The 55,699-nt window shown below is 76.0% G+C and carries 54 protein-coding genes and 1 tRNA gene (2 of these 55 cut by a window edge); 27 read left to right on the top strand and 28 right to left on the bottom strand.

Annotation, left to right across the window (positions count from 1 at the left end):
• The 3 genes in view from O7628_RS20025 to O7628_RS20015 are tightly spaced (each overlapping or abutting the next) and all read left to right on the top strand, a layout consistent with a single transcriptional unit that may run on beyond the window.
• Window positions 1-132: the end of a hypothetical protein gene (locus tag O7628_RS20025; protein ID WP_278132733.1), read on the top strand. 399 nt of this gene lie to the left of the window's left edge; only the last 132 of its 531 coding nucleotides appear in the window; its start codon lies off the left edge, out of view; the stop codon is at window positions 130-132.
• The gene (locus O7628_RS20020) at window positions 129-641 is read left to right on the top strand and encodes a DCC1-like thiol-disulfide oxidoreductase family protein (protein ID WP_278132732.1); all 513 of its coding nucleotides are present in this window, start codon (window positions 129-131) and stop codon (window positions 639-641) included. The genes O7628_RS20025 and O7628_RS20020 overlap by 4 nt, the downstream gene beginning before the upstream one ends.
• Complete coding sequence (locus tag O7628_RS20015) at window positions 583-1,281, top strand: TetR family transcriptional regulator (protein WP_278132731.1); 699 nt, start codon at window positions 583-585, stop codon at window positions 1,279-1,281. The genes O7628_RS20020 and O7628_RS20015 overlap by 59 nt, the downstream gene beginning before the upstream one ends.
• Window positions 1,282-1,492: 211 nt before the next feature.
• Here O7628_RS20015 and O7628_RS20010 read toward each other — a convergent pair whose 3' ends face one another.
• The gene (locus O7628_RS20010) at window positions 1,493-2,155 is read right to left on the bottom strand and encodes a GNAT family N-acetyltransferase (RefSeq protein WP_074473702.1); all 663 of its coding nucleotides are present in this window, start codon (window positions 2,153-2,155) and stop codon (window positions 1,493-1,495) included.
• A 234-nt stretch (window positions 2,156-2,389) separates the two neighbouring features.
• Here O7628_RS20010 and O7628_RS20005 point away from each other — a divergent pair, with 234 nt between their 5' ends.
• Complete coding sequence (locus O7628_RS20005) at window positions 2,390-2,584, top strand: DNA repair protein (RefSeq protein ID WP_278132730.1); 195 nt, start codon at window positions 2,390-2,392, stop codon at window positions 2,582-2,584.
• A 27-nt stretch (window positions 2,585-2,611) separates the two neighbouring features.
• Here the strand turns inward: O7628_RS20005 and orn are convergent, their stop codons facing one another.
• Entirely contained in the window at window positions 2,612-3,208 is a 597-nt protein-coding gene (orn, locus tag O7628_RS20000) for an oligoribonuclease (protein WP_082106218.1), read from the bottom strand.
• A 67-nt stretch (window positions 3,209-3,275) separates the two neighbouring features.
• On the opposite strand from orn, the gene O7628_RS19995 reads away from it, so the two are divergent.
• Window positions 3,276-4,565 (top strand): glycosyltransferase 87 family protein, encoded by a 1,290-nt coding sequence (locus O7628_RS19995; RefSeq protein ID WP_278132729.1) that lies wholly within the window; start codon window positions 3,276-3,278, stop codon window positions 4,563-4,565.
• Between the two features lie 202 nt (window positions 4,566-4,767).
• On the opposite strand, the gene O7628_RS19990 is transcribed toward O7628_RS19995, so the two are convergent.
• The 3 genes from O7628_RS19990 to O7628_RS19980 form a co-directional block, all read right to left on the bottom strand.
• On the bottom strand, window positions 4,768-5,406 hold the full coding sequence (locus O7628_RS19990; protein WP_278132728.1) for a hypothetical protein: 639 nt from the start codon (window positions 5,404-5,406) through the stop codon (window positions 4,768-4,770).
• 156 nt (window positions 5,407-5,562) lie between these two features.
• Window positions 5,563-6,291, bottom strand: coding sequence for a YcnI family protein (locus O7628_RS19985; RefSeq protein ID WP_178063686.1), 729 nt, complete (start codon window positions 6,289-6,291; stop codon window positions 5,563-5,565).
• 16 nt (window positions 6,292-6,307) lie between these two features.
• Window positions 6,308-7,969, bottom strand: a complete 1,662-nt coding sequence (locus O7628_RS19980; RefSeq protein ID WP_278132703.1) for a copper resistance protein CopC — start codon at window positions 7,967-7,969, stop codon at window positions 6,308-6,310.
• 368 nt (window positions 7,970-8,337) lie between these two features.
• Here O7628_RS19980 and O7628_RS19975 point away from each other — a divergent pair, with 368 nt between their 5' ends.
• The 4 genes from O7628_RS19975 (at window position 8,338) to O7628_RS19960 (ending at window position 11,276) form a co-directional block, all read left to right on the top strand.
• Complete coding sequence (locus O7628_RS19975) at window positions 8,338-8,841, top strand: sigma-70 family RNA polymerase sigma factor (protein ID WP_178067144.1); 504 nt, start codon at window positions 8,338-8,340, stop codon at window positions 8,839-8,841.
• A 68-nt stretch (window positions 8,842-8,909) separates the two neighbouring features.
• Entirely contained in the window at window positions 8,910-9,431 is a 522-nt protein-coding gene (locus O7628_RS19970) for a MauE/DoxX family redox-associated membrane protein (protein ID WP_278132701.1), read from the top strand.
• A complete protein-coding gene (locus tag O7628_RS19965) occupies window positions 9,424-10,140 on the top strand; it encodes a thioredoxin domain-containing protein (RefSeq protein ID WP_278132698.1) in 717 nt (238 codons plus the stop codon). The genes O7628_RS19970 and O7628_RS19965 overlap by 8 nt, the downstream gene beginning before the upstream one ends.
• Window positions 10,137-11,276, top strand: coding sequence for a hypothetical protein (locus O7628_RS19960; protein WP_278132697.1), 1,140 nt, complete (start codon window positions 10,137-10,139; stop codon window positions 11,274-11,276). Before O7628_RS19965 ends, O7628_RS19960 begins: the two co-directional genes overlap by 4 nt.
• Here the strand turns inward: O7628_RS19960 and O7628_RS19955 are convergent.
• Genes O7628_RS19955 through O7628_RS19940 form a run of 4 tightly spaced genes read right to left on the bottom strand, consistent with a single transcriptional unit; the run spans window position 11,266 to window position 13,950 of the window.
• Complete coding sequence (locus tag O7628_RS19955) at window positions 11,266-12,024, bottom strand: ATP-binding cassette domain-containing protein (protein ID WP_278132696.1); 759 nt, start codon at window positions 12,022-12,024, stop codon at window positions 11,266-11,268. The genes O7628_RS19960 and O7628_RS19955 overlap by 11 nt on opposite strands.
• Window positions 12,021-12,791 (bottom strand): cobalt ECF transporter T component CbiQ, encoded by a 771-nt coding sequence (gene cbiQ, locus O7628_RS19950; protein ID WP_074473684.1) that lies wholly within the window; start codon window positions 12,789-12,791, stop codon window positions 12,021-12,023. The genes O7628_RS19955 and cbiQ overlap by 4 nt, the downstream gene beginning before the upstream one ends.
• Window positions 12,792-12,802: 11 nt before the next feature.
• Window positions 12,803-13,234 (bottom strand): PDGLE domain-containing protein, encoded by a 432-nt coding sequence (locus tag O7628_RS19945; protein WP_278132695.1) that lies wholly within the window; start codon window positions 13,232-13,234, stop codon window positions 12,803-12,805.
• Entirely contained in the window at window positions 13,231-13,950 is a 720-nt protein-coding gene (locus O7628_RS19940; RefSeq protein WP_074473681.1) for an energy-coupling factor ABC transporter permease, read from the bottom strand. Before O7628_RS19940 ends, O7628_RS19945 begins: the two co-directional genes overlap by 4 nt.
• A 152-nt stretch (window positions 13,951-14,102) precedes the next feature.
• Between O7628_RS19940 and bcp the strand changes: the two genes are divergently transcribed.
• The 4 genes from bcp (at window position 14,103) to O7628_RS19920 (ending at window position 16,278) form a co-directional block, all read left to right on the top strand.
• Window positions 14,103-14,579: a thioredoxin-dependent thiol peroxidase gene (gene bcp / locus O7628_RS19935; protein ID WP_074473679.1), complete on the top strand. Its 477-nt coding sequence runs from the start codon at window positions 14,103-14,105 to the stop codon at window positions 14,577-14,579.
• Window positions 14,580-14,801: 222 nt separating this feature from the next.
• Entirely contained in the window at window positions 14,802-15,383 is a 582-nt protein-coding gene (locus tag O7628_RS19930) for a pyridoxamine 5'-phosphate oxidase family protein (RefSeq protein WP_278132693.1), read from the top strand.
• Window positions 15,384-15,464: 81 nt separating this feature from the next.
• Window positions 15,465-15,552 (top strand) — tRNA-Leu (locus O7628_RS19925).
• Window positions 15,553-15,726: 174 nt separating this feature from the next.
• Entirely contained in the window at window positions 15,727-16,278 is a 552-nt protein-coding gene (locus tag O7628_RS19920) for a GNAT family N-acetyltransferase (protein ID WP_278132691.1), read from the top strand.
• A gap of 104 nt (window positions 16,279-16,382) precedes the next feature.
• Here O7628_RS19920 and O7628_RS19915 read toward each other — a convergent pair whose 3' ends face one another.
• Together O7628_RS19915 and O7628_RS19910 are read right to left on the bottom strand one after the other, a co-directional pair.
• Complete coding sequence (locus O7628_RS19915; RefSeq protein ID WP_278132689.1) at window positions 16,383-17,411, bottom strand: expansin EXLX1 family cellulose-binding protein; 1,029 nt, start codon at window positions 17,409-17,411, stop codon at window positions 16,383-16,385.
• 69 nt (window positions 17,412-17,480) lie between these two features.
• Window positions 17,481-18,314 (bottom strand): class I SAM-dependent methyltransferase, encoded by an 834-nt coding sequence (locus O7628_RS19910; protein ID WP_278132687.1) that lies wholly within the window; start codon window positions 18,312-18,314, stop codon window positions 17,481-17,483.
• A 115-nt stretch (window positions 18,315-18,429) separates the two neighbouring features.
• Between O7628_RS19910 and O7628_RS19905 the strand changes: the two genes are divergently transcribed.
• The 3 genes from O7628_RS19905 (at window position 18,430) to O7628_RS19895 (ending at window position 21,566) form a co-directional block, all read left to right on the top strand.
• Window positions 18,430-19,497: an LCP family protein gene (locus tag O7628_RS19905; protein WP_278132685.1), complete on the top strand. Its 1,068-nt coding sequence runs from the start codon at window positions 18,430-18,432 to the stop codon at window positions 19,495-19,497.
• Window positions 19,498-19,605: 108 nt separating this feature from the next.
• A complete protein-coding gene (locus O7628_RS19900) occupies window positions 19,606-20,916 on the top strand; it encodes a histidine kinase (RefSeq protein ID WP_278132683.1) in 1,311 nt (436 codons plus the stop codon).
• The gene (locus O7628_RS19895; RefSeq protein WP_278132681.1) at window positions 20,904-21,566 is read left to right on the top strand and encodes a response regulator transcription factor; all 663 of its coding nucleotides are present in this window, start codon (window positions 20,904-20,906) and stop codon (window positions 21,564-21,566) included. The genes O7628_RS19900 and O7628_RS19895 overlap by 13 nt, the downstream gene beginning before the upstream one ends.
• A 239-nt stretch (window positions 21,567-21,805) precedes the next feature.
• Here the strand turns inward: O7628_RS19895 and O7628_RS19890 are convergent, their stop codons facing one another.
• From O7628_RS19890 to O7628_RS19870, 5 genes are all read right to left on the bottom strand, one after another.
• Window positions 21,806-23,032 (bottom strand): endo-1,4-beta-xylanase, encoded by a 1,227-nt coding sequence (locus O7628_RS19890; RefSeq protein ID WP_278132679.1) that lies wholly within the window; start codon window positions 23,030-23,032, stop codon window positions 21,806-21,808.
• The gene (locus tag O7628_RS19885; RefSeq protein ID WP_278132677.1) at window positions 23,025-24,194 is read right to left on the bottom strand and encodes a polysaccharide pyruvyl transferase family protein; all 1,170 of its coding nucleotides are present in this window, start codon (window positions 24,192-24,194) and stop codon (window positions 23,025-23,027) included. The genes O7628_RS19890 and O7628_RS19885 overlap by 8 nt, the downstream gene beginning before the upstream one ends.
• The gene (locus tag O7628_RS19880) at window positions 24,184-25,587 is read right to left on the bottom strand and encodes a polysaccharide biosynthesis C-terminal domain-containing protein (protein ID WP_278132675.1); all 1,404 of its coding nucleotides are present in this window, start codon (window positions 25,585-25,587) and stop codon (window positions 24,184-24,186) included. The genes O7628_RS19885 and O7628_RS19880 overlap by 11 nt, the downstream gene beginning before the upstream one ends.
• A gap of 91 nt (window positions 25,588-25,678) precedes the next feature.
• On the bottom strand, window positions 25,679-26,539 hold the full coding sequence (locus tag O7628_RS19875; RefSeq protein ID WP_074473663.1) for a glycosyltransferase: 861 nt from the start codon (window positions 26,537-26,539) through the stop codon (window positions 25,679-25,681).
• Window positions 26,505-27,992, bottom strand: coding sequence for a hypothetical protein (locus tag O7628_RS19870; protein WP_278132674.1), 1,488 nt, complete (start codon window positions 27,990-27,992; stop codon window positions 26,505-26,507). The genes O7628_RS19875 and O7628_RS19870 overlap by 35 nt, the downstream gene beginning before the upstream one ends.
• 147 nt (window positions 27,993-28,139) lie before the next feature.
• On the opposite strand from O7628_RS19870, the gene O7628_RS19865 reads away from it, so the two are divergent.
• A complete protein-coding gene (locus O7628_RS19865; protein ID WP_278132672.1) occupies window positions 28,140-28,997 on the top strand; it encodes a glycosyltransferase in 858 nt (285 codons plus the stop codon).
• Between the two features lie 21 nt (window positions 28,998-29,018).
• On the opposite strand, the gene O7628_RS19860 is transcribed toward O7628_RS19865, so the two are convergent.
• Window positions 29,019-31,034, bottom strand: coding sequence for a trypsin-like peptidase domain-containing protein (locus O7628_RS19860; RefSeq protein WP_278132670.1), 2,016 nt, complete (start codon window positions 31,032-31,034; stop codon window positions 29,019-29,021).
• 105 nt (window positions 31,035-31,139) lie between these two features.
• Here O7628_RS19860 and O7628_RS19855 point away from each other — a divergent pair, with 105 nt between their 5' ends.
• Genes O7628_RS19855 through hutH form a run of 6 tightly spaced genes read left to right on the top strand, consistent with a single transcriptional unit; the run spans window position 31,140 to window position 39,022 of the window.
• Entirely contained in the window at window positions 31,140-31,994 is an 855-nt protein-coding gene (locus tag O7628_RS19855) for a MurR/RpiR family transcriptional regulator (protein WP_278132668.1), read from the top strand.
• A gap of 13 nt (window positions 31,995-32,007) precedes the next feature.
• Entirely contained in the window at window positions 32,008-33,678 is a 1,671-nt protein-coding gene (gene hutU / locus O7628_RS19850) for a urocanate hydratase (RefSeq protein ID WP_278132667.1), read from the top strand.
• Window positions 33,672-34,913, top strand: a complete 1,242-nt coding sequence (locus tag O7628_RS19845) for an allantoate amidohydrolase (protein WP_278132666.1) — start codon at window positions 33,672-33,674, stop codon at window positions 34,911-34,913. The genes hutU and O7628_RS19845 overlap by 7 nt, the downstream gene beginning before the upstream one ends.
• 16 nt (window positions 34,914-34,929) lie before the next feature.
• Window positions 34,930-36,318 (top strand): formimidoylglutamate deiminase, encoded by a 1,389-nt coding sequence (locus O7628_RS19840; RefSeq protein WP_278132664.1) that lies wholly within the window; start codon window positions 34,930-34,932, stop codon window positions 36,316-36,318.
• The gene (gene hutI, locus O7628_RS19835) at window positions 36,318-37,496 is read left to right on the top strand and encodes an imidazolonepropionase (RefSeq protein WP_278136355.1); all 1,179 of its coding nucleotides are present in this window, start codon (window positions 36,318-36,320) and stop codon (window positions 37,494-37,496) included. Before O7628_RS19840 ends, hutI begins: the two co-directional genes overlap by 1 nt.
• Window positions 37,484-39,022 (top strand): histidine ammonia-lyase, encoded by a 1,539-nt coding sequence (gene hutH, locus O7628_RS19830; protein WP_278132662.1) that lies wholly within the window; start codon window positions 37,484-37,486, stop codon window positions 39,020-39,022. Before hutI ends, hutH begins: the two co-directional genes overlap by 13 nt.
• A 107-nt stretch (window positions 39,023-39,129) precedes the next feature.
• Here hutH and O7628_RS19825 read toward each other — a convergent pair whose 3' ends face one another.
• From O7628_RS19825 to O7628_RS19780, 10 genes are all read right to left on the bottom strand, one after another.
• Window positions 39,130-40,050: an AEC family transporter gene (locus O7628_RS19825; protein WP_278132660.1), complete on the bottom strand. Its 921-nt coding sequence runs from the start codon at window positions 40,048-40,050 to the stop codon at window positions 39,130-39,132.
• A 34-nt stretch (window positions 40,051-40,084) separates the two neighbouring features.
• Complete coding sequence (gene rdgB, locus O7628_RS19820) at window positions 40,085-40,702, bottom strand: RdgB/HAM1 family non-canonical purine NTP pyrophosphatase (protein ID WP_178063663.1); 618 nt, start codon at window positions 40,700-40,702, stop codon at window positions 40,085-40,087.
• A 108-nt stretch (window positions 40,703-40,810) separates the two neighbouring features.
• Entirely contained in the window at window positions 40,811-41,539 is a 729-nt protein-coding gene (gene rph, locus O7628_RS19815) for a ribonuclease PH (protein WP_278132657.1), read from the bottom strand.
• Between the two features lie 180 nt (window positions 41,540-41,719).
• Window positions 41,720-42,466 (bottom strand): MBL fold metallo-hydrolase, encoded by a 747-nt coding sequence (locus tag O7628_RS19810; RefSeq protein ID WP_278132655.1) that lies wholly within the window; start codon window positions 42,464-42,466, stop codon window positions 41,720-41,722.
• A gap of 265 nt (window positions 42,467-42,731) precedes the next feature.
• Window positions 42,732-43,697, bottom strand: coding sequence for a pyridoxal-phosphate dependent enzyme (locus O7628_RS19805; RefSeq protein WP_178063660.1), 966 nt, complete (start codon window positions 43,695-43,697; stop codon window positions 42,732-42,734).
• 11 nt (window positions 43,698-43,708) lie between these two features.
• A complete protein-coding gene (locus tag O7628_RS19800; protein WP_074474019.1) occupies window positions 43,709-44,062 on the bottom strand; it encodes a MoaD family protein in 354 nt (117 codons plus the stop codon).
• Between the two features lie 74 nt (window positions 44,063-44,136).
• Window positions 44,137-44,625 (bottom strand): M67 family metallopeptidase, encoded by a 489-nt coding sequence (locus O7628_RS19795; protein ID WP_278132653.1) that lies wholly within the window; start codon window positions 44,623-44,625, stop codon window positions 44,137-44,139.
• 54 nt (window positions 44,626-44,679) lie between these two features.
• Window positions 44,680-45,174 (bottom strand): DUF2017 domain-containing protein, encoded by a 495-nt coding sequence (locus O7628_RS19790; RefSeq protein WP_176734816.1) that lies wholly within the window; start codon window positions 45,172-45,174, stop codon window positions 44,680-44,682.
• A gap of 2 nt (window positions 45,175-45,176) precedes the next feature.
• Window positions 45,177-45,467 carry an ATP-dependent Clp protease adapter ClpS gene (clpS, locus tag O7628_RS19785; protein WP_043962170.1) on the bottom strand — a complete coding sequence of 97 codons (291 nt, stop codon included), beginning with the start codon at window positions 45,465-45,467 and terminating at the stop codon, window positions 45,177-45,179.
• 127 nt (window positions 45,468-45,594) lie between these two features.
• Entirely contained in the window at window positions 45,595-47,196 is a 1,602-nt protein-coding gene (locus tag O7628_RS19780; RefSeq protein WP_278132649.1) for a hypothetical protein, read from the bottom strand.
• 198 nt (window positions 47,197-47,394) lie between these two features.
• Here O7628_RS19780 and O7628_RS19775 point away from each other — a divergent pair, with 198 nt between their 5' ends.
• The 4 genes from O7628_RS19775 to O7628_RS19760 all read left to right on the top strand — a co-directional run bounded on the left by O7628_RS19775 (window position 47,395) and on the right by O7628_RS19760 (window position 53,538).
• Window positions 47,395-50,196 carry a LuxR family transcriptional regulator gene (locus tag O7628_RS19775; RefSeq protein ID WP_278132647.1) on the top strand — a complete coding sequence of 934 codons (2,802 nt, stop codon included), beginning with the start codon at window positions 47,395-47,397 and terminating at the stop codon, window positions 50,194-50,196.
• Between the two features lie 16 nt (window positions 50,197-50,212).
• Complete coding sequence (locus O7628_RS19770) at window positions 50,213-51,499, top strand: nicotinate phosphoribosyltransferase (RefSeq protein ID WP_278132645.1); 1,287 nt, start codon at window positions 50,213-50,215, stop codon at window positions 51,497-51,499.
• Window positions 51,500-51,552: 53 nt separating this feature from the next.
• Entirely contained in the window at window positions 51,553-52,134 is a 582-nt protein-coding gene (locus tag O7628_RS19765; protein ID WP_278132643.1) for an isochorismatase family protein, read from the top strand.
• Window positions 52,135-52,206: 72 nt separating this feature from the next.
• On the top strand, window positions 52,207-53,538 hold the full coding sequence (locus O7628_RS19760; RefSeq protein ID WP_278136354.1) for an MFS transporter: 1,332 nt from the start codon (window positions 52,207-52,209) through the stop codon (window positions 53,536-53,538).
• Between the two features lie 523 nt (window positions 53,539-54,061).
• Here the strand turns inward: O7628_RS19760 and ctaD are convergent.
• On the bottom strand, window positions 54,062-55,699 hold the 3' portion of the coding sequence (gene ctaD, locus O7628_RS19755) for a cytochrome c oxidase subunit I (RefSeq protein ID WP_278132640.1). The gene runs 120 nt beyond the window's last position; the window shows 1,638 of its 1,758 coding nt (coding positions 121-1,758); its start codon lies beyond the right edge, outside the window; the stop codon is at window positions 54,062-54,064.

Here is a 55,699-nt window from a genome sequence, read left to right as displayed (position 1 = left end):
CGGCCCGGCCCGCACGCGCCGCACGTGCCGTACCCGGTCGGCCCGCAGCCCGCCGCGCCGCAGCCCGCCGGGCCCCCGGCCGCCCCGCACGGCGGCGCGCCCGGCGCCGGTCCGGTCCCGCCGGCACGATGAGCGGACACCCGGCCGTTGCGGCGGGCGACGCCGGTCCCACCGCGCACGGGGGCGGTGGGACCGGCGGGCTCACCGTCCTCTACGACGCGCACTGCCCGCTGTGCCGGGCCGCCCGGCGCTGGCTGGCCACGCGCGCCCAGCTCGTACCCCTGGAGTTCGTGCCGGCCGGGTCGGTCGAGGCCCGGCGGCGCTTCCCGGGCCTCGACCACGAGGCCACGCTGCGGGACCTGACCGTGGTGGCCGACACCGGCGAGGTGTACGCGGGCGACGGGGCCTGGTTCGCCTGCCTGTGGGCGCTGGCGGACCACCGGGCCACGGCCGAGCGGCTGGCCCGGCCGCACCTGATGCCGCTGGCCCGGCGGGTGGTGGCCACCGCCTCGTCGATCCGTGCTCTGGTCCGCGAGGAGTGGGACGGATCGGCCGGCCCCGAACCGGGATACGGTGACGACGATGACCGAGCAGACTGCGCCGACGACCGCTGCGGGCGAGGCGGCGACCGTCCGGGGTGAGCAGACGCGGCGGCTCATCCTGGACACCGCGCTGCGGATGTTCCGGGAGCGCGGCTACGCCCGCACCACCATGCGGGCCATCGCCCAGGAGGCGGGCGTCGCGGTCGGCAACGCGTACTACTACTTCGGCTCCAAGGACCACCTGATCCAGGAGTTCTACGCGGGCACGCAGGTGGAGCACCGGTCCGCCGCGGCGGCGGTGCTGGCGCGGGAGACCGGGTTCGGGCAGCGGCTGGCCGGGGTGCTGCACGCGGGCCTCGACGTGCTCACCCCGTACCACGAGTTCGCCGGGACGTTCTTCAAGACCGCGGCCGAGCCGACGTCGCCGCTGAGCCCGTTCTCCGCCGAGTCCGCCGCGCCCCGGCAGGCTTCGGTGGCGCTGTTCCGCGAGGTGCTCGACGGCTCGACCGCGAAGGTCGACCCCGAGCTGCGCCCGGAGCTGCCCGAGCTGCTCTGGCTGGCATACCTGGGGGTGATCCTCTACTGGGTGCACGACCGCTCCCCCGGGCAGGCGAAGACCCGGCAGCTCGTCGACGGGGCGGTGCCGCTGGTCGACCGCCTCGTCGGCCTGTCCCGGCTGCGGGTGCTGCGCCCGGCCACCCGCCAGGCGATCACCCTCATCCGCACGCTGCGTCACTGACCTTCGACCCGGCGCGACATCAAGGCGCAGGTCAAGTCCGTTAGACGACACCGCCGACCCGCCGGCTCCCCTTGCCTGCCGCCGATCTCGTTACGTAGCGTCATGGGCGAGACGGCGGCCGGCGGGAGCGACCGGCCGTGCCACGGGGAGGACCTGGGGGGAGGCCGCGCGGACCGTGGATCCGGCCCGGGATCCACGGTCCGCGCCCGGCTCACGGGGGATAGACCCCGTACGACCGCCAGCCCCGGTCCGGGAAGCCGGCGGCCTCCGCCACCCGCGCCGACGCGCCGTTGGCCGGGTCGTGCCGGTACGTGGGCACGGCCCCCTCGTCGAGCACCCGCCGGGCGGCCTGGGCCACCAGCCGCCGGGCCAGCCCCCGGCCCCGGGCGGCCCGCACCGTGCCGACGGCCAGCTCGTGACCGTGCGCGTCGTGCCGCTTGATCGCCACGCCGGCCAGGTACCGCCCGTCGGCGTCCCGCACCACCAGCACCTCGCGGTCGAACAGCCCCAGCCACCGGGGCAGCCCCGGCTCGGTCGGCGCGACCCACTCCCCCACCTCCGGCAGCGGGGCCGGGGCCAGGGTCCACCGGAACACGTCGTCGTTGGGCACCCAGCGGGGGTGGGTGACGGCACCCGGCAGGCCGGCGAGCAGCCGCCGGTGCGACCGGGCGGCGAGCGCCCGGACGGCCGGGACGTGCCGGGGCGCGACCGAGAGCACCGTGCCGTGCCCGTCGCCGACCGCGATCGCCGGGCGGAGCCGGCCGTCCCAGGCGGGCAGGTCACGCCGGTACGAGCCGACCACGTGCAGCCCCGGCCCCGGCGGCCACCGCCCGAGCCAGGTCACGAGGTGCAGGTACAGCCGCCGGTCGCCCACCGGTCGCCTCCCTCCGCCGCGCCCGCCGGGGGCGCCGACATGATCACGGTACGCCGGTGGGCGCGCAGCCGTGCGCGGGTCGGCGGGGACCCGGGGGCGGGCGGGCGGCCGGGCAGCGGGGCCGCCGACGACGGGCGGCGCGCCGTCACACCGCCTGCGGCGGGAACCGGGGGCGCTCCGACCACGTCATATCTATTTCCATACATGTACAACTTTCTCTGGGACGGTAAGGTCATGCCGAATCTGCCTGAGGACCGACACGAGCAGGACGCCGAGCGGCGCCGGCGGGGCACGCGCGGGTGGTTCCCGGCACAGCCGGCATACCGGGAGGCCCGCAACGCGCGCGGCGCCCAGCCGGCCTTGTCCTGGGCGGAGCTGAACCGGCTGCCGGCCGGCTGCTCCACCCGGCGCGGCCTGACGGCCCGCTGAGGCGAACCGACGCGGGGCCGGGTGGGCTCAGAGCTGCGCGGCGATGGCCTTCGCGCTGTCCACGTCCGGGCCGGGCAGCGGCACGAAGACCGTCCGCCGGTAGTACTCCAGCTCGCGGATGCTCTCCCGGATGTCGGCCAGCGCCCGGTGGGCCAGCCCCTTCTTGGGCTGCCCGAAGTAGACCCGCGGATACCAGCGCCGGCACAGCTCCTTGATGGAGGAGACGTCGATCATCCGGTAGTGCAGGTGGGCGTCGAGGCGCGGCATGTCCCGGGCGATGAAGCCCCGGTCGGTGGCGATCGAGTTGCCGCACAGCGGGGCGGAGCGGGCGTCCTTCACGTGGCTGGTGACGTAGTCGAGCACCAGGTCCTCGGCCTCGGCGAGGGTCACGGTGGACCGCCGGACCTCCTCGGTCAGCCCGGACTTGCCGTGCATGGTGCGCACGATCTCCGGCATCGCCGCCAGCGCCGCCTCGTCGGCGTGGATAACCACGTCGACCCCGTCGCCGAGCACGTTGAGGTCGGGGTCGGTGACCAGCGCGGCGACCTCGATCAGGGCGTCCCTGCCGAGGTCCAGCCCGGTCATCTCACAGTCGATCCAGACGAGGAGATCAGCCACGCGCACAGCCTACGCGCAGCCCGCACCCTCGCGCCTCGGCGGCGTACGCGGGATGGACCGCTAGGGTTTCCCCGTGCCAGCTGAACCGATCGCGCCACCCTCCGTGACCGCCGACGAGCCGGGCGGCCGCCGGGTCCGCCGGCTGGTCACGGTGCTGGCCCTGGTGGCCGTGCTGCCCGCGCTGTACCTGCCGGGCCTGAAGCACGACTTCCTCGATCTCAAGATCTACATGCGGGCGATGGACTGGTGGGCCGCCGGCCACCCGCTCTACGACTACGTGCAGCCGGACCGGGTGCAGGGCGAGCTGTACTTCACCTACCCGCCGGTGAGCGCGCTGCTGCTGCGCCCGTTCGCGCTGCTGCCGCTGGGGCTGACGATCGCGGTCTTCACGGTCCTCACCGTGCTCGGCGTGGTGGTGACCACGCGGTGGCTGCTCGCCCCGGTCGTGGCCCGGCACGGCCTGCCCCGGGTGTTCACCCTCACCGTCGGGGTGCTGCTGGTCTTCGCCGTGGAGAGCACCCGGGAGACGATCACCTTCGGCCAGATCAACATGCTGCTGGTCGTGCTGATCCTGGCCGACCTCCTGTTCGCCGTGCCGCAGCACCGGCGCTGGGCGGGCGTGGGCGTCGGGCTGGCCACCGCGCTGAAGCTCTACCCCGGCATCTTCATCGTCTACCTGCTGGCCACGCGGCGGTGGCGGGACGCGGCCGTGGCCTCGGCGACCGCCGCCGGCGCCACGCTGCTCGCCGCGGCCGTCGCGCCGGCGGACTCGTGGCGGTTCTTCACCCACGAGCTGTGGGCGACCGACCGGGTGGGGCGCACCGACTACACCGGCAACCAGTCGCTGTTCGGGCTGCTCAGCCGGCTCACCGCGCCCGCCGAGCCGAGCCGGGCGCTGTGGCTGGCGCTGGCCCTGCTGGTCGCCGGGTACGGGCTGTGGCGGGCCGCCCGCGCCGCCCGCGCCGGGGACGCGCTGACCGGCCTGACGCTGACCGGCCTGGCCGGGGCGCTGGTCAGCCCGATCACCTGGACCCACCACATCTACTGGTTCGTGCCGGCGGTGGTGCTGCTCGCCGACGCGGCGCTCGGCACGGACCCGACGACGCCGGCCGGGGCCCGACGCCGACGGTGGCTGACCGGCCTGGCCGTCGGCACCGGCGCGCTGATCGGCTACGGGGTGGTGTCGTTCCACGACTGGGGAGTGGCCCCGGTGCCCACCGACTCGCCCGGCGAGTTCCTGGCGCGCAACGCCTACGTGCTGCTGAGCCTGCTGCTGGTGGCGGCCCTGCCCGTCGCCTGCCCCGCCCCGGCATCCGCCCACCAGGGCGAGAAATCGCACCAAATGGACAGTTGTCCCGAGTAGCGTCGTTACCGGCTAATCTTACCCATACCTCGGGCATTCCCCGTGGCACCGATCCCCCGGTGCAGGCGGCCCTCCGTGTCGGCAGCACGGAGGGCCGCTCGCCTGCCGTGCAAGGAAGGGCCCCCGGTTAACGCCTCCGGTCGAGAGGGGTTCCCCGCTCACCCGCCTGGTAGGGCACCGGGCCGCCCCGCCGGGCGCCGGGTCAGGGGTGCCGGCGGCGGGCGCTGGGCGCGGCGGGGCGGATGCGGCGGGGCTCGACGCGTACCGGCCGGGTGGTGGCCTCCGGCGCGGCCGGCGGCCAGGCCGGCGGACCCGCAAGCGCCGACGACGCCGGCCCCGAGGGCGATGCCGCGCGGGCCGGGCCGGGCGGCGGGGCCAGGTCGGCGAGGGTGGCCGGGCGGCGGGCCGGGGCCGGGCCCAACGCGGGCCGGGGCCGCCCGGCCGCCGCGCCCACCGCGACCAGTTGCCGGTCGGCGGGCACGGCCGGGTCCGGCGCGGGACGCGCGCCCAGCCCACTGAGCGAGGTCACCCCGAGCCGGTCGGCGAGCGCCGGGACCTGGTCGGGCTCGACCACGAAGACCACCTCGCGCGGTCGCGCCGGGCGCAGCAGCAGCGCGGCGGAGGCCACCAGCAGGACGCCGAGGGTGGCCAGCAGCCAGGCGGCGGCCGGGAACCAGTCGGCGGCCACGCGCGCCTGGAGGGCCACCGCCCCGACTCCGACGGTGAACCCGCCGGCGGCGTCGGGGTGCCGGGACAGGACGCCGAACACGCCTGCGGCCAGTAGCGCCGGGATACCGATGGTGAGCAGCAGCATGCCGACGAGCGCGCGAGCGATCCGCATCCGTGTCGTTCCTTCCGTGGCCTGGGTACTCGGCCGACCTTACCGGCGCAAAAGGCGCAATCGGCCCGATATCAGCAGCAACGGCGTACGACGGGGGCCGGAAACGGGCCGGCCCGCCGGGTGGACCGGCGGGCCGACGGGCGGGGGGCTCCGGGGTCAGCTCGTCGCGGCCGGCCCCCGCCGGGTGCGGGCGAACGCGAGCCCGCCGAGGACCAGCCCGGCCAGGCCGGCGACCAGCCCCGCGACGCCGAACGCGAGGCCCGCCCCGCCCTCGGAGTCGTCGTCATCGTCCGCCGCCGCGGCGGGCGCGGCCGGGGCCGGGGCGCCCTCCGTCGGGGCGGCGGCGGTGAGGGTGAGCACGGGGGCCGGCTTCTCCGGCTCCTCGGCCCCGGCGGCCGGCTCCTCGATCCAGCGCACCACCGTGCCGTCCGAGTAGGTCTGGAGCGCCTTGAACACCATCGTGTCCACCTGCGGCAGCGGCCCCATCGACACCGGGAACTCCTGGAACTGGCCCGGCTTCACCGCCGCGTCGCCGGTCGCCGTCCAGGTGATCTTCGCCACCGCCTCGGTGACCTCGCTGCCGTGCACCTGCACCGGCGGGTCGACCTTGCGCTTCTCCACCGCCACCGTCCACCCCGGCACCGGCATCGTCGACACCGAACCGACCGGCGCGTTCTCCGGCAGCACCACCTCGACCTTCGTCGTCGACGTCTCGTCGCTCTCGTTCGGCACCCGGAACGCGAACCGGCCGTAGCCGCCCTGCGTCGCCTCCTTCGGGTTGACCGAGACGTGCGCCGAGGCGGGCGCGGCCACGCCGAGCACCACGGCGGCGACGGCGCCGAGGGCCAGGGCGGCGGCGGTTACGGAACGGCGGTGACGGAGCATGGGGGACTACCTTTCGTCAACGGATCGGCACGGTGGCGCTCACCGTGGCCTGGTCGATGTCCGAGATGCGGACGGTGAAGCGGAACTGCCAGTCGCCCGAGGCGGGCAGGTTGATCTCCCCGGACGCGTGGTTGTCGGTCAGCGGCAGCAGCGGGATCTCGATCGGCTCGATCCCCGCCGACGGCAGCGCGGCGGTCGCCTTCCACTCGGCCACCGGCTGCGGCCGGTTGTCCGACGTGTACGCGTACAGGTGCATCGAGTTGTTGCCCCGCCGGGCCGGGTCCAGCTCCACCTGGAGCGAGTAGAGCGGGCTGGACAGCGTGGTGGTGAAGAAGTTGTCCGGCGTGCCGGCCACCTCGGCGGCGCTGCGGGCCGGCGGGGTCTGCACCAGGGTCGCCGTCACGCCGAGCACCACGGCCGTGATCGCCAGCTCGACCCAGACCGCCCGGCGCACCGGGGCCGGGTGGGCCGCGGCGGTGCGCCGGCGCACCAGCGCCCGGGAGTACGCGGCCACGCCGATCACCAGCGCGAACAGCAGGATCTTGGCCAGCACCAGCCGCCCGTACGTGGTGTCGACCAGGGCCGCCGGGGTGGCCACCTCGATCAGCGCCTGCACCGTGCCGGCGAGCAGCAGCGCCGCGACCGACAGCGCCGCCCAGCGCGACCAGACGGGCAGGATCGCGCCCAGCTCCCGCTCGTCGGCCAGGCGCAGCAGGAAACCGCCGAGCATCACCAGCCCGCCCAGCCACACGGCCATGCTGCCCAGGTGCACCGCGTCGACCACCACCGACACCGCCGGCGCGGGCGAGGCCGCCGGGTGCCCGGCCAGCGGCCAGGTGAACAGCGCAGCGCCGCCGAGGACCGCCAGGATGATCGCGTCGGTGCGCCCCACCGGCCCGGCGAAGAGCGGGCGGAGCAGGAACGCCGCCGCCGCGAGCAGACCGAGCCGGACCAGGTGCGCCGTGCCGTACGTGCCGCCGAGCACGTCGGCGAAGCCCGCGCCGGTCACGTCGAACAGCCCGCCGCCGGCGGTGTAGGGCACCTGGAGCCACAGCTCGGCCACGGTGGCGAACGCCAGCACGCCGACCCCCGTCCAGGCGAGCCGGGCCGGACCGCGGCGGTCGAGCCGGCGCGGCCACAGCGCGCCGAGCACCAGCGCGGGGCCGACCAGCAGGAGCAGGCCGGCGTAGCCCAGGTATTTGGCGACCTTGACCCCGGTCTCCACCACCGGGTCGGCCCGGGTGTCGGACCCGCTGTCCGTCGGCGGGGTCGACGGCGCGCCCACCGACCAGGTGAACGCGCCGGAGATCGGGTGGTTGTCCGCCGAGATCACCCGGTAGCTGATGAGGTACGTCCCGCGCCCCGCCGACGGATCCACCGGGATGGTCACCACCGTGTCGGAGAACGACGGCTCGCCCCGGTCGGCCCGCGCCCCGTCCGGGGCGATCACCCGGATCTTCCCGGCCACCTTGCGCACCGGCTCGCTGAACGTCAGCACCACCTCGGACGGCGCGCTCGGCACCACGGCGGAGGCGGCCGGGCTGCTGCTCACCAGCACCGCGTGGGCGCTCGCGGGGGTGGCCGGGGCCAACAGCAGGGCGACGACGGTGACCAGCAGGCCGGCGAGCGTGCCGAGGCGCGCGAGCCGGCGGGGGGGCCGGAGAGTGGCAGCAGTCATGCCGGCCATGCTCGCCGATGAACGGACCGATCGGCGAGCCCCACCCGGCCCTCGGGCGCGCCACCGGCGCTTCCCGGGGTCGCCGACGCCTGCGGTTCCCCGCCGCCCGGCCGCGCCGACAGCGCCACGCGGACGTAGTCGCAAGTCATGAGGGGATGGTCGGGCGGGGCGCCGGAAAAGTTCCCGGAGTGGGCCACGTCATCGGAAGGGTCGAAGGACCCTGCCGGTCACCGGCACGCCGCGTACCGTGGTCTGACGTGATCCCCGCGCCGCGCGAGCCCGCCGCCGACGGTCCCACCGACCCGGCGGGTGGTCGTGTCCCCGACCCGGCGGCCCCGCGCGGGGCCGACCCGGCGACCGGCTGGGCGCTGGCCGCCCGCGACGGCGACCCGGCGGCCCAGGCGGCGTTCGTCCGGGCCACCCAGGCCGAGGTGTGGCGGTTCGCCGCCGCGCTGGTCGACCCCGACACCGCCGACGACCTCACCCAGGAGACCTACCTGCGGGCGTTCCGGGCGCTGCCCGCCTTCGCGGGGCGGTCCAGCGCCCGCACCTGGCTGCTCGGCATCGCCCGCCGCGCCTGCGCCGACCACCTGCGCGTCGTGGTCCGCCGCCGCCGGCTCGCCGAGCGGCTGGCCAGCCACGCCCACACCGACCTGCCGCACCCGGACCCCGCCGGGCAGCTCGGCGCCGTCGACCTGGTGCGCCGGTTGCCCGCCGAACGACGCGGGGCGTTCGTGCTCACCCAACTGCTCGGCCTGTCGTACGCCGAGGCCGCCGCCGTGGAGGGGGTGCCCGTCGGCACCATCCGCTCCCGGGTGGCCCGGGCCCGGCACGACCTGGTCGAGTCGGCCGGCGACGCGCTCGCCGGATGACCGGAAACGCCGGCCGTGACCGGGAACTCGTGCGCGACGGGGAACCTCCGTCGGGGTCGCAGCGACCAATGAGCGTGACCGCATCGCACACCGGGGCCGCCCGCTGGGCCGCCGTCCGGCCCTGGCTCGGCGTCGCCGCCCGGCTCGGCCTGGCCGCCGTCTGGCTGGTCGCCGGCGGGGCCAAGGTCGGCGACCTGGCCGCCTCCGGGCGCGCCGTCAACGCCTACCAGGTCATGCCGTACGACGTCGCGACCGTGATCGGCGCGGCGCTGCCCTTCGTCGAGCTGGCCCTCGGTGCGCTGCTGCTGGTCGGCCTGGCCACCCGCCTGGCCGCCGGGATCTCGGCGGCCCTGCTGGTGGTCTTCGTCGCCGGCATCGCCTCGGCCTGGTCGCGCGGCCTGGCCATCGACTGCGGCTGCTTCGGCAGCGGCGGGCAGCTCGCCGCCGGGCAGACGCCGAGCTACCTCCCGGAGATCCTCCGGGACCTGGGATTCCTGGCCCTGGCCGGGTTCCTGCTGACCTGGCCCCGCACCCCCGTCTCCGTCGACGGCTGGCTCGCGGGCCCACCGGTGGAGGACGATGATGAGTAGTCGCAAGGGGCAGCGGAACGCCGCCCGCGTGGTCCGCGAGCAGCTCGCCCGGGAGCGCCGGCGCAAGCGCACCCTCTGGACGTCACTGGTGGCGGTCGCCGTGCTGGTCATCGCCGGCGGGATCGGCTGGGCCGTCTGGTCCAGCCAACGCTCCGACACCTTCACCGCCCCGCCGGGCGCGACCGAGGCCGGCACCGGCATCGCCTACGGGACGGGCCCGGTCACCATCGACCTGTACGAGGACTTCCTCTGCCCCGCCTGCAACCAGTTCCAGCAGACCAGCGGCGCGACCATCGACCAGCTCGTCAGCGAGGGCAAGGCACGGGTGGTGTTCCACCCCGTCGCCTACCTCAACCGGTTCTCCACGACCGAATACTCCACCCGCTCCTCCGCCGCCTCCGGCTGCGCCGCCAAGGGCGGCAAGTTCCAGGAGTACGCGAAGGCGCTGTTCGCCAAGCAGCCGCCGGAGGGCGGCGCGGGGCTGAGCGACGACGAGCTGGTCGACATCGGCGCGGGCGTCGGGCTGAACCGGGACGACTTCGCCTCCTGCGTCTCCGACGGGACGTACAAGGCGTGGACCGAGCACGTCACCGACGACGCGAGCCGGGCGGGCGTCACCGGCACGCCCACCGTCAAGGTCAACGGCGCGGAGGTCGCCGACCGGTCGCCCGCGGGCCTCACGGCGGCGGTGGCGGCGGCCGGCAAGTGACCCCCGCCCCGCCGCTCTCCGCCGTCCTCGCCCGGCTGGGCCGGCTCGCCGGGCCGGCCGTCGCCGCGCGGCTGGTCGGCGTGCTCGCCGGGCTGGCCGCCGTCCTCGCCACGGCGACGCCGGCCGCCGCGCACGGCGGGGAGTCGCCCGACGGCACGGACTACCGGGCCGAGGTGACCGGCGTCGCACCGGCCCGGCCCGGGCTGACCGCCCGCGTCGTGGAGGGCGGGGCGCGGCTGGAGCTGGTCAACCGCACCGGGCGGCCGATCGAGGTGATCGGCTACACCGGCGAGCCGTACCTGCGCGTCGGGCCGGACGGGGTCTACGAGAACAGCCGCTCCCCGGCGACGTACCTCAACCGGACCCTCGCCGGGGACACGGCCCTGCCCGCCCGGGCGGACCCGGCCGCCGCCCCGGACTGGCGGCGCGTCGGCGACGGGCCGACGGCCCGCTGGCACGACCGGCGCGCCCGCTGGCAGGAGTCGGCCCCGCCGGCGGCGGTGCGCGCCGACCCGACCCGGGAGCAGCGGGTCCGGGACTGGGCGGTGCCGCTGCGCGACGGCGTCGAGCCGGTGGAGATCCGGGGCACCCTCGACTGGGTGCCGCCGCCCGACGCGTACCCCTGGTGGGTGGCGGCCACGCTCGGCTTCCTGCTGGTCGGCGCCGCCGGGCTGCTGGCGGCCGGCACCCCGCTCGGGGCGCGGGCGCTCGCCGGGGCCGGCGCGGCGCTGGCCGTGGGCGGGGTCGCCGCGATCGTGTTCACCGTGGGCCGGGAGCTGGACGCGGGCGCCACGGGCGTCGGCGGGGTGCTGCTGGGGCTGCTCGGCGGGCAGGTCTGGGCGCTGCTCACCGGCCTCGGCGCGCTCGCGGCGGGCGGCTACGCGCTGGCCCGCCGCCCCGCCGCCGACTTCGCCCTCGCGCTGGCCGGGGCGTGCCTCGCCCTGTTCGCCGGGGTCACCAACGTCGCCGTCCTGGCCCGCTCGGTGCCCCCGCTGCCCTGGCCGGGCGGGGTGGCCCGGGTCCTGCTCGTCCTGGTCCTGGCCACCGGGGCCGGCGCCACCGCGGCGGGCCTGCTCCGCCTCCGCGCCGCCGCCCACCGGGCCGTCCCCGCCCCGGCGGAGGCGGTCAGGGGGTGAAGCCGTAGGGCAGCTCCAGGCGGTGCGCCGCCAGCAGCTCCCGGTCGGCCAGCAGCTCCCGGGTGTCGGCGTCGGCGACGATGCGCCCGCCGTCGAGGATCACCGAGCGGTCGCACAGCTCCCGCGCGTACGGCAGGTCGTGCGTGACCATCAGCAGGGTCACCGGCAGGTCGCGCAGGATCTCGGCCAGCTCCCGGCGGGCCGCCGGGTCGAGGTTGGACGACGGCTCGTCCAGCACCAGGATCTCCGGGTGCATGGCCAGCACGGTGGCCACCGCCACCCGGCGGCGCTGCCCGAACGACAGGTGGTGCGGGGCCCGGTCGCGGTGCCCGCCCATCCCCACCGCCGCGAGGGCCTCGTCGACCCGGGCGGCCAGCTCGGCCCCGCGCAGGCCCAGGTTGGCCGGGCCGAACGCCACGTCCTCGGCGACCGTGGGCAGGAAGAGCTGGTCGTCGGGGTCCTGGAAGACGATCCCGACTCGGCGGCGGATCTCCGCGAGGGTGGCCCGGTCCCGGCCCACCGTCAGCCCGCCGACGCTCACCGTGCCCGCGGCGGCGGTGAGGATGCCGTTGAGGTGCAGCACCAGCGTCGTCTTGCCCGCGCCGTTGGGCCCGAGCAGCGCCACCCGCTCGCCGCGCGCCACGGTCAGGTCCACCCCGTCCAGGGCGACGTGCCCGTCCGGGTACGCGAACCGGACGCCGCGCACGTCCAGGGAGGGGGGAGCCGGGTTCTGCACGCCACCGATCATGTCAGGGCGACGGCGGTCGCGGCGATCCCGGCCGCGACCAGCGGCACCGTCGCCCCGACCAGCCACTGCCCCGCGCTCGCCGCGCCCGCCCCCTGCCACACCGCCGGCATCCGGCCGGCGTAGCCGCGCGACAGCATCGCCAGGTAGACGCGCTCGCCGCGCTCGAACGCGCGCAGGAACAGCGCGCCGATCCCGGCGGCGAAGCCGCGCAGCTGCCACAGGAAGCGCGGATCGTCGCCCCGGGAGACCCGGGCCACCCGCATCCGGCGGGCCTCGCCGACCAGCACGTCCAGGTAGCGGAGCATGAACGTGGCGATCTGGGTGACGATCTGCGGGCAGCGCAGCCGGTCCAGGCCGACGATCAGGTCCCGCGTCGTCGTGGTCGCGGCCAACAGGAGCGACGCGAGCACGCCCAGCGTGCCCTTCGCGACGATGTTCCAGCCGCCGAGCAGCCCGTCGACGGAGAGGGCCAGCCCCGCCACCTCGACCCGCTCGCCCGCGCCGAGGAACGGCAGCGCGACGGCGAAGAGCACGAACGGCAGCTCGATCGCCGCGCGGCTGAGCAGCCAGCCCGGCCCGACCCGGGCCAGCGCGGCCACGGCGGCGACCAGCAGGGCGTACCCGCCGAACGCCCAGAACGCCGTGCGGGGGGTGGCCACCACGGCGAGGGTGAACAGCACCATCGCGGCGATCTTCACCTCCGGCGGCAGGCGGTGCACCGGGGAGGTCGCCTCCCGGTAGAGCACGTGCGCGTGACCGGCCCCCATCGTCGGGCCGCCTACCGGGGCCGCGCGGCGCGCGACGCGTCGTCGGCCGGGCTCCCGGCGGCACTCCCGCCGGCCTCCGCCGTCGCCGCGCCGGCGGCCGGCTGCTGCGGGCCGCGGCGGCGCAGCAGCCAGAAGACGCCGCCGCCCACGGCGAAGGTGAGCAGCACGCCGAGCACCCCGGACAGCCCGGTGGAGAGGAAGTCGTTGTCGAGGCCACGGACGCCGTAGTCGGCCAGCGGGCTGTCGGCCAGCTCGTGGTCGCGCTCCTGCTGGGCGGGGCAGCTGCCGCCCGTGATCTCCCCCTCGGCGTCGACCGTGCAGCCCCGCAGCAGCGACGAGTCCAGCCCGTCGGGGTGCGCCGAGGCGTAGTTGCTCACCACGCCGGCCAGCAGCAGGGCGACCAGCAGCCCGCCGACGACGAAACCCCAGGGACGCTTGCTCATCGGGCACCTCCGGCAGCCGGAACGACGGGGGCCGGCGCGGCCGGCCTGAGGGCGCGCAGCGCGTAGACCAGATCGGGGCGGACCTTGGCGACGGTGACCACCGTGGTGGCGGTGATCAGGCCCTCGCCGATGCCGATGAGGAGGTGGACGCCGGCCATCGTGCCGGCCAGGCCGGCGAGGTTGCCGCCCAGGTCGGTGGTGCCGCCCAGCCAGTACTGGAGCACGAAGCCCTGGGACGCGACCACGACGCTGACCAGCGCCGAGACGAAGGCCGTCACACCGAGGCCGACGGGGGTGCGGGGCAGCACCCGCAGCAGCAGGGCGATCAGCAGGTACGCCGCGGCGGTGCCGAGGACCGCCATGTTGGTGACGTTCAGGCCGAGCATCGCCACCCCGCCGTCGCCGAAGACCAGCGCCTGCACGACCAGCACGACCGCCACGCAGAGCGCGCCGACCCACGGGCCGACCAGCAGCGCGGCGAGCGCGCCGCCGAGCAGGTGGCCGCTCACCCCGGCGGTGAAGATCGGGAAGTTGAGCATCTGGACGGCGAAGATGAACGCGGCGACGAGCCCGGCCATCGGGGCGAGCCGGTCGTCGAGGTCGCGCCGGCCGCGCAGCACGCAGAGAGTCAGCACGGCGAGGGCGAACGCGGCGAAGACGGCGGCGACCGGGCCGTTCACGATGCCGTTGGAGATGTGCATCGCCAGGGTTTCCACTCGACCTCCCGCAGGCCCGGCGGGAGCGTCCGCGCCGGCTCGACCCAGCCTATTTCCACGGATGAGCTGTTGCCAATCCCTTGCAACAGTGCGGAGGCGTCGATCACGGTGCGGTCGGCCCGGCTGACCCGGGACGGCGGTAGGGTTCGGCCATGACCGCGCCCGCCCGCCTCAGCCCCGGTGACCCCGCGCCCGAGTTCACCCTGCCGACCGACACCGGCGAGAGCCTCTCCCTGGCCGACCTGCGCGGCCGGACGGTGATCCTCTACGCCTACCCCGCCGCGATGACCCCCGGCTGCACCAAGCAGGCGTGCGACTTCCGCGACTCGCTCGCCTCGCTGCGGTCCGCCGGCTACGAGGTGGTCGGCATCTCGCCGGACAAGCCGGAGAAGCTGGCGAAGTTCCGCGAGCGGGACGCCATCACCTTCCCGCTGGTCGCCGACACCGACCGGGCGGTGCTCACCGCCTACGGCGCGTACGGCGAGAAGCAGTCCTACGGGCGCACGGTGACCGGGGTGATCCGGTCCACCTTCGTCATCGACCCCGACGGCAAGATCGAGCGGGCGCTCTACAACGTCAAGGCCACCGGCCACGTCGCCAAGCTGCGCCGCGACCTCGGCCTGGACTGAGCGGCCGGGCCACCGGCCCGCGCGGCTCGGTCGACACCGCCGGCGAGGCGGCCGCGCCCCGGCACGACGGCAAGCAGCGAGATGGCCGGGGCGGCACCCGCCACCCATACTTCCCTGGTAGCGATCAGACTACGGCCGGTGACGCCGAGGATCGCCCGCCCCGCCGTGGGCGGGCACCGGGACGGGGCGGCTGCCGGCATCCGCGGGCGGGAAGGGGCAGCTGTGGACTACGCCGAAATCGTGCACCTGGTCAACACCGATCCGGTGGCGCAGGTGTTGCTGGATTCGCCGGTCGCGATGCGGCTCGGCTACGTGGGCCTGGACGGCCACCCGCGCACGGTGCCGGTCGCGTACCTGTGGAACGGCGAGGCGTTCCAGTTCGCCAGCCCCACGACCGCGTACAAGGTGCGGGCGATCGCGGCGCACCCGCAGGTCTCCTTCAGCGTCGACACGTACTCGCCGGAGGTGCGGCGCAGGGTCGCCGCGCAGCTCGGGCCGACCGTCTCCGACTACACGCCCGTCGTCATGCTGGTGCGCGGCACGGCGTCGATCGAGGTCCACCCCGGGGTGCCGGACGTGCACGTCAAGGCGTCGTGGCGGATGTTCGCGGACAAGAGCCTGGCCCCGGGCTGGGAGCAGCAGAAGCGCGCGCACACGACCGACATGGCGGTGATCACCATCAGGCCGACCCACCTCACGCTGTGCGACTTCGTGACCCGCTTCCCGCCGCCGGTCGAGATCAACGCGCCCGCCCACGACCCCGCGCACGGCGGGAGCGACAGCACGCCGGTCCCGGTCAACTGATCCCGGGCCCGGACCCGGGCGGTCCGCCTGCCGGACGGCGCCAACACGAGGGACGCCGAACCCTCTAGACTCCTCGGGCAGGCGGGAGTGGTGGAATTGGGTAGACACGCAGGATTTAGGTTCCTGTGTCCGTGAGGACGTGGGGGTTCGAGTCCCCTCTCCCGCACCACGTTCCATCGCGCGCACCAGGGTTTCCGTCGCGCGCATCATCGCGGTCGACGGGCCGGCCGAGACTTCGACCGGCCCCGTCGCACCTCGGCTTCCGGCGCGGGCGGCCGGCACCCGCTGTTGCGCCGGTCACGATCGGGCGTCCCCCGGGCGGCGGCGGGGCCAGGATGACGGGGTGAGCCTGCGCTTCGTCCTCGACCCCGACCCCACCGCCGAGCTGCGCGAACGGATCGTCGACCTGTGGGTGGACGTCACCAACACCGGCGGCGCGGTCGGCTTCGTGCCGCCGGTCACCGCGGCCGACGTCCGCCCCGTCGCCGAGGCGACGTTTGCCGGCATCGTCGACGGCCCGGACCGGCTGCTCGTCGGCTACGACGGCGACCGCCCGCTGGCCGTGCTGGTCTTCGCCGACAACCGGTTCGACCTGAAGGCGCACTGGTGCGTGCTGAAGCGGGTGATGGTGCACCCGGGCACGCAGGGCCTGGGATACGGCTCGGCGCTGATGCGGGAGGCCGAACGGCTCGGCCGGAAGCTGGGTCGCCAGGCGCTGCACGTGACGGTGCGGGGCGGGCTGGGGCTGGAACGCTTCTACGCGCGGCTCGGCTACCGGGAGGTGGGCCGGCTGCCCGGCGCGCTGCGGGTCGCCCCGGGCGACGACCGCGACGAGATCCTCATGTGGCTCGACCTCACCGCCGGCAGCCCCGACGCCGAGCAGGCGTCGCGGTAGTCCGATCACTGGCCGGTTGCGGTGCGGTCGCGTCGGCGTGTCGGGTGGCGGAGCCGGCCAGACATCCCGCCCCGGCCAGGTGGGGACGCCGACGAGGCGCCGGGTCAGTTGCGGCAGCCGGCGGCGGGCGCTTCGGCGGCGAGCGGCACGACGGGCGCGACCGGGGCCGACGGGCCGGCTGAGGCCGGGGCGGCCGACGGCGACGGGCGGGGCGACGACGCGCGGGGCGACGGCGAGGCGCTGGGCCGGGGCGACGCGGAGCGCGTGGCCGGTCGGCCACCGCCGGCCGTCGCGCCGCCGTACATCCTGACCGTGCCGCGCTGGACCTGCCCGGGCGTCAGCCGGACGCCACCGGCGGTGACGCGGTGGCCGTGGACGTCGGTGACCCGGATCGAGAACGGGCCGGGGCCGACGCCGGACTCGACCAGCCAGTAGTTGTAGTCCTGCCGGTCGGCGGCGCGCCACCCGCCCGAGTCGCCCTGCCGTACCTCCACGGCGCGCAGCGGGTTGCCGTGGTCGGCGACCAGCACGGCGAACCAGTACCGCGACGCGCCCTCCTTGATCCGGAACGCGAGCGGGCCGGGCAGCGGCGGGTCGACCACCGCGCGGTAGCTGACGGAGACGACGCCCTGCACCGGGTCGGCGATCCGCGCGAACGCCTCGCGGGAGAGGTCCAGGTGCCCTGGCGCGCACTCGGGGCACTGGTCCATGACGAGGACCCGGACGGTGCCCTTCGGGCCCGTCACGTCGAGGTGGCCGCCGCAGGCCGCGCCGGCCGCGTACTCCGACGGGCCGAGCGCCACGTAGAGCCGGTTCGCCGGGGCGCTCGGGTAGGAGCAGTTGCCGCCGGCGCCCTTCGAGTCGTAGAACGTGGCCTTGCCCTTGTGGACGGTCCCGCCGACCGGCGGCGCGGCGGCGGGCACGGCGACACCAAACGGGGCGACGACACCGAGTGGGGCGGCGCAGGCCGGGGTTGCCCCGGCGCGCAGGGCGAGGGTCAGGCCGAGGACTCCCGCGAGGACGGCCACCCCGCCGGCGGCGAGCCAGCGGGACCGGCCGGGGCCCGGGGCGCGGCGGCGACCGGGGCCGCTGGCGGGTTGGGGGGCGTCCGGGGGCGCGCTCGCGTCGGTCACGCCGGTCGATGCTGCCGGACCCCCGGCGTCGGGGACAAGCCGGCTAAGCCAAAGCTAAGACACCGGGCGTCACCAGGCGGCCCCGATGCCGTCGCCCGGATACCAGTGCCGGGCCGGGGTCTCCCGGTACGCGAGGAACCGCCGGCCGGTGCGTTCGGCGTGCTCGGCGAGGACGTTCGTGGCGGTGACGTTGTCGGTGAGCAGCAGCGCGCCGGGGGCGAGCTTCGGCTCGACGGCGTCGAACTCGCGCCTCTCGTGGGCGCGGCTGTGGTCGCTGTCGTGCAGGAAGAGGTCGACGGGCCGGTCGAGCGCGCCGATCGAGGCGACGGAGTCCCCGACCACCAGGTCGACGACCCCGGACCAGGGCGCGGCACGGGCCAGGTAGCCGGCCTCGGGGTTGATGTCCAGCGAGGTGACCCGGCCGGGGTGGCCCTCGGCGGCGTTGCGCAGCAGGGCCGCCGCCAGCACGCAGCTGCCCAGCCCCTTGTCGACGCCGGTCTCGACCACGTGCGCGGGGCGGGTGGCGCGGACCATCGCGTACCAGCCGATCCGGCGGGCGTAGCGGACCTGGCGGTCGGCCAGGCCCCGGCGGGCCGCCCCGGCGGTGGCCCGCTCGATGTGCCGGCGCAGCTCGTCGTCGCCCTCGATCTCGGCGAACCAGCCGCGCACGCGGGCCACCGGCACGTCGCAGACGACGCTGACGAACCAGGACAGGTGGTGCCGGCTCAGCCCGGTCAGCTCGTACGTGTAGTTGTGGTGCTCCCGGGAGGTGACCAGCCAGCGGGCGGAGACGCGCAGCACCCTGGCGTCGTGCCGGGCCACCCGGGCGAGCCGCTTGGGGAAGGCGGCGACCGGGGCGAGCCGGGTGCGGGCGATGGCCCGCCGGAGCTTCGTTGCGTCCACGGGAGGGTTCTACCAGGTCCAGGGAAACGACGGGTGGCGAACTTCACCGTCGTCCGGCCCCGGACCGGCCGGAACGGGCACGTGCGGGGCGCGGCGCGTCGATAGCATCGCCGCCATGTCCCGTCCCGAGCAGGCCGCCGCACCGACCCAGGACGGCCCGTCCGGCCCGCCCGCCGCAGCGTCCACGCCGTCGGGCGTCGGGGCGCGCCCGAAGCGCCGCCGGTGGGGGCGGATCGCCCTGGTGGCGCTGCTCGCCGTGGTGCTGCTCGGCGTGGGCGGCGCGGTCGCCGGGGCGCTGTGGCTGCGGTCGGTGGAGCGGGGCGTCGACCGGGTCGACGCGTTCGCCGAGGTGCCGGAGCAGGAGCGGCCGGCAGCGGCGGCCCGGGGCGCGCTGAACGTCATGGTCCTGGGCAGCGACTCGCGGGACCCGGACGGCACCCAGGGGTCGCGCGCCGACACGATCATCGTGGCGCACCTGCCGAAGGACCGGTCGAGCGCCGAGCTGATCTCGATCCCCCGGGACACCTGGGTCCCGGTCCCCCGCTCGGCGGACGGCCGGCACGGCGGCCGGGAGGCGAAGATCAACGCCGCGTACGCCTGGGGCGGGGTGCCGCTGATGGTGCGGACGGTGGAGCAGTTCACCGGCGTCCGCATCGACCACGTGGTGCTCGTCGACTTCGCGGGGTTCCGGGAGATCATCGACGCCCTCGGCGGGGTCGAGATCACCTCGGAGAAGACGTTCACCTCGATCCACCCGCCGTTCCGCACCTTCCGGCAGGGGCCGCAGCTCATGGACGGCGAGACGGCGCTGGACTACGCCCGGCAGCGCAAGCAGTTCGCCGACGGCGACTTCGCCCGGATCCGGCACCAGCAGCAGGTCATCAAGGCGATCCTCGACCGGGCCGCGTCCGGCGGCATCCTCGCCAACCCCGGCCGGCTCAACGCGTTCGTGCGGGCCACCTCCGACTCGGTCTCCGTCGACCGGGGCATGTCGCTGCTGGACATGGCGACCCAGTTGCGCGGGCTGCGCGGCGGCAACCTGTTCTTCTTCACCTCGCCCAGCCGGGGCACGGGCACCGTCGGCAGCGAGAGCGTCGTCTTCGCCGACGACCGCCGGGCGCGCACCCTCTACGACGCCGTCCGCCGCGACGCCGTCAAGGAGATCGTCGCCGCCGGCTCGTGACCGCACCGACGGAGAGGGTGGACCGGCCGGAAAAGGTGGGGCTGGGCCTACCTGTGGAGTGGACCCAGCCGGCTGGGCCGGCCGCGGCCGCCGCCCTAGCGTGACGGCATGACGACGAACCGACCCCCGCACCTGGCGGCGGCGCTGCGCCGCCCCGGATACCTGATCTCCTGGTGGCCCTGGCGGGCCCTGGCCTACGCCGGCACGACCGTCCCGGTCGCCGGGGCGCTGGCCCTCGGCCTCGGGGTCGTCGTGGCCCCGGCGGTGGCGGTGCTCAACGCGGCCCGCCAGGGCCGCCCGGTCGAGCTGCCCGTCGTCGTCTTCCTCGCCGTGGCGGGGCTGGCCCTGGCGGCCGTGGCCCCGCTGGTGAGCGCCCCGGTGGCCGGGTTCGAGCGGTGGCGTCTCGGCGTGGTCGACTCCCGCCCGCTGCCCGCCCGGCGGCCGTTCTCCGGCGACGTCGTGGGCAGCCTGGCCGCCCGGTACACCGACGCCGCCGCCTGGCGGGAGGTGGCGTACGCCTGCTGGCTGGGCGCGGTGGTGCCGGTGGCGTACTGGACGTTCGCCGTGCTGGCCCTGCTCGACCTCACCCTCCTGGCGAGCCCCTGGTTGGTCGACGGCACGGACGACGTGATCGTGATGTGGACGACGGTCGACACGCCCCGCGAGGCGGCGCCGTACGCGGTCGGGGCCGCCCTGTTCCTGCCCGTGCTCTGGTACCTGGCCGGGCTGCTCGTCGCCGGCCAGGCCACGGTCGCCCGCCGGCTGCTCGCCGGCCCACCCGCCGAGCCGGCGGCGCTGCGCGAGGTCACCCGCTCCCGGGCCCGCCTCGTCGACGCGTACGAGGCGGAACGCCGCCGCATCGAACGCGACGTGCACGACGGCGCGCAGCCCCGGCTGACCAGCCTCACCGTCCAGCTCGGGCTGGCCCGGCTCGACGTGCCCGACGACTCGCCGGCCGCCCGGCCGCTGGCGGTGGCGCACGAGCAGGCCAAGGAGCTGATGGTCACGCTGCGGCAGATCGCCCAGGGCATCCGCCCGCAGCAGCTCACCGAGCTCGGCCTGGCCGGCGCCGCCCGGCAACTGGCCGGCGAGGCCGCCATCGAAGTGGACGTGCGCGCCGACCTGCCCCGGCCGGTCCCGGAGCCGGTGGAGACCACCGCCTACTACGTGGTGTCCGAGGCGCTGGCCAACGTCGCCTCGCACGCCGACGCGGCCCGCGCCGAGGTGCGGCTCACCCAGACCGACCGGCACCTCGTCGTCGAGGTCGAGGACGACGGCCGGGGCGGCGCGGACCCGGCCCGGGGCACCGGGCTGACCGGCCTCGCCGACCGGGTCGCGGCGGCGGACGGGCGGCTGCTGCTGGCCAGCCCGGCCGGCGGCCCCACCCTGGTCCGGGTGGAGCTGCCGTGCCGCCCGTGACCCGCGTCGTGCTCGCCGAGGACGAGGTCCTGCTCCGGGAGGGCCTCGTCGCCCTGCTGGGCCGGTTCGGCTTCGAGGTGGTCGCCGCCGTCGGCTCCGCGCCGGCCCTGCGGGACGCGGTCGAGGCGCACCGGCCGGACCTGCTCGTCACCGACATCCGGATACCGCCGCGCCACCGCGACGACGGGCTGCGCGAAGCGGTCGCCCTCCGCAGCGGCCGTCCCGGGCTCGCCGTCGTGGTGCTCAGCCAGTACGTGCAGTCCGAGTACGCGTCGGCGCTGCTCGACAGCGGCGACGGCCGGCGGGTCGGTTACCTGCTCAAGGACCGGGTGGCCGACGTCGCCGAGTTCGCCGGCACCCTGCGCCGGGTCGTCGACGGCGGCACCGCCATCGACCCCGACGTGGTCCGGCACCTGCTGCACCGCCCGCGCGACCCGCTGGCCGCCCTGACCGCCCGGGAACGCACGGTCCTCGCGCTGGTCGCCGAGGGCCACTCCAACGCGGCGATCGCCGCGCGGCTGCACGTCACCGAGGCGGCGGTCGGCAAGCACGTCGGCAACATCCTGGCCAAGCTCGACCTGCCGCCCAGCGACGACACCAACCGCCGGGTGCTGGCCGTCCTGGCCTTCCTGCGCGGCACCCCGTCCTGACCGGCTCCGCCCGGGTCGCGCCGCCGGGGGCCGGGGAACGTCGGACCCGGCCCGTAGGCTGCCGCCCGACGACCTGCCCCGGCTGCTGGGCGCGCGTCGCCGCCGAGCACCTCGCCTTCTGCCCCGACAACGTCCGGCAGGGCAGCGGCTCGCTGGCCGCGTACGCGCAGGAGATCCGGGGCAGGCAGAGCTGGTCGTTCTGGTGGGACTGACCGCCGGCGGCCCCTCCCCGGGGGGCGTCAGCCGCCGGTGCGCCGCCGCGCCGCCAGCTCGTCGAGCAGCGCCGCGTGGGCCGGCTTCGGCCGGAAGTCGGCGTCGAAGAGGCAGGCCGCGCCGAAGCCGACGTGATAGCCGGGGATCCAGCTACGGGCGTCGGTGAACCCCCACACGGTCACCGACGCGCAGGCCGCCACGTCCAGGCAGGCGCGCAGCACGTCCCGGTACACCGCCGCCTGGCGGCGCAGCCCCTCCCCCGTCGCGGGGAGCCGCACCCGCACGTCCAGCTCGGTGACGGCGACGCGCACGCCCAGCGCGGCGAACCGGCGCAAATTGCCCCGGACGTCCTGGGGTGGGCGCTCGGCGTCCAGGTGCCCCTGGAAGCCCACCCCGTCGACCGGTACGCCGTCGGCGCGCAGCCGCCGCACCAGCTCCAGCAGCGCGTCGGCCTTCGCGGTCCGCCCCTCGGTGCCGTACTCGTTGACGAACAGCCTGGCGTCGGGGTCGGCCTGGCGGGCCCAGCGGAACGCGTCGGCGACGTAGCCGGGGCCGAGCTTGCGCAGCCAGAGGGTGTCGCGCAGGGAGCCGTCCTCGGCGAGCACCTCGTTGACCACGTCCCAGGCCCACACCCGGCCCCGGTAGTGCGCGACGACCGCGGTCACGTGCCGGCGCAGCACCTCCCGCAGCCGCTGCGCCGGCCAGTCCGGGGAGACCCAGTCGGGCACGTCGTTGTGCCAGACCAGGGTGTGACCGTAGACGGCCTGGCCGTTGCGGTGGGCCAGGTCGACGATCTGGTCGCCGCCGGCCCACGCGTACACGCCGGGCGAGGGTTCCAGGTTGCGCCACTTCATCGCGTTCTCGGCGGTGACCGCGTTGAACTCGGCGGCCAGGACGCCCGGGTAGGCGGGGTCGAGGTTCAGGCCCCTCGGGTCGACGGCCGTGCCGATCAGCGTCCCGGGCGGGGCGAGGCCGCGCAGCGTGCCGGCCGCCGACGGCGTGTAGGCCGGCGCGGACCGGGCGGCCCCGCCCGGGTCCCCGGCGCGGCCGGTGCCGACGGCGGCCATGCCGGCGAGCAGGACGGTGGCGACGACCAGCGCCGCCGCCACCAGCAGGCCGGCGGCGGTGAGCGGGCGCGGCCGGGTCACCACCGGAGCGGGCCGGGGTCGGGTGGGCGCGTCGGCCACGGCCCCGGCGGCGTCGTCGGGGTGGGGCAGCGACGCCCGGTCGAGGCTCCGGCCGCCGTCACCCACGGGCCCAGGGCGCCGCCGAGAAGTTGCGCCGGGCGCGCTCGGCGTAGATCGCCCGGGGCAGCTCCGGCACCTCCTCGGTGGCGAGCAGGCCGGTCAGCGTGCGGGTCACCGCCGCCGCGTCGCCGGGCACCGCGGGCGTGCGCAGCGCCGCCGGCTGCCCGATCTCGTCGAGGAAGTCGTCGCACTTGCGCTGGTACGGCACGAGGGTGAACGGTACCCCCGCCAGGTACGCGAAGACGGCCCCGTGCAGCCGCATGTGCAGCCCGAGGTCGCAGCGCTTCATCTCGTCCCAGCAGGCCCGCACGCCGTCGCGGGCGGTGACGACCCGCACGTCGCAGTGCCCGGCGACGGCGGCCCGCAGCCGCTCGCCGACCCGCTCGTCGCCGTGCAGCGGGTGGGTGTTGAACACGAACACGGTGACGTCGACGGGCTCGGCGCGCACCAGCGCGCGCACCCCCTCGACCAGGGCGTCCTCGCGGCGGCGCACGTCGGCGTCGGCGGCCTCGTGGTCGACGCCGAGCAGGGTCACGCCGAGGCGGGCCCGGCCGGTGGGGCGCGGCCGGCGCGGCGGGACCGGCTCGCCGAGCGCCTCCGGCAGCAGGCCGGCGAGGTCACCGGCGGGCACCAGCACGCCCGGGTAGCCGGCCCGTTCGAGGACCTCGGCGGAGGCGATGTCGCGTACCCCGATGAAGGCGACCCGGCGCAGGACGCGCAGCAACCGGCGCTCGGAGGCGGCGGAGACGAACGGGCCGACGGAGACCCCGACGGCGGCCATCGGATGCCCGGACACCCCGGAGAAGAGCGAGAAGACCTTCTTCTCGCTCAGCGGCCCCATCTCGCGGAACACGGAGCCGCCGCCGAAGACCAGCATGGTGGAGCGGCGCAGCAGGGCGGCCTTGTTGAGCACCCAGCCGGCCCGGTCGGCGGTGCCGCGCGAGCGGTACCAGCGCGGGTCCATGCCGGTGCGCTCCGGCGGCAGGTCCACCATGGGCGGCGCGGCGAAGACGGGCTCCTCGGCTCCCCAGTAGACCCGGGTCGCCCAGTCCATCACGACGCAGAACGCGTTGTCGCCGACGTTCTCCATGCCGTAGTAGCCGACAACCAGGGGCCGGCGGGCCACGGCGGCCGGCGCGGGACGGGTGGGGGCCGGTTCAGGACGCACGGGGAGCCTCCCTGCTCAGGCGCCTGCGCAGGTCGCGCCAGGTGGGCAGCGGGGCGTCGCCCACGACGCCCCGTCGGGCGGCGACCCAGAGCAGGCAGCAGAGTACCGCCTCCGCCAGCACCGTCGCCCCGGCGGCACCGCGCACGCCCCACACCGGGACGGCCACCGCCAGCGCCGCCAGCAGCACCACGGCGCCCACGGCCTGGTACACCACCTTGCGGCGCAGCAGCCCGCCGCTGGTCAGCAGCGCGGCCACGGCGGCGCCGCCGAACCGGAACGGCACCGCCAGCGCCAGCACCGCCAGCACCGGCGCGGCGTCGCGGTATTCCGGGCCGAACACCACCGGCAGGGCCACCAGGCCGCCGACCGTCACCGCCGCCGCGACGACCGCGCCGAGCGCGACCATCCCGGCGCTGCCCCAGCGGTACGCCAGCAGCACCGCCTCGGCGTCCGAGCCGGCCCAGCGGTGCAGCTTGCCCAGCAGGTACTGCTGGTAGACGACCCGGGGCACCAGGTAGACGGCGGTGAGCACGGCCATCGGCACGGCGAGCAGGGCCGCCTCCGCCCCGCCGAGCAGCTCGGCGGCGAGGACCGTGCCGAAGTGGATGCCGAGCAGGTAGCAGACGTTGCCGAGCACGTAGGGTGTGGCCGCCCCCAGCAGCTCGCCCGGCCGGGGGCCGGCGTCGAGGCCCCCGGCCGGGACGGCGGGGCCAGCCGGGACGACGGCGGGAGCCGGGACGGCACCGGGGGCCGGGACGGCGGCGGCCGGGACGGCGGCGCGGGCGGCGGGGGCCGGGTGGCCCTCCAGCGGCATCGCGCCGCGCCGGAACTCGCGGGAGGCCAGCAGGCAGGCGGCGACGGTGGCCACGGCGACGACCGCGTACCCGGCCGCCGCGGCGACGACCGACAGCCCGGCCGCCCAGACCGCCACGGTGACCACCACCCGGCCCAGGTGGGGGGCCAGCTGGAGCGCGGACAGGCCACGGTAGTCGCCGCGCAGCTGCCGCACCGAGCCGGCCAGCGCGAGCGCCGCCTGGGCGACCACGACGGTGGCGAGCAGCGCCCGCACCGCCGCCGCCGTGACGTCGGGCAGCTCGGCGGCGCTCCAGGCCAGCACGCCGAGCAGCAGCGCCGCGCAGGCCGCGCCGGCCAGCCGCAGCGACGGCCCCACCCACCGGTACGCCCGCGCGCCCTCCTGCCCGAACACCTGCAACCACAGCTCGGAGACGCCGAACACGGCCAGCGGGGCGGTCAGCGACACCACGGCCAGCACGGCGGTGAACGAGCCGAAGTCCTCCCGGGTGAGCGTGCGGGCGAGCAGCACCTGGCTGCCGAACGCGGCGACGGTGACGCCGGCCTGGCTCAGCCCCAGCAGGCCGACCTGGGCCAGCATCGTGGCCGCCCGACCGCGCCCGGGCCTCGGGTGCGGCCCGGGGCCGGAGTCCGGCTCTCGCCCGCGCCGCGGTTCGCCGCCGCGCCCGGCGTCAACGGCCGAGGCTGACAAGCCACTTCCCCGTCTCGCTGAGGGTGCGCAGCGCCTTGATGCCCAGCGCCACGCCGGGCGTCCGCGACGGGCGGTACATGTCGACCAGCCGGAACCAGAAGACCAGGCCGCCGAGGCGGCCCCGGGTGATGTTGCCGTCGTGCCGGCGGAACCGGACCACCGGGTGGGGCAGGTGCCGGGGGTGCACGCCGGCGCGCAGCGCCCGCAGCATCAGCTCCACGTCCTCGAAGAGCCGGAAGCTCTCGTCGTAGCCGCCGATGCGCTCCAGCACCCGCCGGTCGATGGTGGTGCCGGAGTGCTTGAACGGCAGCCGGGGGCGGGTCAGCACGCCCAGCAGCATGGTGCGCGCCGAAGTGTATTCGGGCAGCCGGATGCGCCGGGAGGCGTCGCCGCGCACCTCGTGGTAGTCGACGTAGACCCAGCCGCCGCCGGTGGCGGTGAGCAGGTCGTGCAGCCGGCCCAGCGCGTCGGCGGAGAGCTCGTCGTCGGAGTCCAGCACCGTGATGTAGCGGCCGGTCGCGGCGCGCAGGGCGACGTTGCGGGCCCGGGCGATGCCGCTCGGCGGCAGGCTGAGCACCCGGACCCGCCGGTCGGCGGACACGCCCGCCTCCGCCAGCACCCGGGTGACCGGGACGGCCGAGCCGTCGTCGACCACGACCAGCTCGAAGTCCCGGTGGTGGTTGGCCAGCACGCTGCGCACCGCGTCGACCAGCAGCTCGGCGCGGTCGCGGACCACGATGCAGACCGAGAACGTCGGCACCACGGCCGCGTCGTCGCCCGCGTGCGCCACCCCGTCCGCGTCGTGCTCACCCTGGACGGACGCCGGCAGTGGATGCCTCATCGAGCCGCCCCTCCTCCCCCCGTTCGACCTCGGCCGCGACCGTGGCGTCGCCCGGCGACGCGCCCGCCGCGCCGCCCAGCGACAGGATCACCAGCTGCCCGAAGAGGAACAGCCACATGAAGTACGGGTACGCCATCGGCTTCTGGGTGAGCCCGAAGAGCACGAAGACCGCGTAGAGCACGCCGAGCGCCCAGCGCTGCGCCGGGTCGGCGCACCGCCGCCGGACGACGACGTGGAGGCCGGCGACGATCCCGACGACCGCGACGAGGCCGACGACGCCCCAGACGACGAGGATGCGCAGCAGGTCGTTGTGCATGTCCCACGGCTCGTAGCCGAACCCGAAGAGCCAGACGTCCGGCGTGGACCGGTGCAGGACGCGGGCCACGTCGTTCCAGATCGCGCCCCGGCCGTGCATGAACGTGTCGGAGCGTACGTCGAGCGAGCCGACCTCGGTCAGCGCCACCCCGGCCCGCTCCCGGACAGTCTCGCCCGCGAGCGCGACGGCGACCCCGCCGGCCGCGAGCAGGCCGGCGGCCACGGCCACGACCCGCCGCCGGCCGACGCGGGTGCCCAGCGCGGCCCGCAGGGCCCCCAGCCGCCGCGCCTCGAAGGCGGCCACGATCACCAGCAGGCAGCCGATGGTGAGCCGGTGCAGCGACACCGCGCCGGTGGCCACGAAGAGGCCGATCAGCGCGTAGCGGCGCAGCGGCGTCAGGCGCAGCCGGTCGCCGGCCGCCCGGAGCCGGTCGCCGAGCACGTAGCAGAGGAACACCGAGAACATCAGCAGCCGCCCGAGCGACATCGGGTGGTAGTAGCCCCCCGACGCCCGGCCGATCTTCTGGCCGGGCAGCTCGAAGTAGAACGAGTAGGGCACGACGCCCGCCACCTGGAGCCAGGCCAGCGCGCAGTGGACGACCGCGCCGGCCAGCACGACGGCCGCCACCCCGGCCAGCCGGCGGACGGGGAACCGGGCCGGGCTCATCAGCGCCATCCCGATCAGCGCCACCGGGGCGAAGCTGACCAGCAGCCGCACCGCCTCGGCGGGGATCGCCGAGGCGGGGTCGAGCCGTGGACCGTAGATGGGGTAGCGACGGATGTCGAACAGGGCCAGCAGGTCGGCGCGCGGACCGGCCGCCAGGTAGCTGAACCCGGAGACGACCAGCAGCAGGGCGAGGGCGAGCAGCATCGCCAGCACGGGGCGCGGCGGCAGCCGGCGGGCCGCGAGCACCGCCGCCGCGAGGGCGGCCAGCATGCAGCCCGCCCCGACGGCGCTGAGCAGGACGCCCAGGTCGACCCCGCCGCCCGCGTCGCGCTCGCCGATGTCGAGCAGGGGCTTGACCGCGATCAGCGCCAGCGCGGCGGTGGCGAGGTGGCCGACGGCCCGGTCGAGCCGCTCCGGCGTGCCGCCCGCGAGCCGGGGGCCGGGGGCGGTGAGCGGCGTGGGACTGTCCACCTTGTCCAACCGTCGGTAAGGGGCGAAACACCAGGACGATACCAACGCGGGGGCCCCGTCCGCTGACCCCGAGGCCGCCCGGCGGGGCGCGCGGCGACGCGACCCCGGCTTGCCGGTGCGGCGGCCCGTCCGGCAAGCTGGTCAGCCGTGCCGAGCCCCCCGCCCCGCCCCGTCCCGATCGGTGTGGTCATCGCCGCCCACGACGAGGCGAACGTCATCGGCGGCTGCCTGGACGCGCTGCTCGCCGACGCGGGCCCCGGCTCCGGCGTCGAGCTGGACATCGTCGTGGTGGCCAACGGCTGCACGGACGACACGGCGCGGGTGGCCGCCGCGCGGCCCGGCGTACAGGTGGTGGAGCTGGCCGAGGCGGGCAAGGCGGCCGCGCTGAACGCCGGGGACGCGGTGGCGCGCGGCTTCCCCCGGTTCTATCTGGACGCCGACGTGGTCCTCGGCCCCGGCGCGCTGCGCGCGATGGCCGCCGCGCTGACCGCCCCGGTGGACCCGCCGCTGGCCGTGACCCCCCGCAGGGAGATGGTCACCGCCGGCCGGCCGCTGCTGGTGCGCGCCTACTACGCCGTCAACACCCGGTTGCCGATCTTCGCCGACGCGCTGTTCGGCCGGGGCGTGCTGGGGGTGTCGGCGGCGGGACGGGAGCGCTTCGACCGGTTCCCGGCCGAGATCGCCGACGACCTCTTCCTGGACTCCCGGTTCGCCTCGGCCGAGAAGCGCGAGGTGTCGGCGGTGGCGTCGGTCGTGCAGACCCCCCGGACGCTGCGGGACCTGGTCCGCACGCTGGCCCGGGTGCGGGCCGGCAACGCCATGCTGCGCGCCTCGCACCCCGGGATCCGCCCGTCGGTCCCGTCGTCCTGGCTGCGGGACGTGGTGCTGCCCCGCCCCTGGCTCGCGCCGGCCGCCGTGGTCTACGTGGCCGTCACGCTCGCCGCCGCGCTGCGCGCCCGCCGCCACCCGCGCGGGGCGTGGGGCCGGGACACCTCGACCCGCTGACCGCCCGAAGGAGGGCCGGGGTCAGCGGCGCGATCGACGCCGCGCCAGCAGCACCACGCCGATCGCGAGCGCGGCGAGCAGCGCGCCGCCGAGCCCCGAGAACAGGACCGTGGGCAGGTTGGACTGCTCCGGCGCCGCCGCCGTGAGCTGCTGCCGGTCGGCGGCGCTCTGCCGGTACGCCTCGGCGAGCTCGTTTCCGTTGCCGCCCCGGGCGACGGCGTCCAGTTGGGACACCGCCGTGTCGTCCCGCCCGGTGAAGTACGCGTCCAGCCCGCGCCGGTAGAGCCGGTCGGCGTCACCGAGCGCGGGCGTGACCCCGGCCTCGGCGAGCAGCTCCCGGACGGCGGTGACCGGCACCACGGCCCGGTTGGCCCCACCCGCCCCGGACCGGTCGTTGGTGAGTACGCCGACGACCCGGCCGGCGGGGTCGAGCGCGACGCCGCCGTGGGAGTAGATCCCGATGTCGTCGCCGATCCGGAACAGCGGCACCGGGCCCTGGCCGGTGTCGGTGGCGGTGACCTGCACGGTCTTCGAGCGCAGCGTGTAGGTGGCGTCGCGGAAGTCGGCGTCGACGGTGTGGTAGCCGGCGACCGCCACCACGCCGCCCGGCGTCAGCGCGGCGGCGTCGCCCAGCTCGACGGCGGGCAGGTCGGGCCGGGCGACCCTGACCAGGGCGAGGTCCCCGGCGTCGGCGGCCCGGGTGCGGACCACCTCCCCGGCGATCGCCGGGGTGCCGGTGAGCCCGCCGGTGGCCTGGTTGAGCTGCACGAAGACCTGGCTGGACGGGGGACGGTCCGGCTCCTTGCCGGTGAACCGGGTGCCGGCCGTCCGCGACCGGACCCAGCCGTCGAGCGCGCCCGAGGTGAGCTTCTTGCCGGCGACGAGGATCCGGCCGAGGGTGTAGAGGGCCCGCTCCCGGGCGACCGGCTCGTCGGGGGCGACGCACTGGCCGTTGGTGAGCACGTGCCCGGCGGGGTCGACCACGAAGCCGCTGCACCGCCGCTGGAACGTGACGGGCGTCGGGTTGAGCAGCGCCCCGGTCCGCCCGTCGCGTAGGTATCCGTTGAACACGGCCTCGACGAAGACGAGCCCCGGCGCGGCGGTGGCGAGCGCCCGTTCCTGCGCGCTGTAGGGGGCCGCCTGGCTCCACGGGCGGAAGCCGGCGGCGGGGGTGACGGTCGGGAACGCCCCGGCGGGGCCGGCCGGCGACGGCGCGTCCGCGCCCCGGGTGACGGCCCAGGCCGCGAGCCCGCCGCCCGCGGCGAGCACGACCAGGGCCAGCGCCGCGACGCCGAGCCGCAGCCCGGTGCGCGGCCGGGGCGGCGGGGACGGCTGGATGCGCCGGGCGGGCGACGCGAACGGGTCGTGCGGCGGCGGGTCGGCGAACCCGGGGTGGGCGGCCGGCGGCTCCGCCGGCGCGGTCGCGACGACCGGCGAGCCGGTGGCGTGCGCCGCCCAGACCGGCGGCGCCCCCGAGCCGGGCATCCCGGACACGGGCGCTCCGGAGGCGGGCACCGCCGAGCTGGGCGTTCCCGAGACCGGGACGCCGGAGGTGGGGACACCGGAGGCGGGCTGACCCGAGGCGGGGACGGCCGAGGCGGGGACGGCCGAGGCGGGGACGGCCGAGGTCGGCGTGGCCGGGGTCGGCCTGCCCGGGGTGGTCGGCGTGGCCGGGGTGGGTGCCGGCGTCGCCCCCCGGGTGGCCGGGTCGCCGACGGGCTCCAGGTGGGGCGAGCGCAGCGGCATGCCGAGCAGGCCGAAGAGTTTGTCGGCGGCGTTCTCCACCTCGGCCGGGTAGGCCACCCAGGGGCGGGCGGCGGCGAAGTCGGCGTTGACGTAGCGGGGGCCGCCGGGGGTCTGCGCGAGGGTGTCCGCCGCGTTGGTGAACGCCTCCCGCCAGGGCCGGTCGGCGGCGGCGGCCCCCTCCAGCACGGCGATGGTCAGCAGCCGGTCCTGACCGTCCACCGCCCACCAGACGCTGCCGACCTGGCACACGCCCGACGCCTCGGTGAACCTGTACGGACCCTCCGGCTGCATGCCCCACTCCTCTGTTCACCCGCCGTGCGGATAGTACCGAGGCGGCACGACGCGGGAGGCCGTCGCGGGGTTGCCTCTGAAAGTTTTCATGCATAGGGTCAGGCCATGAATGAAGGAGGCACCTCCGGGGCGTCCGCCGCCCGGGTGCTCGACCTCTTCCAGGGCGTCCGGCTCACCCCGACGCAGCGGCGCATCGCGCACAGCCTGGTGCAGCACGCCGCCGCGGCGGCGTACCTGTCAGCGGCCGAGGTGGCCGAGCTGGCCGGCGTCAGCCAGCCGTCGGTGACCCGGTTCGCCGTCGCGCTCGGCCACGACGGCTACCCGGCGCTGCGCCGCCGGCTGCGCGAGCTGACCGGCGCCGCCGGCACCGACGAGCCCTCCGGCGGCAACGAGCTGCAACGCGCCGTCCACACCGAGGTGGCCAACCTGGAGCGGCTGGCCGGCGAGCTGGCCGACACCGACCGGATCGCCGCCGTCGGCAAGCTGCTCGCCGCGAGCCGCCCCCTGCCGGTGCTCGGGCTGCGGGCCGCCGCGCCGCTGGCCGCGTACTTCGCGTTCTTCGCCGCGAAGGTGCACCCCGACGTGCGGGTGCTCGACGACGGCGGCAGCCTGCTCGCCGACCGCCTGGAGCAGGCCGCGGCGGCCGGCGCGACCGCGCTGCTGGCCTTCGTCCTGCCCCGCTACCCCCGGGAGACCCTCGACGCGCTGGCCGAGGCGCGGGCCGCCGGGCTGACGGTGGTGGCCATCACCGACTCGCCGGTCAGCCCCGCGACCGAGCACGCCGAGGTGGTGCTCCCGGCCGCCGTCGGCACCGACCTCGTGTTCGACCTGCACACCGCACCGATGACCCTGGCGATGGTGGTCCTTCAGGCCATCTGCGACGCCGCCCCCGCCGAGACCCAGCGCCGGCTGGAGGCCTTCGAGTCCTCCGCCGCCCGTCGCCAGTTGTTCCTCGGCTGAGAGGAGAGACGAGATGCCCCAGCCCGTCCGCGCCGCCCGGGGGGCCGCGCTCACCGCCCGGGGGTGGCCGCAGGAGGCCGCCCTGCGGATGCTGATGAACAACCTCGACCCGGAGGTCGCCGAGCGCCCCGACGACCTGGTCGTCTACGGCGGCACCGGGCGGGCGGCGCGGGACTGGCCGTCGTACCACGCGCTGGTGCGCACGCTCACCGACCTGCGCGACGACGAGACGATGCTGGTGCAGTCCGGCCGCCCGGTCGGGGTGCTGCGCACCCACGAGTGGGCCCCCCGGGTGCTGCTGGCCAACTCCAACCTGGTCGGCGACTGGGCCACCTGGCCGGAGTTCCGCCGCCTGGAGTCGCTCGGCCTGACCATGTACGGGCAGATGACCGCCGGTTCGTGGATCTACATCGGCACCCAGGGCATCCTCCAGGGCACCTACGAGACGTTCGCGGCCGTCGCCGCGAAGTGCTTCAGGGACGGCACGCTCGCCGGGACGCTGACGCTCACCGCCGGCTGCGGCGGGATGGGCGGGGCGCAGCCCCTCGCGGTCACCATGAACGGCGGCGCGTGCCTGATCGTCGACGTCGACCGGTCCCGGCTGGACCGCCGGGTGCGCGACCGTTACCTCGACGAGGTCGCCGACTCCCTCGACGACGCCGTCGAGCGGGTGCTCGCCGCGAAGCGGGACCGCCGGGCGCTGTCGGTCGGCGTCGTCGGCAACGCGGCCACGGTCTTCCCCGAGCTGCTGCGCCGGGGCGTGCCGATCGACGTCGTCACCGACCAGACCAGCGCGCACGACCCGCTGTCGTACGTGCCGGAGGGGGTGGAGCCGGCCGACGCGCCCGACTACGCGAAGGCGAAGCCGGCCGAGTTCACCGACCGGGCGCGGGAGTCGATGGCGAGGCACGTCGAGGCGATGGTCGGCTTCCTCGACGCCGGCGCGGAGGTCTTCGACTACGGCAACTCGCTCCGGGGCGAGGCGCGCCTCGGCGGGTACGAGCGGGCGTTCGACTTCCCCGGCTTCGTGCCGGCGTACATCCGGCCGCTGTTCTGCGAGGGCAAGGGCCCGTTCCGCTGGGCGGCGCTCTCCGGCGACCCGGCCGACATCGCCGCCACCGACCGGGCGATCCTCGACCTGTTCCCCGAGAACGAGTCGCTGGCCCGGTGGATCCGGCTGGCCGGCGAGCGGGTCGCGTTCCAGGGCCTGCCGGCGCGGATCTGCTGGCTCGGCTACGGCGAGCGCGACCGCGCCGGGGTGCGGTTCAACGAGATGGTCGCCTCCGGCGAGCTCTCCGCGCCGGTGGTGATCGGCCGCGACCACCTCGACTGCGGCAGCGTCGCCAGCCCCTACCGGGAGACCGAGGCAATGGCCGACGGCTCCGACGCGATCGCCGACTGGCCGCTGCTCAACGCGCTGGTCAACACGGCCAGCGGGGCGTCCTGGGTGTCCATCCACCACGGCGGCGGGGTCGGCATCGGCCGGTCCATCCACGCCGGTCAGGTCTGCGTCGCCGACGGCACCCCGCTGGCCGGGCAGAAGATCGAGCGGGTGCTCACCAACGACCCGGCGATGGGCGTCATCCGGCACGTCGACGCCGGCTACGACGCCGCCCGCGAGGTCGCCGCCCGCACCGGCGTCCGCGTCCCGATGGCCGAGGTGCAAGGAGGGGCCCCTTGTTAACGCATTCTGCAGGTGAAGGGCCCCTTCCTAACAACGACCACAGCAGCCAGCGGCGGTTCCGCGAGCTGTGGGATCAGATCGCGCCGATCGGGCGCGACGCCGGCAGCGGCGGCTACCTGCGGTACGCGTTCACCGACCCCGAGCTGGCCCTGCGCGACTGGTTCCGGGCGCAGGCCGAGCGTCGGGCCATGCCGGTGACCGTCGACGGCAACGGCAACCTCTTCGCCCGCTGGGGCGAGCCCGACGCGCCGCAGGCGGTGCTGACCGGCAGCCACTTCGACTCGGTGCCGCACGGCGGCGCGTACGACGGGCCGCTCGGCATCGTCAGCGCGTTCCTCGCCGTGGACGAGCTGCGCGCCGCCGGCGTCACCCCGTCCCGGCCCCTCGTGGTGGCCGCGTTCGCCGAGGAGGAGGGGGCCCGGTTCGGCGTACCCTGCCTGGGGTCGAGGCTGCTCACCGGCGCGCTCGACGCCGACCACGCGGCCGGGCTGCGCGACGCCGACGGGGTGAGCCTGGCCGAGGCGCTGGGCGACCGGCCGGCGGGCCCCCGCCCCGACCTGCTCGCCGGCTGGTCGTGCTTCGTGGAGCTGCACGTCGAGCAGGGCCGCGCGCTGGTCGACCAGGGCGCGCCCGTCGCGGTCGCCAGCGCCATCTGGCCGCACGGCCGCTGGCGCTTCGACTTCCACGGCGAGGGCAACCACGCCGGTACGACCCGGATGGCCGACCGCCGCGACCCCATGCTCACGTACGCGTTCACGGTGCTCGCGGCCAACAAGGAGGCCCGGCTGCGCGGCGCGCACGCCACGGTGGGCCGGGTCCGGGTCGAGCCGAACGCCACCAACGCGATCCCGGCGCGGGTGACCGGCTGGCTGGACGCCCGCGCCGCCGACCCGGAGACCGTCGCCGGCCTGGTCGAGGCGGTCCGCGCCAAGGCGACCGAGCGGGCCGGGCGCGACGGCACGGAGGTCACCGTGACCGAGGAGTCGGCGACGCCGCTGGTCGGCTTCGACGGCGACCTCGGCCGGCGGCTCGCGGCGCTGCTCGACGCGCCGGTGCTGCCCACCGGGGCGGGCCACGACGCGGGGGTCCTCGCCGGGCGGCTGCCCACGGCGATGCTGTTCGTGCGCAACCCGACCGGGGTGTCGCACTCCCCCGCCGAGGCGGCCACCGACGCCGACTGCGCCGCCGGGGTGGCCGCCCTGGCCCGGGTGCTGACGGAGCTGACGTGCCGATGACCGGGGAGCCGCGACGATGACCGCCACCCGTTGGCTCGCCGAGCACGCGTGGCTGCCCGACCAGCCCGAGCCCACCGCCGACGTGCTGATCGAGGCCGACGGCGGCCGGATCACCGCCGTCGCCCCGCTGTCGGCCGACGGCGCGCCCACCGCCGGGGTCGAGGTGCTGGCCGACGCCGTACGGCTGCCCGGGCTCACCCTGCCCGGCCTCGCCAACGCCCACTCGCACGCGTTCCACCGCGCCCTGCGCGGGCGCACCCAGGGCGCGGACGGCGGGCCGGGCCAACAGGGCGGGCGGGGCGACTTCTGGAGCTGGCGCGACCGGATGTACGAGGTGGCCGCCCGCCTCGACCCGGACGGCTACCTGGCCCTGGCCCGCGCCGCGTACGCCGAGATGGCCCTCGCCGGGATCACCTGCGTCGGCGAGTTCCACTACCTGCACCACGGCCCCGACGGCACCGGCTACGCCGACCCGAACGCGATGGGCGCGGCCCTGATCGAGGCCGCCGCCCAGGCCGGCATCCGGCTCACCCTGCTCGACACGCTCTACCTGACCGCCACCGTCGGCGGCGCGCCGCTCGCCGGGCCGCAGCGGCGCTTCGGCGACGGCGACGTCGACGGGTGGTCCGACCGGCACGACCGGCTGACCGCCGTGCAACGAGGCCAGCCGCACGCCCGGATCGGGGCGGCGCTGCACTCGGTGCGGGCGGTGCCGGCCGACCAGATCGCCCCCTTCGCCGCCCGCAACGCGGGGGTGCCGCTGCACGTGCACCTGTCCGAGCAGCCGGCCGAGAACGACGCCTGCCGGGCCGCGTACGGCTGCACGCCGACCCGGCTGCTGGCCGACCGGGGGGCGCTCACCCCGGCCACGACCGCCGTGCACGCCACCCACCTGACCAGCGCCGACGTGACGCTGCTGGGCGGGGCCCGCGCCGGGGTCTGCCTCTGCCCCACCACCGAGCGGGACCTGGCCGACGGGATCGGGCCGGCGCGGCGGCTCGCCGACGCGGGCGTCGCCCTGAGCCTGGGCAGCGACAGCCACGCCGTCGTCGACCCGTTCGAGGAGGCGCGGGCGGTGGAGCTGGACGAGCGGCTGCGCACCCGCCGCCGGGGGCACTTCGCCCCGGCGGAGCTGCTGGCCGCCGCGACCGCCGCCGGGCACGCCGCACTGGGCTGGGCCGACGCCGGCCGGCTCGCCGTCGGGGCCCGCGCCGACCTGGTGACCGTGCGCCTGGACAGCGCCCGCACCGCCGGGGTGCCGCCGGGCGGCGCGTTCTTCGCGGCGACCGCCGCCGACGTCGCCTCGGTGGTCGTCGACGGCCGGCAGGTGGTCGCCGACGGGCGGCACCTGACCGTGGACGTGCCGGCCGAGCTGCGCGCCGCTATCGGGGCGGTGACCCGGTGATCGGCAGCCTGCTGGTCGACGACATCGGCGAGCTGGTCACCAACGTGGCCGGCACCGGCGACGGCGGCCCGCTCGGCCTGCGCCGCGACGCCGCCGTGCTGATCGAGGACGGCCGGATCGCCTGGGTCGGTCCGGCGCGCTACGCGCCCGCTGCCGACCGCCGCGTCGACGCGCGGGGCGGCGCGGTCCTGCCGGGCTTCGTGGACAGCCACGCCCACCTGGTCTTCGCCGGGGACCGGGCCGCCGAGTTCGCCGCCCGGATGGCAGGCGAGCCGTACACGGGCGGGGGCATCCGCACCACGGTCGGCGCGACCCGCGCCGCCTCCGACGGCCAACTGCGGGCCACCGTGCGCCGGCTGGTCGGCGAGGCGCTGCGGCAGGGCACCACCACGATCGAGACCAAGAGCGGGTACGGCCTCACCGTCGCCGACGAGGCCCGCTCGCTGCGGATCGCCGCCGAGGTGACCGCCGAGACGACGTTCCTCGGCGCGCACGTCGTCCCCGCCGAGTACGCCGGCCGCCCCGACGACTACGTGGGCCTGGTCTGCGGGCCGATGCTCGCCGCCGCCGCGCCGTACGCCCGCTGGGTCGACGTGTTCTGTGAGCGGGGCGCGTTCGACGCCGACCACGCGCGGGCGATCCTCACCGTCGGGCAGGCCGCAGGGCTGGGAGTGCGGCTGCACGCCAACCAGCTCGGCCCCGGCCCGGGGGTGCAGCTCGGCGTGGAGCTGGGCGCGGCCAGCGTCGACCACTGCACCCACCTGTCCGACGCCGACGTCGACGCGCTCGCCGGCTCGCCGACGGTGGCCACCCTGCTGCCGGGGGCGGAGTTCTCCACCCGGTCGCCGTACCCGGACGCGCGGCGGCTGCTCGACGCGGGCGTGACCGTGGCGCTGGCGACGGACTGCAACCCCGGGTCGTCGTACACCTCGTCGATGCCGTTCTGCGTCGCGCTCGCCGTACGCGAGATGCGGATGACCCCGGCGGAGGCCGTGTGGGCCGCGACCGCCGGGGGCGCGCGGGCGCTGCGCCGCGACGACGTCGGGGTGCTGCGGCCCGGCGCGCGGGCCGACCTGATCGTCCTCGACGCCCCGTCCCACCTGCACCTGGCCTACCGGCCCGGTGTCCCCCTGATCCGCCAGGTCCTGCACAACGGAGTGCCGCAATGTCGATCGTGACCGTCCAGCCCACCGGGATCTCCCCCGCCGACGTGCTCGCCGTGGCGCGCGGCGGCGCGCAGGTCGTCCTCGACCCGTCCACCGTGGCGGCGATGGCCACCAGCCGGTCCATCGTGGACGGCATCGAGGCCGCCGGCCGCCCCGTCTACGGCGTCTCCACCGGGTTCGGGGCGCTGGCCAACACGTTCGTCGCGCCCGATCGGCGGGCCGAGTTGCAGCACGCGCTGATCCGCTCTCACGCCGCCGGGGTGGGCGCGCCGATGCCCCGCGAGGTGGTCCGGGCGATGATGCTGCTGCGGGTACGCTCGCTGGCGCTGGGCCGCTCCGGGGTCCGCCCGCTGGTCGCGCAGGCGCTGGTCGACCTGCTCAACGCCGACGTCACCCCGTGGGTGCCGGAGCACGGCTCGCTCGGCGCGTCCGGTGACCTGGCCCCGCTCGCGCACTGCGCGCTGGTGCTGCTCGGCGAGGGCTGGGTGCTCGGCCCGGCCGGCGAACGGCTGCCCGCCGCCGACGCGCTGGACGCGGCCGGGCTGGCCCCGGTCGAGCTCGCCGCGAAGGAGGGGCTCGCGCTGATCAACGGCACCGACGGCATGCTCGGCATGCTGCTGCTGGCGATCCGCGACGCGGCCCACCTGTTCACCCTGGCCGACGTGACGGCCGCGCTGGCCATCGAGGCGATGCTCGGCTCCGAGCGGCCGTTCCTGCCGGAGCTGCACGCGATCCGGCCGCACCCCGGCCAGTCCGTGTCGGCCGCGAACATCCACCGGCTGCTCCAGGACTCCGCCGTGATGGACTCGCACCGCGACGACCTGGCGCACGCCGTGCAGGACGCGTACTCGATGCGCTGCGCGCCGCAGGTCGCCGGGGCGGCCCGCGACACCCTGGACTTCGTGCGCGCGGTGGCCGACCGGGAGCTGGTGTCCGTGGTGGACAACCCCGTCGTGCTGCCCGACGGGCGGGTCGAGTCGACCGGCAACTTCCACGGCGCGCCGCTCGGCTTCGCCGCCGACTTCCTGGCCATCGCCGCCGCCGAGGTCGGGGCGATCGCCGAGCGGCGGGTCGACCGGCTGCTCGACGTCACCCGCAACCGGGACCTGCCGGCGTTCCTCTCCCCCGACGCCGGGGTCAACTCGGGGCTGATGATCGCCCAGTACACGGCCGCCGGGATCGTCGCCGAGAACCGCCGGCTCGCCGCGCCCGCCTCGGTGGACTCGCTGCCGACCAGCGGCATGCAGGAGGACCACGTGTCGATGGGCTGGGCGGCCACCAAGAAGCTGCGCACCGTGCTGGACAACCTGACCAGCCTGCTCGCCGTGGAGCTGCTGGCCGCCGTGCGGGGCCTCCAGCTCCGCGCCCCGCTCACGCCGTCCCCGGCCGGGCGGGCCGCCCTCGCGGCGCTCGGCGGGGCCGCCGGCCAGCCGGGGCCGGACATCTTCCTCGCCCCGCTGATGGAGGCCGCCCGCGCCGTGGTGGCCGGGCCGGAGCTGCGGGCGGCGATCGAGCGGGAGATCGGCCCGCTGGGCTGAGCGTCGCCGGCCCGGCCCGCCTGGCCGCGCCGTCCCGCCCTCCCCGGCCGTGTCCCCGCCCGGCCGTGCCGTCCTGCCCGGCCCGGCCGGCCTCGCGCCGCGCCGCCTCAGCTCCCGAGCACCGCCACGCCGATCAGCACCGGCACCGCCGCCACGGTGGACAGCAGCACCGCGTCCCGGGCCAGCACCACGCCCCGGTCGTAGCGGACCGCGTAGACGAAGACGTTCTGCGCGGTCGGCAACGCGGCCGTGACCGTGCAGGCCAGCACCGTCGGCTGCGGCAACCCCAGCGCGTGCCGCGCCACGAGGTACGCGACGACGGGCTGGGCCAGGGTCTTCAGCGCGACGGCCAGCCACACGTCCCGCCCGGTGTCCCCGGAGCCGGGCCGGGGCGCGCCGTGCAGCGACAGCCCGTACGACAGCAGGGCGGCGGGCACGGCCATCGCCGCGACCAGCTCCACCGGCCGCAGCACGGGCTCCGGCGGCAGCCAGCCGGTCAGGTTGACGGCCAGGCCCAGGGCGCAGCCCACCGTGACCGGATTGGCCAGCGGCGCGACCACCGACCGGGCCACCGAGCGCCGCCCGCCGACCGCCGTGTCCAGCACGGCGAAGGCGACCGGTGCCATCACGACGAGCTGGAACATGATGACCGGCGCGATGAACGACGCGTCGCCGAGGACGTAGACGGCGACGGGGATGCCGATGTTCGCCGCGTTCACGTACGACGACGTGAGCGCCCCGATCGTGGCCTCCGCCGCCGGACGCCGCCACAGCAGCCGCGCGACCAGCACGAACACCGCCGCCACGACGGTGGTGCCCGCAACCGTGACGACCAGGGCGGCCGAGAAGACCTCGCGCAGGTCGGCGTGGGCGACCGTGTCGAACAGCAGCGCCGGGGTCGCGACGAAGAACGCCACCCGGGACAGCACCGTGGACGCCCCCGGCCCGAGCACGCCGAGGCGGCCCACCAGGTAGCCGACGCCGATGACGGCGCCGATGACGGCGAACCCCGTCAGCACACCAGGCACGTCGCCACCCGGCCGACCGCCGCCCGCCCCGCCGTCAGGCCGCCGGCGGCAGCACCTTCGCGACCAGCTTCGCCAGCTCGCGCAGCGCCTTGCCCCGGTGGCTGACCGCGTCCTTCTCCTGCGGGGTCAGCTCCGCGTTGGTGCGGTCCTGGCCGTCGCCGAGGAAGATCGGATCGTACCCGAAGCCGCCCTCGCCGCGCGGCGCGCGCAGCAGCCGGCCGGCCTGGCGGCCGTCGACCAGGTGCTCCTTGCCGCCGGGCAGCACCAGGGCCACCGTGCAGACGAAGGACGCGCCCCGGTGCTCGTCGGGCAGGTCGGCGATCTGGTCCAGCACCAGCTCCAGGTTGGCCCGGTCGTCGCCGTGCTTGCCGGACCAGCGGGCACTGAACACCCCGGGCATGCCGTTCAGCGCGTCCACGGCGATACCGGAGTCGTCGGCGATGGTCGGCAGCCCGGTGCGCCGGCAGCCCTCCCGCGCCTTGATCAGCGCGTTCTCGCCGAAGGTCAGGCCGGTCTCCGGCAGCTCCGGGTATTCCTCGACGTCGTCGAGGCCGAGCAGCGCGACCCGGTGCGCGCCGAGCGCGCCGTCGAGGATCCGCTGCAGCTCGACGAGCTTCTTGCGGTTACGGGTGGCGAGCAGGATCTTGTTCACGCTATACCGCCTTTGTTCGCGACTGCGGGGCTCGCAAGCTCACTCCTCGCGCTCACCCCGTACCGCCTTTGTTCGCGACTGCGGGGCTCGCAAGCTCACTCCTCGCGCTCACGGGACGAGTGCCTTTCGCTGGGCCTCGGCCAACTCCGCGCAGCCGGCCACGGCCAGGTCGAGCAGGGCGTCGAGCTGGTCGCGGGCGAAGACGCCGGACTCGCCCGTCCCCTGCACCTCGACGAACTCGCCGGTCCCGGTGCAGACCACGTTCATGTCGACCTCGGCGGCCACGTCCTCGGTGTAGCAGAGGTCCAGCCGGGCCTCGCCCGCGATCACGCCGACGCTGACCGCGGCGACGGAACGGTGCATCACCTTCTCCGGCCTGCCGGCCAGCGCCTTGCGGGCGGCCAGCCAGGTCACCGCGTCGTGCAGCGCCACGTACGCGCCGGTGATGGCCGCGGTGCGGGTGCCGCCGTCGGCCTGGAGCACGTCGCAGTCGAGGACGACGGAGTTCTCGCCCAGGGCCTTGAGGTCGATGGCGGCCCGCAGGCTGCGGCCGATCAGCCGGGAGATCTCGTGGGTGCGCCCGCCGACCTTGCCCCGGACGCTCTCCCGGTCGGAGCGGGTGTTCGTGGCGCGGGGCAGCATCGCGTACTCGGCGGTCACCCAGCCGAGCCCGGAGCCCTTGCGCCAGCGGGGCACCCCCTCCGTGACGCTCGCTGTGCACAGCACCCGCGTCCCGCCGAACTCGACGAGCACGGAGCCCTCCGGGTGGGTGCTCCAGCCCCGGCTCAGGGTCACCGGTCGGAGTTGGTCGGGCCGCCGCCCGTCAGGTCGCGCCATCCCTGCACCCTATGCGGTGCGGCGGACGGGGCCGCCGCGGGTCCCGCCCCGCGCACTCGCGTCGGCGCACGCCGGATCGACGCGCTGGCCGGCCCAGCGGTCTCGCCGGCCCAGCGGTTAGGAGGGGGCCCCTGTACAACAGAATGCGTTAACAGGGGGCCCTTCCTTGCACCCGCCGGGTCAGACGTCGTAGCAGGCGCCCGCGCGGACCACTTCCAGCGGACCGTCGTACGTCGTGCCGGCCGCCTCGACGGTGAGCGCCTCGCTGCCCCACGCGGCGACCAGGTGGGTCAGCAGCAGCCGCCCCACGCCGGCCTTGGTGGCAGCCTCGCCGGCCTCCCGGCCGGTGAGGTGCAGGTCCGGCGGGTTCTCCACCCCGTCGAGGTAGCTGGCCTCGCAGAGGAAGACGTCGGCGTCCTGGGCCAGCCGCAGCAGCGCCTCGCAGGGCGCCGTGTCGGAGGAGTAGCAGAGCACCCGGCCGTCGTGTTCCAGCCGCACGCCGTACGTCTCGATCGGGTGGTTCATCCGGTCGACGGTGACGGTGAACGGGCCGATCGGGAACGTGCCGGGCTGGAGGCCGTAGAACTGGTAGACGTCCTCGACGGTGCTGTCCTCCTGGCCGTAGGCCAGGGCGAGCCGGTCCGGCGCGCCGGAGGGGGCGTACATGGGCAGGGCCGGGTACGGGCCGTCCGGGGCGTAGCGCCGCACCACCACGTAGGAGGCGGCGTCGAGCATGTGGTCACAGTGCAGGTGGGTGAGGAGGATCGCGTCCGGGGCACGCAGCCCGGCGTAGCGCTGGAGGGTGGAGAGGGCGCCGGAGCCGAAGTCGACCAGGAGCCGGAAACCCTCGGCCTCGACCAGGTAGGCCGAGCACGGGGAGTCGGGTCCGGGAAAGCTCCCGGCACAGCCGAGGACGGTCAGTCTCATGGAGTCGTCCCGCTGTCGCATACCGTAGTCGTCACGTCGGCCGCCGCTCCGTCGATGATCTTTACCGACGCGTACGACACGCTGCGCAGCCTACGCTGACGCACCCCGGGGCAAGAATCATCTGCTGGAAGTTGTCACGAACGTGACACCCCCGGCCCGTCTCCGGGTCAGCGAGACGGACGGGCCGCCGCCGGTCACCCGGTCACGGCCCGTCCGTGTCGTCATCCCGGCCGGCGCCCCGTCGGGCCCGTCGCCGGCCCCCTCGTCACGCCCAGAGCTGCCCTTCCAGGGCCTCCTCGGCGTCGGCGAGGGTGCCGCCGTACGCGCCGGTGCTCAGGTATTTCCAGCCGCCGTCGCAGACCACGAACGCGACGTCGGCGCGGCGGCCGTCGCGGACCGCCTCGTGCGCCACCGCGAGGGCGGCGTGCAGGATCGCACCCGTGGAGAAGCCCGCGAAGATCCCCTCCACCTCGACGAGCTGCCGGGTGCGCAGCACGGCGTCCCGGGTGCCGACGGAGAACCGCCGGGTCAGCACCGTCGCGTCGTAGAGCTCCGGGACGTAGCCCTCGTCGATGTTGCGCAGCCCGTAGACCAGCTCGCCGTAGCGCGGCTCGGCGGCGACGATCTGGATGCCGTCGACCTTCTCCCGCAGGTAGCGACCGGTGCCCATCAGCGTGCCGGTGGTGCCCAGCCCGGCCACGAAGTGCGTGATCGTGGGCAGGTCCTCCAGCAGCTCCGGGCCGGTGGTCTCGAAGTGCGCCCGGGCGTTCGCCTCGTTGCCGTACTGGTAGAGCATCACCCAGTCGGGGTGCTCGGCCGAGATCTGCTTGGCGGTGGCGACGGCCTGGTTCGAGCCGCCGGCGGCCGGCGAGAAAATGATCTCCGCGCCGTACATCCGGAGCAGCTGGACCCGCTCGGTCGAGACGTTCTCCGGCATGACGCAGACCAGCCGGTAGCCCCGCAGCTTGGCCACCATGGCCAGGGAGATGCCGGTGTTGCCGCTGGTCGGCTCCAGGATCGTGTCGCCGGGGCGCAGCCTGCCGTCGGACTCCGCCCGGCGGACCATGAACAGGGCCGCCCGGTCCTTGATGCTGCCGGTCGGGTTCCGGTCCTCCAGCTTCGCCCACAGCCGCACCGGGGGCGCCCCCTCGGGCACCACCGGCGACAGCCGCGGCAGCCCCACCAGGGGCGTGCCACCGCAGGCGTCCAGCAGGCTGTCGTAGCGCGCCATCGCCGGCCGCCTCAGCGGGCGACGGCGTGCGGGGTCACCGGGTGCGAGGCGCTGTGCGAGGCGATCGCCGCGGCGGCGGCGAAGCCGAACGCGCCGCCGGCCACGGCCGGCAGGATGGTGACGCTGTCGCCGTCGTTGAGCTTGGCGTCGAGCGCGCCGAGGAAGCGGACGTCCTCGTCGTTGACGTAGACGTTGACGAACCGGTGCAGCGCGCCGGCGTCGGTGACCAGGCGGGCCCGCAGGCCGCCGTGCCGGGAGTCCAGGTCGGTCAGCAGGTCGCCCAGGGTGTCGCCGGCGCCCTCGACGACCTTCGCGCCGCCGGTGTACGTGCGCAGGATGGTGGGGATGCGAACCTCGATGGCCATGGTGTCGTACTCCTTGTTCGGGTGTGCGGTCTGCACGGTGACGGGAAGAGAAGGAATGTCGCGGGGCCGCTGGGTCAGCGGTCGGAACACTCGTAGTCGACCGTCGCCGGGCTCTGCCCGAACATGTAGGACTGGACGGCGTGCGGGTCCACGGCGGCGTCCACGATCTCCACCGGCTCCTCGGTCACCACGCCGTCGACGATCCGGAAGGACCGGATCTCCTCGGTGTCGGGCTCGCGGGTGGAGACGAGCAGGTAGTGCGCCCCCGGCTCGCCGGCGAAGGAGACGTCGGTGCGGGAGGGGTAGGCCTCCGTGGCGGTGTGCGAGTGGTAGATCACCACCGGCTCCTCGTCACGGTCGTCCATCTCCCGCCACACCCGCAGGTGCTCCATCGAGTCGAACTCGTAGAACGTCATGGAGCGGGCGGCGTTCTCCATCGGGATGTGCCGGGTCGGGGTGTCACGGCCGGCGGGGCCGGCGACCACGCCGCACGCCTCGTCCGGGTGGTCCCGACGCGCGTGGGCGACGATCGCGTCGATGATCGACCGGTCGATGCTCAGCACGCCGCCCAGCCTAGCCCCTCGCCGACGCCCACAGCGAGGTGGCGCGGGTCACGGTCAGTCGATCATGGCGTTGAGCAGGGATTCCTGGAGATAGCCGAGATAGGCGTAGACCGAAAGCTGGAACACCCGGCTCGACGACGGGTCGGCGCCGACCGCCGCGTCCAGCTCCGCGCCCAGGTCCGTGCCGTCCTTGATCTCCAGCCGGACGCCCATCGCGAGGCGGGCGTCGTTGAGGGCCCGCAGCCACGCCTCGGCCGCCTCGGCGTCGAGCTGCACCTCGCCACCGGCGGAGTCGGGCAGCGCGGCGAGGATCGCCCCGGCCTGATCGATCTTGCCGGTCTTCAGGTCGCCCTCGGTGTACTTGCGGAACTCCGCCGTGCCCGCCGAGTCGTCCGGGTAGACCTCGGGGAAGAGCCGGCCGACCACCGGGTCGGTGTGGTCGAAGCCCTCGGTGAGCAGCCCCACCACCTCGGAGGCCACCTTGCGCAGCACCCGGACCTCGTCCACGGCCAGCGTGGCGACGTACCGCTCGCCCCGGCGACGGAACATGCTCACGACCTCTCCACCGTGGCCCACAGCCCGTACGCGTGCAGCTGCGCCGCGTCGTGCTCCATCCGCTCCCGGGCCCCGCTGGAGACCACCGCCCGCCCCTTGTGGTGCACGTCCAGCATGAGCTTCTCGGCCCTCTCCCGGCTGTAGCCGAACAGCTTCTGGAAGACCCAGGTCACGTACGACATCAGGTTGACCGGGTCGTCCCACACGATCGTCACCCACGGCCGGTCGGAGACCGGCACCTCTTCGGTGTCCGGGGTCTCGACCGGCGCAACCTGCGGAGCCGCCATGCCCCCCATCGTGCCACCGGTCGCGGGGAAGCGATGAACCGGAACGCCGGACGGGCCCGGATCGGCCGCCGGAGCGGCACACCGGGCCGGCCCGGCCGGGCCCCGCCGCCGCGCGCCGGGCCCGCCGTCAGGCGAGCAGGATGCCGTGGTCGAGCGCATCGGCCAGCACCGTGGCGAGCGAGAGCCGGACCGCCTCGACCCGCCGGGACACCTCCCGGGTCAGCTCCAGCTCGACCTCGCGCAGGGCCCGCTGCGCCCAGGCCCGGGCACCGCCCGGGTCGTCGTTGCCGGGGCCGCGCCAGCGCTGCCAGCACCCGCCGGAGAGCCCCACGGCGATCGGCGGGAGCACCTCGGGGCGCTCCGCGCCCGGATAGCCGCGCAGCGCGTCGGACGCGCCGGGGCCGGTCAGCTCCGCCACCCCGGCGGTGCTGGTGACCAGCAGCACCCGGTCGAGGCCCCGGCCCGCCGCGTGGTCGTCGAGCCCGAACCGCACGGCCTCGGCGATCCGCCGCCGTACGCCGTCGGGGACCGGTCCGCCGAGGACCCGCTCGGCGGCGTCGTCGCAGATGGCCCGCACGGCCCGGTCGCACAGGGCGGTGGCGAACAGGGAGAGCGCCTCCAGCTCCCGGTCGAGCAGTTGCGGCAGCCCCGCGCACCCGACCCCGAAGACGATCTCCTGCACCACCCGCAGGTGCGTGTCGGCCAGCTCCAGGGCGACGTCCTGCCGGATCCGCTGGGCGCAGGAGCGGGCCTGCCGTTCGAGCTGACCGGCCCAGTCGGTCGCCTCCGCGCCGGGCAGGACCGGCACCCGGTCGTGCGCGCCGGGCGGCTCGGGCGGCTGGGCGCTGCACCGGCGCAGTCCCTCGTCGGCGGCCCACCCCACGACGGCCCGGCGCAGCGCCTCGGTGTCGTCGGGGCGGGCCGGGTACCACCGCGCCCGGGCCAGCCCGGGCACGGCGGCGAGCAGCGCGGCGCGGTGCGCGGCAACCGCCACCCCGGCCGGATCCACCGCCCCGGCCGCCCCGGCGAGCTCCGGCGGCCCGGCCAGCTCCGGCGACGCGGCCAGCTCCGGCGACGCGGCCAGCTCCGGCGACGCGGCCAGCTCCGGCGACGCGGCCAGCTCCGGCGGCGCGGCCCAGCCCGACAGCCCCGGGGTGACGACGAAGTAGGCCTCGACCGGCAGGGCGGCGACCTCGGCCAGCAGGCGCAGCTCGGCGGCGCTGAACGCCTGGTCGGCGGCGATCACGAAGAGCAGCGCCCCGGCCCGGCCGACCGCGTCGAGCAGCAGCCGCCCGCCGGCGAGGCCGAGGGTCCCGGTGTCGGGTGTGTCGACCACGGCGAACCGCCGCAGCAGCGGCTCGGCGACGGTCAGCTCGACCCGCCGCGGCGGCCGGGCCAGCGCCGGCCCCGTAGCCGAGCCGTCCGGCGCGTACGCGTGCGGCTGCCGGTAGCCCGGCACGTACGCGGCCCGCGTCGACACCCGGGCGTGGTCGACCAGCAGCCAACTCCCGGGCGGTACGGCGAGCCGCTCCGGGGCGAGCCCCAGCAGGGCGGCGAGCACGTCGCGGCGCGCGGCGCCGGCCGGACCGGCGGCGACCACGGCGAGGGGCTCGCCCGCCGACGGCTCGGTGCGCCCGAATCGGGCGGGCAGCGGGGCGCGGCGCGGCGGGGCGGCGGGGTCGCCCGGTTCGTCGGGCACGGCGACCCCGGGGAGAGGGCCCGGCTTCATCAGCGGCCTCCCGGTGCGGGCGGCCGCGGGGGACCCGGCCGCGTGGATCATCCGGCGGTGGCACCCGGATGCGGGAAGATTACGCCTTTGGGACAGCTCGACCGCGCCGGTCGGATACTCACCGGTAATCGACAGGTTACTCAACTTCGCCGCGTGACGGTGCCCGTACGGAAGGATGGCGGTCGATATGCTGCCCGGATGAGTCGGTGGGACTTCGTCGGCCGCCGCGCCGAGCTCGACCGTCTCCTGGTCGCGGCGACCGGGGCGACGGAACGCGGGCTCTTCCTCAGCGGCTCCGCCGGGGTCGGCAAGAGCCGGCTGCTGCGCGAGGCGCTCGCGGCCGTCCCCGCCGACCGGCACGCCGTCTGGTCGGTCTCGGCCAGCGCCACCACCGCCGCCCTGCCCTTCGGCGGCATGGTCCAGGTGCTCCCCGCCGAGCCGCCGGAGGGGCTCTCCCCCGCCGGCGTGCTGCGCTGGGCGGTGGGCCAGTTGCAGCAGCGGGCCGCCGGGCGGCGCATCGTGCTGGCCGTCGACGACGCGCACCTGCTCGACCCGCCCTCGGCCGCGCTGGTGCACCTGGTGGCCCGCGTCGAGAACACCACGGTGATCGGGACGCTGCGCGACGGCGAGCAACTGCCGCTGCCCATCCGGGCACTGTGGACCGACGACCTGGTCGACCGCGTGGAGCTGGCCCCACTGGGGCCCGCCGACACCGCCGGGCTGCTCGCCGCCATCCTCGGCGGCCCCGTCGACGCGTGCTCCGCCGACCGGCTGTGGCGGCTCTCCGGCGGCAACCCGCTGCTGCTGCGCGAGCTCGTCATGGGCGCGCCGGCCGACGAGCTGACCCGCACGTACGGCGTCTGGCGGTGGACCGGGCGGCCGGCGCTGGCCCCCAGCCTCACCGACCTCGTCGACACCCGCATCGGGCGGCTCACGCCGGGGGTGCGGGCGGTGCTGGAGCTGGTCGCCTTCGGCGAGCCGCTCGGGCTGCGCCTGCTCGACCAGGCGGTGGAGCCGGCCGACGTGGAGACCGCCGAGGAGCGCGGGCTGATCGCGGTGGAGCCCAACGACCGCCGCACCGACGTGCGGCTGGCGCACCCGCTCTACGGCGAGATGATGCGCCGACGGTGCCCGGTCAGCCGCACCCGCCGCCTACAGGCCCGCCTCGCCGAGCTGCTGGAGGCCGCGGGGGCGCGCCGCCGCGACGACCTGCTGCGGGTGGCGGTCTGGCGGCTCGACTCCGGCACCGTGCAGGACCCGGCGCTGCTGCTCGGGGCCGCCGCGCAGGCGTTCGCCCGGTACGACGTACCACTGGCGACCCGGCTGGCCCGGGCGGCGCTGGACGCCGACGGCGGCTTCGACGCCGCGGAGCTGCTGGCCACCCTCCTGATGTTCGCCGACCGGCCGGAGGAGGCGATCGCGATGCTCGACTCCGTCGCGCAGGACGCGGCGGAGCAGGCGAGGTGCGTGCGGTGGCTGACCGTCCGCGGGATGGTCAGCTACTGGGGGCTCGGCCGGGAGTCCACCGTCGACGAGATCGCGACGCGCGGCACGGAGCTGACCGACGCCGCCGGCCGGGCCCGGGTGCACGCCTTCGAGGCGATCATGCGGCTGCACCGGCTCGACACGGCCCGGGCGGTGCGGCTGGCCCAGGCGGTGCTGGACCGCCCGGCCGCCAGCACGGCCGCCCGGGAGCTGGCCCGCTGCACCCTCGCCCACCTCCAGGCCGCCCAGGGGCAGTTCGCCCGCAGCGGCGCGGCGATCGGGCAGGTGCAGGCCGAGGCGGCCCGCTGGCGCGCCGACATGCCCTACCTCCAGCTCGCGCTGGAGCTGGCCCGGGGCACCCGGCTCGCGCTCGCCGGCGACCTGGCCGGCATCGACGCCATCGTGGCCGACGAGTTCGCCGACCTGGCCGGTGCGGGCGACTTCCGGCTCGGCACCGGCTACCTGGGCATCCTCCGGGCGTACGCGGCGCGGCTGCGCGGCAGCAGCGGCACCGCGCTGAAGACGGCCCTGGAGGCGTGCGCGGTGCTCGCCACCAGCCGGGTGTACGCGGGCCTGGCCCACGCCGAGCGGGCGCAGGCGGCGGCGCTGCGGGGCGACGCCGCGCACGCCGCCGAGGCGATGGCCGAGGCGGACCGCACCCACGCCCCCGGGATGGCGGTGCTCTACCCCTGGCTGGAGCAGGCCCGGGGCGCGGTGCTCGCCGCCGGCGGCGACCAGGCCGGCGCGACCAAGCACCTCGCCGCCCTCGCCGACCGGCTCCGCGACGACAAGCTCGCCGGCCACGAGCTGCTCGTCCTGCACGACCTGGTGCGGCTGGACGCCGCCGCCGCGCCCGTGGGGCCGACCTGCACCGACGGCGGCCGGCGGACGGTCGCCCAGCGGCTCGCCGAGCTCTGCGAACGGGTCGACGGCCCGCTGCCGCCCCTGCTGGCCCGGTACGCCCGGGCCGCCGTCGCCGGACCGGCCGACGACCTGCTCGCGGTCGCCGACGGCCTCGCCGCGCTGGACCTGCGGGTCTGGGCCGCCGAGGCGGCCGCGACGGCGGTGCACCGGCTGCGCGGCGGCCGCTCCGGCGCGGCGGTCGCCGCCCACGGGCGCCTCGGCGAGCTGCTCGGGCGGTGTGACCAGGTCGACACCCCCGCGCTGCGGCTCGGGGAGCCCGCCCTGACCGACCGGGAGTGGGAGGTCGCCCGGCTCGCCGCCGAGGGCGTCACCAGCCGCGCCATCGGCGAGCGCCTCTTCCTGTCCAGCCGCACCGTGGACAACCACCTGCACCGGATCTACCACAAGCTCGGCGTGACCGGCCGGGCCGAGCTGCGGTCCGCCCTGCGCTGGCCGTCAGGCTCTCCAGGCTCTCCGGGTTGTCCCGGTTCTTCGGACTCTCCGGGCGACGGCGGCGGGCGGCACTTCCCGGGCGGCGAGGGCGGGCGGCCCCGCCCCGGCCCCGACGAGGGGCGGCCCTTCCCGGGCCAGGGGGGCGAGCCGGGAAGGTGAACTCTAGGCTGGGCAGGTGAGCACCTTTCGCCCCGCGCTGCTGACCGACCACTACGAGCTGACCATGGTCAGCGCCGCCCTGGCCGACGGCACCGCCGACCGCCCGTGCGTGTTCGAGGTCTTCAGCCGTCGGCTGCCCACCGGCCGCCGCTACGGGGTGGTGGCAGGCACCGCCCGGCTGATCGACATGATCCGCGACTTCCGCTTCTCCGCCGACGAGGTCGACTTCCTGCGCCGCACGGGCGTCGTCGACGACACCGGCGCGGAGTGGCTGGCCCGCTACCGCTTCACCGGCGACATCGACGGATACGCCGAGGGCGAGCTGTTCTTCCCCGGCTCGCCGATCCTCACCGTCTCCGGCGGCTTCGCCGAGTGCGTCGTGCTGGAGACGCTGGTGCTGTCGGTGCTCAACTACGACTGCGCGGTCGCCGCGGCGGCCGCCCGGATGGTCACCGCCGCCCGGGGCCGCGCGCTGATCGAGATGGGCTCCCGGCGGGCCCACGAGGAGGCGGCCGTCGCCGCGGCGCGGGCGGCCTACCTGGCCGGGTTCCGGTTCACCTCCAACCTGGCCGCCGGCCAGCGCTACGGCATCCCGACCGCCGGCACCGCCGCGCACGCGTTCACCCTGCTGCACGACGACGAGCGGGCCGCGTTCGCCTCGCAGGTCGCCACGCTGGGCAAGGACACCACGCTGCTGGTCGACACGTACGACATCAGCCAGGGCATCCGCAACGCCATCGCGGTGGCCGGGCCGGAGCTGCGGGCCGTCCGGATCGACTCCGGCGACCTCGCGGTGATCGCCCAGCAGTCGCGCGAACTGCTCGACTCGCTCGGCGCCACCGAGACGAAGATCATCGTCTCCGGCGACCTCGACGAGTACGCCATCGCCGCGCTCGCCGCCGAGCCCGTCGACATGTACGGCGCGGGCACCGCCGTCGTCACCGGCTCCGGCGCGCCCACCGCCGGGCTGGTCTACAAGCTGGTCGAGGTGGCCGGGCGGCCGGTGGTCAAGCGCTCCGAGCACAAGGCCACCATCGGCGGCCGGAAGGTCGCGGTACGCCGGCACAAGCCCACCGGCACGGCGACCGAGGAGGTCATCGTGCCGCAGGGCGTGCCCGACCGGCAGCCGCACGACCGGCTGCTCCAGCGGACGTACGTGGCCGGCGGCGAGCCGGTCGAGCCGCCGACGCTTGACGAGTCGCGGGAACACCTGCGGCAGTGCCTCATCTCGATCCCGTGGGAGGGCCTCAAGCTCTCCGCCGGCGACCCGGCGGTCCCGGTGACCGTCGTCCCCGCCGGCTGACCCGACCGACACCCGACCCCCGTCGCCCCGCACCGCGAAGGAGCACCCCTGGTATGGCGAACGCGCTGATCATCGTCGACGTGCAGAACGACTTCTGCGAGGGCGGCTCCCTCGCGGTGGCCGGCGGCGCCGGCGTCGCGGCGGGGATCTCCCGGCTGCTCGCCGCCGAGCCCGACCGCTGGGACCACGTGGTGGCGACGAAGGACTACCACGTCGACCCGGGTGCGCACTTCGGCAACCCGCCCGACTACGTCGACTCCTGGCCCGCCCACTGCGTCGTCGGCACGCCCGGCTCGGAGTTCCACCCCGAGCTGGCCACCGGCCGGATCGAGGCGATCTTCCACAAGGGCGAGCACGCGGCGGCATACTCCGGCTTCGAGGGGCACGCCGCCGACGGCGAGCACCTCGCCGACTGGCTGCGCGCCCGCGGGGTCGACCGGGTCGACGTGGTCGGCGTCGCCACCGACCACTGCGTACGGGCCACCGCCCTGGACGCCGCCCGGGAGGGGTTCGCCACCACCGTGCTGCTCGACCTCACCGCCGCCGTGGCGCCCGAGACCCTGGACGTCGCCCTCCGGGCGATGGAGGGGGCGGGGGTGGCGATGACCGGCACGCCGGTGATCACGGCCACCTGAGCGGGTAAACCGCTGGCGGGTGTCATACCCCCGGTCGAGGATGTCGGGCGGAGGTGTCCCACCGTCGTGAACATGTCGCCCTACCGGCAGGCGCTCGCCCTGCCCGGCCTTCGGTCGCTGCTGCTGGTCTCCGTGCTCGCCCGTGTCCCGCTCACCGCGACCGGGGTGACCATCACCTTCCACGTGGTGCTGGACCTCGGCCGGGGCTACGGCGCGGCCGGCCTGGTCGGGGCGGCGATGACCGTCGGCGCGGCACTCGGCGGCCCGCTGCTCGGGCGGCTCGTCGACCGGCGCGGCCTGCGCCCGGTGCTCGTGCTGACCACCGTCGCCGAGGCGATCTTCTGGTCCACCGCGCCGACGCTGCCGTACCCGGTGCTGTTGCCGGCCGCGTTCGTCGCCGGCCTGCTCGCCCTGCCGATCTTCTCGGTGATCCGGCAGTCCATCGCCGCGCTCGCGCCGCCCGAGCACCGCCGCCCGGCGTACGCGCTGGACTCGATGTCGGTGGAGCTGTCGTTCATGGTCGGCCCCGCCCTCGCCGTGGCGATGTCCACCGCCGTGTCCGCCCGGGTCACCCTCTACGCGGTCGGCGCGGGCATCGTCGCCGCCGGCATCACCCTCTGGCTGCTCGACCCGCCGACCCGCGCCGCCGACGAGCCCGCCCCGCAGCGGCGACGGGTGCCCCGCCGGGAGTGGCTGACCCGCCGGATGGTCGCCGTCCTCGCCGTGAGCCTCGCCACGACCCTCGTGCTCGGGGGCACCGACGTCGCGGTCGTCGCCGTGCTGCGCGCCGGCGGCGAGGTCGGCTGGACCGGGGTGGTGCTCGCCGCGTGGGCGGTCGCGTCGCTGGTCGGCGGCTTCGCGTACGGCGCGGTCAGCCGCCCGGTCTCGCCCCTGGCCCTGGTCACCGTGCTCAGCCTGTGCACCATCCCCGTCGGGCTCGGCGGCGCGCACTGGTGGCTGCTCTGCCTGGCCCTCGTCCCGGCCGGGATGCTCTGCGCGCCGACGCTCGCCGCGACGGCCGACACGGTCAGCCGGCTCGTCCCGGCCGAGGTGCGGGGCGAGGCGATGGGCCTGCACGGCTCGGCGGTGACCGTCGGCATCGCCCTCGGCGCGCCGCTGGCCGGCGCGGTCATCGACGCCTCCGCCCCGCCGTGGGGCTTCGTGGTCACCGGCGCGATCGGGCTGCTGGTCGCCGCCGCCGTGCTCCCCGCCGAACTGCGCCGCCGCACCACCTCGACCCCGGTCGACCTGGCGCCCGCGTCGGACCCGCTCCCGCCCGGATCGGTCCCCGCGTCGCCGGCCTCCGCGTCACCGGTCCCCGCGTCACCGGCTCCCGCGTCACCGGCCTCCGCGTCACCGGCTCCCGCCGCACCCGTTTCCGCCGCCACCGGCGTCACCGGTTGACCCCCTAGGCGCGGCGCGCACGGGGCGCGGCGCGCACGGGGGGCCGGGGGCGCACGGGGAGCCGGATCGCGGGCCGATCGCCACCGCCGCCCCGCACCTGATCGCCTCGCCATGTCGGCGACATGGCGCTATCCCACCCCCTCCAACCCCGCCATGTCGCCGACATGGCGAGCGACCAAGCGAGCTTGCCCGGGACGGAGCGGGCCCAGGGCAGAGCGGGCCCAGGGCAGAGCGGGCCCAGGGCAGAGCGGGCCCAGGGCAGACGGGGGCGGGTTGGCCGGGCTGGGTTGACCGGGCTGGACGCTCCACCCGCCGCGCGCCGCTCAACCGTCCCGGTGATCAAGAGAAAAGCGTCAAAGTTGATCTCTAGGATGACGCAAAGCTCTTGATCACCGGAGCGGGGTTGTCGGTTCTCGCCTGGGGGCGGGTCCTGGCCCTGGGCGCGACGGGTCCAGGGCCGGACGGCGACGGGCGCCGCTCCCCCTGAGGGGTGCGGCGCCCGTCGTACGGGTTGACCGGCGGCTCAGCGCTGGTCGACGTTGCCCGCCTTGTCCTCCTGGTAGCTGGCCCCGTTGTCGGACTCGCTGGTCAGCGGCTTCGAGCCGCCCTCGGGCGGGCCGGCGAGGCTCTGGCCGGCGGCCAGCTCGGGGAACTTCGCGTCGAACGCGGGGCGCTCGGAGCGGATCCGGGGCATCCGGTCGAAGTTGCGCAGCGGGGGCGGCGAGCTGGTCGCCCACTCCAGCGAGTTGCCGTGGCCCCACGGGTCGTCGACCTCGACCACCGGGCCGGTCTTGTACGACTTCCAGCAGTTCCAGATGAACGGCAGGGTCGAGATGCCGGTGATGAACGCGCCGACCGTGGAGACCGTGTTGAGGAAGGTGAAGCCGTCGCCGGGCAGGTAGTCGACGTACCGGCGGGGCATGCCCTCGTTGCCCAGCCAGTGCTGCACCAGGAACGTGGTGTGGAAGCCGATCATGGTCAGCCAGAAGTGGATCTTGCCGAGCCGCTCGTCGAGCATCCGGCCGAACATCTTCGGGAACCAGAAGTAGATGCCGGCGAAGACGGCGAACACGATGGTGCCGAACAGCACGTAGTGGAAGTGCGCCACCACGAAGTACGAGTCGTGCACGTGGAAGTCCAGCGGCGGGCTGGCCAGGATCACGCCGGTGAGGCCGCCGAAGAGGAAGGTCACCAGGAAGCCGATGGCGAAGAGCATCGGCGTCTCGAAGGTGATCTGGCCCCGCCACATCGTGCCGATCCAGTTGAAGAACTTCATGCCGGTCGGCACGGCGATCAGGTAGCTCAGGAAGCTGAAGAACGGCAGCAGCACCTGGCCGGTGGAGAACATGTGGTGCGCCCAGACGCTCATCGACAGGGCGGCGATGGCGATGGTCGCGGCGACCAGCCCCTTGTAGCCGAAGATCGGCTTGCGGGAGAAGACCGGGATGACCTCGGTGATGATGCCGAAGAACGGCAGCGCGATGATGTACACCTCGGGGTGGCCGAAGAACCAGAAGAGGTGCTGCCACAGCATCGGGCCGCCGGTGGCCGGGTCGTAGACGTGCGCGCCGAGCAGCCGGTCCGCGGCAAGCGCGAAGAGTGCGGCGGCCAGCAGCGGGAAGATCAGGATCGCCAGCAGGCTGGTGACCAGCATGTTCCAGGTGAAGATCGGCATCCGGAACATCGTCATGCCGGGGGCGCGCAGGGTCAGGATCGTGGTGATCAGGTTGACCGCGCCGAGGATGGTGCCCAGACCAGAGATGGCCAGGCCGACGACCCACATGTTCGCGCCGACGCCCGGCGAGTGCTCGGCGGTGCTCAGCGGGGTGTACGCGGTCCAGCCGAAGTCGGCCGCGCCGCCCGGGGTGAGGAACCCGGCGGTCGCCATCGTGCCGCCGAACAGGTAGAGCCAGTACGCGAAGGAGTTCAGCCGGGGGAACGACACGTCCGGGGCGCCGATCTGCAGCGGCACCACGTAGTTCGCGAAGGCGAACACGATCGGCGTCGCGAAGAACAGCAGCATGATCGTGCCGTGCATCGTGAACAGCTGGTTGTACTGCTCCGGCGACAGGAACTGCAGCCCCGGGCGGGCCAGCTCGGCCCGCATGATCAGCGCCATCAGGCCACCGATCATGAAGAACGCGAACGCGGTGACCATGTA

This window comes from Micromonospora sp. WMMD956 (assembly GCF_029626125.1).
Lineage (GTDB): Bacteria > Actinomycetota > Actinomycetes > Mycobacteriales > Micromonosporaceae > Micromonospora > Micromonospora carbonacea.
This window is presented reverse-complemented; position numbering and strand designations above follow the sequence as displayed.

Excerpts from the sequence above, each read along its gene's own strand:
- O7628_RS19810 (WP_278132655.1), bottom strand. The coding sequence starts at position 42,466 with ATGAGACTGACCGTCCTCGGCTGTGCCGGGAGCTTTCCCGGACCCGAC.
- O7628_RS19880 (WP_278132675.1), bottom strand. The coding sequence starts at position 25,587 with ATGCTGGCCCAGGTCGGCCTGCTGGGGCTGAGCCAGGCCGGCGTCACC.
- O7628_RS19900 (WP_278132683.1), top strand. The coding sequence starts at position 19,606 with ATGACGACGAACCGACCCCCGCACCTGGCGGCGGCGCTGCGCCGCCCC.
- O7628_RS19985 (WP_178063686.1), bottom strand. The coding sequence starts at position 6,291 with ATGCTCCGTCACCGCCGTTCCGTAACCGCCGCCGCCCTGGCCCTCGGC.
- bcp (WP_074473679.1), top strand. The coding sequence starts at position 14,103 with ATGACCGCGCCCGCCCGCCTCAGCCCCGGTGACCCCGCGCCCGAGTTC.
- O7628_RS19765 (WP_278132643.1), top strand. The coding sequence starts at position 51,553 with ATGGCGAACGCGCTGATCATCGTCGACGTGCAGAACGACTTCTGCGAG.
- O7628_RS19775 (WP_278132647.1), top strand. The coding sequence starts at position 47,395 with ATGAGTCGGTGGGACTTCGTCGGCCGCCGCGCCGAGCTCGACCGTCTC.
- O7628_RS19790 (WP_176734816.1), bottom strand. The coding sequence starts at position 45,174 with ATGTTCCGTCGCCGGGGCGAGCGGTACGTCGCCACGCTGGCCGTGGAC.
- O7628_RS19955 (WP_278132696.1), bottom strand. The coding sequence starts at position 12,024 with ATGATCGGTGGCGTGCAGAACCCGGCTCCCCCCTCCCTGGACGTGCGC.
- O7628_RS19965 (WP_278132698.1), top strand. The coding sequence starts at position 9,424 with ATGAGTAGTCGCAAGGGGCAGCGGAACGCCGCCCGCGTGGTCCGCGAG.
- rph (WP_278132657.1), bottom strand. The coding sequence starts at position 41,539 with ATGGCGCGACCTGACGGGCGGCGGCCCGACCAACTCCGACCGGTGACC.
- O7628_RS20005 (WP_278132730.1), top strand. The coding sequence starts at position 2,390 with ATGCCGAATCTGCCTGAGGACCGACACGAGCAGGACGCCGAGCGGCGC.
- O7628_RS19970 (WP_278132701.1), top strand. The coding sequence starts at position 8,910 with ATGAGCGTGACCGCATCGCACACCGGGGCCGCCCGCTGGGCCGCCGTC.
- O7628_RS20015 (WP_278132731.1), top strand. The coding sequence starts at position 583 with ATGACCGAGCAGACTGCGCCGACGACCGCTGCGGGCGAGGCGGCGACC.
- O7628_RS19855 (WP_278132668.1), top strand. The coding sequence starts at position 31,140 with ATGAATGAAGGAGGCACCTCCGGGGCGTCCGCCGCCCGGGTGCTCGAC.
- hutU (WP_278132667.1), top strand. The coding sequence starts at position 32,008 with ATGCCCCAGCCCGTCCGCGCCGCCCGGGGGGCCGCGCTCACCGCCCGG.
- hutH (WP_278132662.1), top strand. The coding sequence starts at position 37,484 with ATGTCGATCGTGACCGTCCAGCCCACCGGGATCTCCCCCGCCGACGTG.
- O7628_RS19905 (WP_278132685.1), top strand. The coding sequence starts at position 18,430 with ATGTCCCGTCCCGAGCAGGCCGCCGCACCGACCCAGGACGGCCCGTCC.
- O7628_RS19860 (WP_278132670.1), bottom strand. The coding sequence starts at position 31,034 with ATGCAGCCGGAGGGTCCGTACAGGTTCACCGAGGCGTCGGGCGTGTGC.
- O7628_RS19760 (WP_278136354.1), top strand. The coding sequence starts at position 52,207 with ATGTCGCCCTACCGGCAGGCGCTCGCCCTGCCCGGCCTTCGGTCGCTG.
- cbiQ (WP_074473684.1), bottom strand. The coding sequence starts at position 12,791 with ATGGGGGCCGGTCACGCGCACGTGCTCTACCGGGAGGCGACCTCCCCG.
- O7628_RS19800 (WP_074474019.1), bottom strand. The coding sequence starts at position 44,062 with ATGGCCATCGAGGTTCGCATCCCCACCATCCTGCGCACGTACACCGGC.
- O7628_RS19805 (WP_178063660.1), bottom strand. The coding sequence starts at position 43,697 with ATGGCGCGCTACGACAGCCTGCTGGACGCCTGCGGTGGCACGCCCCTG.
- O7628_RS19875 (WP_074473663.1), bottom strand. The coding sequence starts at position 26,539 with ATGAGGCATCCACTGCCGGCGTCCGTCCAGGGTGAGCACGACGCGGAC.
- O7628_RS20020 (WP_278132732.1), top strand. The coding sequence starts at position 129 with ATGAGCGGACACCCGGCCGTTGCGGCGGGCGACGCCGGTCCCACCGCG.
- O7628_RS19780 (WP_278132649.1), bottom strand. The coding sequence starts at position 47,196 with ATGAAGCCGGGCCCTCTCCCCGGGGTCGCCGTGCCCGACGAACCGGGC.
- O7628_RS19990 (WP_278132728.1), bottom strand. The coding sequence starts at position 5,406 with ATGCGGATCGCTCGCGCGCTCGTCGGCATGCTGCTGCTCACCATCGGT.
- clpS (WP_043962170.1), bottom strand. The coding sequence starts at position 45,467 with ATGGCGGCTCCGCAGGTTGCGCCGGTCGAGACCCCGGACACCGAAGAG.
- O7628_RS19945 (WP_278132695.1), bottom strand. The coding sequence starts at position 13,234 with ATGAGCAAGCGTCCCTGGGGTTTCGTCGTCGGCGGGCTGCTGGTCGCC.
- O7628_RS19840 (WP_278132664.1), top strand. The coding sequence starts at position 34,930 with ATGACCGCCACCCGTTGGCTCGCCGAGCACGCGTGGCTGCCCGACCAG.
- O7628_RS19980 (WP_278132703.1), bottom strand. The coding sequence starts at position 7,969 with ATGACTGCTGCCACTCTCCGGCCCCCCCGCCGGCTCGCGCGCCTCGGC.